The 56078-nt window shown below is 55.6% G+C and carries 55 protein-coding genes and 1 tRNA gene (1 of these 56 only partly in view); 39 read left to right on the top strand and 17 right to left on the bottom strand.

Features of this window, described 5'->3' with window-relative positions:
• From OZ656_RS11875 to OZ656_RS11835, 9 genes are all read right to left on the bottom strand, one after another.
• A protein-coding gene (locus tag OZ656_RS11875) for a glycosyltransferase (RefSeq protein ID WP_303292731.1) crosses the window boundary here: on the bottom strand, positions 1-805 show its 5' portion. 89 nt of this gene lie to the left of the window's left edge; only the first 805 of its 894 coding nucleotides appear in the window; its start codon is at positions 803-805; the stop codon falls past the left edge of the window.
• A gap of 71 nt (positions 806-876) precedes the next feature.
• Complete coding sequence (locus OZ656_RS11870; RefSeq protein WP_379944520.1) at positions 877-1419, bottom strand: DinB family protein; 543 nt, start codon at positions 1417-1419, stop codon at positions 877-879.
• A 93-nt stretch (positions 1420-1512) separates the two neighbouring features.
• Positions 1513-2010, bottom strand: coding sequence for a tautomerase family protein (locus OZ656_RS11865; protein ID WP_303292729.1), 498 nt, complete (start codon positions 2008-2010; stop codon positions 1513-1515).
• Positions 1983-2516, bottom strand: coding sequence for a GNAT family N-acetyltransferase (locus OZ656_RS11860; RefSeq protein WP_303292728.1), 534 nt, complete (start codon positions 2514-2516; stop codon positions 1983-1985). Before OZ656_RS11860 ends, OZ656_RS11865 begins: the two co-directional genes overlap by 28 nt.
• Before the next feature lie 329 nt (positions 2517-2845).
• Positions 2846-3328: an LA2681 family HEPN domain-containing protein gene (locus OZ656_RS11855; RefSeq protein WP_379944519.1), complete on the bottom strand. Its 483-nt coding sequence runs from the start codon at positions 3326-3328 to the stop codon at positions 2846-2848.
• Between the two features lie 88 nt (positions 3329-3416).
• Positions 3417-4361 carry an IS5 family transposase gene (locus OZ656_RS11850; RefSeq protein ID WP_153741791.1) on the bottom strand — a complete coding sequence of 315 codons (945 nt, stop codon included), beginning with the start codon at positions 4359-4361 and terminating at the stop codon, positions 3417-3419.
• A gap of 37 nt (positions 4362-4398) precedes the next feature.
• Positions 4399-5478: an LA2681 family HEPN domain-containing protein gene (locus OZ656_RS11845; RefSeq protein ID WP_379944518.1), complete on the bottom strand. Its 1080-nt coding sequence runs from the start codon at positions 5476-5478 to the stop codon at positions 4399-4401.
• 311 nt (positions 5479-5789) lie between these two features.
• Positions 5790-6488 (bottom strand): NrdJb, encoded by a 699-nt coding sequence (locus tag OZ656_RS11840; RefSeq protein WP_022992522.1) that lies wholly within the window; start codon positions 6486-6488, stop codon positions 5790-5792.
• A gap of 30 nt (positions 6489-6518) precedes the next feature.
• Positions 6519-8657, bottom strand: coding sequence for an adenosylcobalamin-dependent ribonucleoside-diphosphate reductase (locus OZ656_RS11835; RefSeq protein ID WP_303292726.1), 2139 nt, complete (start codon positions 8655-8657; stop codon positions 6519-6521).
• A gap of 287 nt (positions 8658-8944) precedes the next feature.
• Here OZ656_RS11835 and OZ656_RS11830 point away from each other — a divergent pair, with 287 nt between their 5' ends.
• Together OZ656_RS11830 and OZ656_RS11825 are read left to right on the top strand one after the other, a co-directional pair.
• Positions 8945-9151 carry a hypothetical protein gene (locus OZ656_RS11830; RefSeq protein WP_278350885.1) on the top strand — a complete coding sequence of 69 codons (207 nt, stop codon included), beginning with the start codon at positions 8945-8947 and terminating at the stop codon, positions 9149-9151.
• A 64-nt stretch (positions 9152-9215) separates the two neighbouring features.
• Positions 9216-10031 carry a DUF6160 family protein gene (locus OZ656_RS11825; protein WP_278350886.1) on the top strand — a complete coding sequence of 272 codons (816 nt, stop codon included), beginning with the start codon at positions 9216-9218 and terminating at the stop codon, positions 10029-10031.
• A 50-nt stretch (positions 10032-10081) separates the two neighbouring features.
• Here OZ656_RS11825 and OZ656_RS11820 read toward each other — a convergent pair whose 3' ends face one another.
• The 3 genes from OZ656_RS11820 to OZ656_RS11810 form a co-directional block, all read right to left on the bottom strand.
• Entirely contained in the window at positions 10082-10876 is a 795-nt protein-coding gene (locus OZ656_RS11820) for an ABC transporter ATP-binding protein (protein WP_011784596.1), read from the bottom strand.
• A 9-nt stretch (positions 10877-10885) separates the two neighbouring features.
• Complete coding sequence (locus OZ656_RS11815) at positions 10886-11788, bottom strand: ABC transporter permease (protein WP_303292725.1); 903 nt, start codon at positions 11786-11788, stop codon at positions 10886-10888.
• 66 nt (positions 11789-11854) lie between these two features.
• The gene (locus OZ656_RS11810) at positions 11855-12829 is read right to left on the bottom strand and encodes an ABC transporter substrate-binding protein (RefSeq protein ID WP_014421768.1); all 975 of its coding nucleotides are present in this window, start codon (positions 12827-12829) and stop codon (positions 11855-11857) included.
• Between the two features lie 268 nt (positions 12830-13097).
• On the opposite strand from OZ656_RS11810, the gene OZ656_RS11805 reads away from it, so the two are divergent.
• On the top strand, positions 13098-14765 hold the full coding sequence (locus OZ656_RS11805) for an AMP-binding protein (protein ID WP_278350888.1): 1668 nt from the start codon (positions 13098-13100) through the stop codon (positions 14763-14765).
• An 84-nt stretch (positions 14766-14849) separates the two neighbouring features.
• Here the strand turns inward: OZ656_RS11805 and OZ656_RS11800 are convergent, their stop codons facing one another.
• On the bottom strand, positions 14850-16538 hold the full coding sequence (locus tag OZ656_RS11800; protein ID WP_278350889.1) for an iron ABC transporter permease: 1689 nt from the start codon (positions 16536-16538) through the stop codon (positions 14850-14852).
• Between the two features lie 150 nt (positions 16539-16688).
• Positions 16689-17702 (bottom strand): Fe(3+) ABC transporter substrate-binding protein, encoded by a 1014-nt coding sequence (locus tag OZ656_RS11795; protein ID WP_303292722.1) that lies wholly within the window; start codon positions 17700-17702, stop codon positions 16689-16691.
• 194 nt (positions 17703-17896) lie between these two features.
• Between OZ656_RS11795 and OZ656_RS11790 the strand changes: the two genes are divergently transcribed.
• The 3 genes from OZ656_RS11790 to OZ656_RS11780 all read left to right on the top strand — a co-directional run bounded on the left by OZ656_RS11790 (position 17897) and on the right by OZ656_RS11780 (position 20319).
• Positions 17897-18175, top strand: coding sequence for a PilZ domain-containing protein (locus tag OZ656_RS11790; RefSeq protein WP_011784602.1), 279 nt, complete (start codon positions 17897-17899; stop codon positions 18173-18175).
• Positions 18176-18237: 62 nt separating this feature from the next.
• Positions 18238-18834: a hypothetical protein gene (locus OZ656_RS11785; protein WP_303292721.1), complete on the top strand. Its 597-nt coding sequence runs from the start codon at positions 18238-18240 to the stop codon at positions 18832-18834.
• Between the two features lie 177 nt (positions 18835-19011).
• Positions 19012-20319, top strand: coding sequence for an HD-GYP domain-containing protein (locus OZ656_RS11780; RefSeq protein WP_224847975.1), 1308 nt, complete (start codon positions 19012-19014; stop codon positions 20317-20319).
• On the opposite strand, the gene OZ656_RS11775 is transcribed toward OZ656_RS11780, so the two are convergent.
• The gene (locus OZ656_RS11775) at positions 20309-21424 is read right to left on the bottom strand and encodes an organic solvent ABC transporter permease (RefSeq protein ID WP_303292719.1); all 1116 of its coding nucleotides are present in this window, start codon (positions 21422-21424) and stop codon (positions 20309-20311) included. The two genes, OZ656_RS11780 and OZ656_RS11775, sit on opposite strands and share 11 nt — an antisense overlap.
• Before the next feature lie 248 nt (positions 21425-21672).
• Here OZ656_RS11775 and OZ656_RS11770 point away from each other — a divergent pair, with 248 nt between their 5' ends.
• The 3 genes from OZ656_RS11770 to queF are packed head-to-tail and all read left to right on the top strand — an operon-like array spanning position 21673 to position 24230.
• Complete coding sequence (locus OZ656_RS11770; protein WP_011784606.1) at positions 21673-22623, top strand: ABC transporter ATP-binding protein; 951 nt, start codon at positions 21673-21675, stop codon at positions 22621-22623.
• On the top strand, positions 22620-23393 hold the full coding sequence (locus OZ656_RS11765; protein WP_011784607.1) for an ABC transporter permease: 774 nt from the start codon (positions 22620-22622) through the stop codon (positions 23391-23393). The genes OZ656_RS11770 and OZ656_RS11765 overlap by 4 nt, the downstream gene beginning before the upstream one ends.
• An 18-nt stretch (positions 23394-23411) precedes the next feature.
• Positions 23412-24230, top strand: a complete 819-nt coding sequence (gene queF, locus OZ656_RS11760; RefSeq protein WP_379944517.1) for an NADPH-dependent 7-cyano-7-deazaguanine reductase QueF — start codon at positions 23412-23414, stop codon at positions 24228-24230.
• Here queF and OZ656_RS11755 read toward each other — a convergent pair whose 3' ends face one another.
• On the bottom strand, positions 24231-25670 hold the full coding sequence (locus tag OZ656_RS11755; protein ID WP_379944516.1) for an adenylate/guanylate cyclase domain-containing protein: 1440 nt from the start codon (positions 25668-25670) through the stop codon (positions 24231-24233). It abuts the gene before it with no gap.
• Positions 25671-25843: 173 nt separating this feature from the next.
• On the opposite strand from OZ656_RS11755, the gene OZ656_RS11750 reads away from it, so the two are divergent.
• The 18 genes from OZ656_RS11750 to secF all read left to right on the top strand — a co-directional run bounded on the left by OZ656_RS11750 (position 25844) and on the right by secF (position 43757).
• On the top strand, positions 25844-26425 hold the full coding sequence (locus OZ656_RS11750) for a nitroreductase (protein ID WP_113879652.1): 582 nt from the start codon (positions 25844-25846) through the stop codon (positions 26423-26425).
• 216 nt (positions 26426-26641) lie between these two features.
• Positions 26642-27040: a flagellar basal body rod protein FlgB gene (flgB, locus tag OZ656_RS11745; RefSeq protein WP_011784611.1), complete on the top strand. Its 399-nt coding sequence runs from the start codon at positions 26642-26644 to the stop codon at positions 27038-27040.
• Positions 27041-27073: 33 nt separating this feature from the next.
• Positions 27074-27523, top strand: coding sequence for a flagellar basal body rod protein FlgC (gene flgC / locus OZ656_RS11740; RefSeq protein WP_222533644.1), 450 nt, complete (start codon positions 27074-27076; stop codon positions 27521-27523).
• A gap of 17 nt (positions 27524-27540) precedes the next feature.
• Complete coding sequence (locus OZ656_RS11735; protein ID WP_278350893.1) at positions 27541-28218, top strand: flagellar hook assembly protein FlgD; 678 nt, start codon at positions 27541-27543, stop codon at positions 28216-28218.
• Between the two features lie 28 nt (positions 28219-28246).
• On the top strand, positions 28247-30160 hold the full coding sequence (locus OZ656_RS11730) for a flagellar hook protein FlgE (RefSeq protein ID WP_011784614.1): 1914 nt from the start codon (positions 28247-28249) through the stop codon (positions 30158-30160).
• Positions 30161-30236: 76 nt separating this feature from the next.
• Positions 30237-30989: a flagellar basal body rod protein FlgF gene (locus OZ656_RS11725; protein WP_011784615.1), complete on the top strand. Its 753-nt coding sequence runs from the start codon at positions 30237-30239 to the stop codon at positions 30987-30989.
• Between the two features lie 85 nt (positions 30990-31074).
• Complete coding sequence (flgG, locus tag OZ656_RS11720) at positions 31075-31863, top strand: flagellar basal-body rod protein FlgG (RefSeq protein WP_011784616.1); 789 nt, start codon at positions 31075-31077, stop codon at positions 31861-31863.
• A 28-nt stretch (positions 31864-31891) separates the two neighbouring features.
• Positions 31892-32584: a flagellar basal body L-ring protein FlgH gene (flgH, locus tag OZ656_RS11715; RefSeq protein ID WP_011784617.1), complete on the top strand. Its 693-nt coding sequence runs from the start codon at positions 31892-31894 to the stop codon at positions 32582-32584.
• Complete coding sequence (locus OZ656_RS11710) at positions 32581-33678, top strand: flagellar basal body P-ring protein FlgI (protein WP_011784618.1); 1098 nt, start codon at positions 32581-32583, stop codon at positions 33676-33678. Before flgH ends, OZ656_RS11710 begins: the two co-directional genes overlap by 4 nt.
• Before the next feature lie 8 nt (positions 33679-33686).
• A complete protein-coding gene (gene flgJ / locus OZ656_RS11705) occupies positions 33687-34673 on the top strand; it encodes a flagellar assembly peptidoglycan hydrolase FlgJ (protein ID WP_114434909.1) in 987 nt (328 codons plus the stop codon).
• A gap of 6 nt (positions 34674-34679) precedes the next feature.
• Positions 34680-36746 carry a flagellar hook-associated protein FlgK gene (flgK, locus tag OZ656_RS11700; RefSeq protein WP_014421748.1) on the top strand — a complete coding sequence of 689 codons (2067 nt, stop codon included), beginning with the start codon at positions 34680-34682 and terminating at the stop codon, positions 36744-36746.
• 16 nt (positions 36747-36762) lie between these two features.
• A complete protein-coding gene (flgL, locus tag OZ656_RS11695; RefSeq protein ID WP_153741116.1) occupies positions 36763-37995 on the top strand; it encodes a flagellar hook-associated protein FlgL in 1233 nt (410 codons plus the stop codon).
• 83 nt (positions 37996-38078) lie between these two features.
• Positions 38079-38165 (top strand) — tRNA-Leu (locus tag OZ656_RS11690).
• Between the two features lie 41 nt (positions 38166-38206).
• Entirely contained in the window at positions 38207-39307 is a 1101-nt protein-coding gene (queA, locus tag OZ656_RS11685) for a tRNA preQ1(34) S-adenosylmethionine ribosyltransferase-isomerase QueA (protein WP_153740183.1), read from the top strand.
• A gap of 14 nt (positions 39308-39321) precedes the next feature.
• Positions 39322-40443 (top strand): tRNA guanosine(34) transglycosylase Tgt, encoded by a 1122-nt coding sequence (gene tgt, locus OZ656_RS11680; RefSeq protein WP_014421745.1) that lies wholly within the window; start codon positions 39322-39324, stop codon positions 40441-40443.
• Positions 40444-40484: 41 nt separating this feature from the next.
• Positions 40485-40847, top strand: a complete 363-nt coding sequence (gene yajC / locus OZ656_RS11675; protein ID WP_011784624.1) for a preprotein translocase subunit YajC — start codon at positions 40485-40487, stop codon at positions 40845-40847.
• A gap of 92 nt (positions 40848-40939) precedes the next feature.
• On the top strand, positions 40940-42814 hold the full coding sequence (gene secD / locus OZ656_RS11670) for a protein translocase subunit SecD (RefSeq protein WP_014421744.1): 1875 nt from the start codon (positions 40940-40942) through the stop codon (positions 42812-42814).
• The gene (gene secF / locus OZ656_RS11665; RefSeq protein ID WP_041654775.1) at positions 42807-43757 is read left to right on the top strand and encodes a protein translocase subunit SecF; all 951 of its coding nucleotides are present in this window, start codon (positions 42807-42809) and stop codon (positions 43755-43757) included. The genes secD and secF overlap by 8 nt, the downstream gene beginning before the upstream one ends.
• Before the next feature lie 75 nt (positions 43758-43832).
• Here secF and OZ656_RS11660 read toward each other — a convergent pair whose 3' ends face one another.
• Entirely contained in the window at positions 43833-44633 is an 801-nt protein-coding gene (locus OZ656_RS11660) for an inositol monophosphatase family protein (protein ID WP_278350894.1), read from the bottom strand.
• Positions 44634-44824: 191 nt separating this feature from the next.
• Here OZ656_RS11660 and trmJ point away from each other — a divergent pair, with 191 nt between their 5' ends.
• From trmJ to bamB, 12 genes are all read left to right on the top strand, one after another.
• On the top strand, positions 44825-45682 hold the full coding sequence (trmJ, locus tag OZ656_RS11655; RefSeq protein ID WP_278350895.1) for a tRNA (cytosine(32)/uridine(32)-2'-O)-methyltransferase TrmJ: 858 nt from the start codon (positions 44825-44827) through the stop codon (positions 45680-45682).
• A 4-nt stretch (positions 45683-45686) separates the two neighbouring features.
• Positions 45687-46466, top strand: a complete 780-nt coding sequence (cysE, locus tag OZ656_RS11650) for a serine O-acetyltransferase (protein ID WP_014421741.1) — start codon at positions 45687-45689, stop codon at positions 46464-46466.
• Positions 46467-46544: 78 nt separating this feature from the next.
• Positions 46545-47042: a Fe-S cluster assembly transcriptional regulator IscR gene (iscR, locus tag OZ656_RS11645; protein WP_011784630.1), complete on the top strand. Its 498-nt coding sequence runs from the start codon at positions 46545-46547 to the stop codon at positions 47040-47042.
• A gap of 20 nt (positions 47043-47062) precedes the next feature.
• Positions 47063-48211 (top strand): IscS subfamily cysteine desulfurase, encoded by a 1149-nt coding sequence (locus OZ656_RS11640; RefSeq protein WP_278350896.1) that lies wholly within the window; start codon positions 47063-47065, stop codon positions 48209-48211.
• A gap of 69 nt (positions 48212-48280) precedes the next feature.
• A complete protein-coding gene (gene ndk / locus OZ656_RS11635) occupies positions 48281-48709 on the top strand; it encodes a nucleoside-diphosphate kinase (protein ID WP_011784632.1) in 429 nt (142 codons plus the stop codon).
• Positions 48710-48773: 64 nt separating this feature from the next.
• Positions 48774-49883: a 23S rRNA (adenine(2503)-C(2))-methyltransferase RlmN gene (rlmN, locus tag OZ656_RS11630; protein WP_011784633.1), complete on the top strand. Its 1110-nt coding sequence runs from the start codon at positions 48774-48776 to the stop codon at positions 49881-49883.
• A gap of 38 nt (positions 49884-49921) precedes the next feature.
• Positions 49922-50725 carry a type IV pilus biogenesis/stability protein PilW gene (gene pilW, locus OZ656_RS11625; RefSeq protein ID WP_272999211.1) on the top strand — a complete coding sequence of 268 codons (804 nt, stop codon included), beginning with the start codon at positions 49922-49924 and terminating at the stop codon, positions 50723-50725.
• Positions 50715-51737: a RodZ domain-containing protein gene (locus OZ656_RS11620; protein WP_379944514.1), complete on the top strand. Its 1023-nt coding sequence runs from the start codon at positions 50715-50717 to the stop codon at positions 51735-51737. The genes pilW and OZ656_RS11620 overlap by 11 nt, the downstream gene beginning before the upstream one ends.
• A 37-nt stretch (positions 51738-51774) precedes the next feature.
• Complete coding sequence (gene ispG / locus OZ656_RS11615; protein WP_222448180.1) at positions 51775-52893, top strand: flavodoxin-dependent (E)-4-hydroxy-3-methylbut-2-enyl-diphosphate synthase; 1119 nt, start codon at positions 51775-51777, stop codon at positions 52891-52893.
• Between the two features lie 33 nt (positions 52894-52926).
• The gene (gene hisS / locus OZ656_RS11610; RefSeq protein WP_379945213.1) at positions 52927-54204 is read left to right on the top strand and encodes a histidine--tRNA ligase; all 1278 of its coding nucleotides are present in this window, start codon (positions 52927-52929) and stop codon (positions 54202-54204) included.
• Between the two features lie 46 nt (positions 54205-54250).
• Entirely contained in the window at positions 54251-54904 is a 654-nt protein-coding gene (locus tag OZ656_RS11605; RefSeq protein WP_379944513.1) for a YfgM family protein, read from the top strand.
• Complete coding sequence (gene bamB / locus OZ656_RS11600; RefSeq protein WP_379944512.1) at positions 54904-56073, top strand: outer membrane protein assembly factor BamB; 1170 nt, start codon at positions 54904-54906, stop codon at positions 56071-56073. Before OZ656_RS11605 ends, bamB begins: the two co-directional genes overlap by 1 nt.
• The last annotated feature ends 5 nt before the right edge of the window (positions 56074-56078 follow it).

The raw sequence follows: 56078 nt of genomic DNA, 5'->3' as shown, positions 1-56078 counted from the left end.
CGCCCCAGGCCGTCCCAGATTTGCCAATCGTTGCAAAATGACGGGCTTTCCGGCAGTAGAAGCGGGCCAGGCCCCAGCGGATGTCACCGGGTTTGAGTGTACTTCCGTATTCCTCGATAAAATCACGAATGATCGCTTCGTTAGCGGCAAATCGGCGCTTCTTGTCTCTGGAAATCTGGTCTGCCATCACCCGATAATAACCCCAGTACTCGGGCACATACAGGAAGGTGAAACGGGCTGAAAAACGCAGCCAGATGTCGTAGTCGTCGGCGACGCCGTAGCGGCCGGAAAACCCGCCCATGGCATCGAAACATTCCCGCCGCGCCATTACCGTGTTGATGCTCACGCTGTTGTCCACCAGCATCTGGCGGGCAATCCGGCCCGAGTACCGGCGCATATTCTTGCGGGACAACTCCCGGCCCTGTTCATCGATCATGATTTCATCACTGTGAAGGACATCCACCTCCGGGTGAGCCTGCATCAGCGCCACTTGCCGTTCCAGCTTTTCAGGCACCCACAGGTCATCAGAATCCAGAAAACACAGCAATTCGCCCCGGGCATATTGAAGCGCCAGGTTGCGGGCAACACTCTGACCCTGGTTTTCCTGAAAATGGTATTGGATGCGTTCATCACCCAAGTAACTGGCCAGCTTCTCGCGGGTGTTATCCCGGGAGCCATCATCAACGATGATGAGCTCCCAGTGGGGATAGGATTGGGCTAAGACAGACTCGACCGCTTGCGTGATGGTTCGCTCACGGTTGAAGGTAGGGGTGATGATGCTGACTAGAGGCGCTGGCTCAGACACAAGCTGTCCTTATTGGTGTCCATAGCGGGACTGAGGTGCCGCAGGACAGGCTGCAGAATTGAAGCGATGGGTCATGCCTGAGACTCTTCGGGAATTTGAACCAACAGATCAGTCGCCCCAATAACCACCCCTGCCTGGGAGAGCAAAGTTGACACTTGCCCCCGATGATGGGTTTGATGGTTGAAGAAATGAAGCACCAGGCTTGAAAACCGTTTACTGGCCGGAATCCCTTTGGTGTTGTGATAACTGAGAGTGACAGCGAGATCGTCTTCGGTTAACTCGGAAATCCAATGGATAATCTGCCAATCCAACCAGGTCCGGTGTTCCGTTAAGCGCGCAATATCACCAAAGAGAATTTGGTTAAGGCTTGTCGGATTATCAAGGGTAGTGATTTCCCGGAGCGAGTCCTTGCACGAAGGATGGTTAGCAAAACGTTTGAGCCAGATCGTATCTCCGACGAGGATATGGTTCAGTGTTCCCAGAATAGAACCAAAGAAGGCGCCGCGATCTTTCGCCAGTTCATCGGCCGAAAGCTGTGCGGCCGCATCGTAGATCTTTGGGTTCATCCACTGATTATAATTGGCGAGCAGTTCAAAGTGGTTTTTCAGGTTCATTGGAATTCCGTTCCGTACCTAGCTCCCAAGACTTGAATTGTTCTCGAACGGCGGTGAAGTCCCAGAAGCAAATGGGTGGCTTTGCGCACATTGTTACACATTTACCGAATACTTAAGGTCACGTGCCTCATCTCCGGTCATGCCACGAAAGCCCCAGCAGTGGGGCGGTTGTTCCTTGATTGTGATCTCAACGTCCACGGGTGAGATGCCTACCACGGACTCAAGCTTGTGGAAGAGCTCCTTGATCAGAGCTTTTTGGGTCTCGGCCGTTCGCCCCTGCATCATGTTGATTTCAATGACCGTATAGGCGGGCGTTCTGCCACCGGGATAATAAAAATCCTCGGGTTCCATGGGGATAAAACGATGAGCCCGCTTGTCTTCCGGCATACCGAGTACGGACTGCATGCATCCGTGAATGACCTCGGAGAGCTGAGCCTTGATCGGATTGAGATGTTCTCTGATTCCATAGATGACTATCACGATGCCTCCTGCAATGTGTAATGTCCGCAGCATGTGCGGCTTTGAAATCGGGTCGAAGCGGCAGAGGAAAATGCTTCGACGGGCTAAAACAATTTGTTCCGCGATGCCCATTGTTCGCGCGTCATTCGATACACCCGCACCGGCCGGTGATGAAACTCGTGAAGCGAGTAGTCTCCGAACCCGACCTTCTCCGTCACCCTAATGGAGGCTGTGTGCTCCGGTTCGATAATAGCAATGACCGACTCACAGTGTTTTTGCCCGAAAGCATACTGTAGAACACCTTTGACAGCTTCTGTCGCATACCCATGATGCCAGAACCTGCGCGCCAGTCGATAACCCAGATTGATTTCTTCAACCTCGCCAACCAACTCCGGCCCAACGCCACAGAAGCCGATAAATTCGCCTGATTTTTTCTCATACAAACCCCATGGCCCGATTCCATGAGAGGCGTAACACTCAAGGCACCAATCAACGAACTTTCTGGTAGCTTCTTCGTCACAAATTCCGCGAACGGAAAACTTCATGACTTCGGGGTCACTGAGCATTGCGGTGAGCACAGGAATGTCTTGATGGGATAGCTTCCTTGCAAGCAATCTCTCTGTTTCAAACAATGGCACTGATATCCCCCTGTGCATAGCGCTGGCGTGAGGGCCAGAAGCACTATTATTCGGACTTGAGCACCTCTGCTCGATCCCTCTTGTACTCTTCGTATGACTTACTGGAACGTTCTATGCATTCTTCATACTGAGCGGGTGGCACGCTGACGCATTCCTGTCGGTTGTTCCGCTGAATATTGTCATACACGGCTTTGCCACTACACCCAGCCACCAAAATACTCACCAGCAGTAAATACAAAATTTTGCTCACGGCTCATCATCCATGTTGTGCATTACGCTTGGTTTAGGTGCGCCTTAGGCGTCACTTGGAACCACTTGTTAGAGCACCGTTAAACGAGCGGTACATCATCTGATAAGGTGATCCTTTTATCACCATTTCTTGTAAACTTTTCCGTGAAGTTAATAGCTAAGCATAGGTATATTAATGCATTTCTCGTTTGTTTGAGAACATATATACCTTTATCATTTAGCTCGTCAATCGTAATTGTATACGCATAATCGTGGTTGTTTTCCCAGGTTGAGAAACTTTCAAACTCAGGATTAACAACTCTAACCCAACCATGTTCCAGTTCATTTCGTAACTCGCGTACTTCAAAAGCTGAATCGTCAAGCCAGTATGAAGGTCTTCTCTCATCCTCATCATGCTGGCTAAAATCCTTACTTAACCAGAACAGTGCAGTTATAAATGGGTTGTTTTGACCTTTTAGTATTTTTTGCTTATCGAACCATTGCCGATTAAATGCAATCCTAGGGAGGGTCTGATTAACGCCTGATTTATCGCTGAATCGCTTTTCAACTCGAAAAAAAGCCATTCAAGCGCGATTTTGGCGTTATCACCCTCTGTTTTGTTCGATTTTTGCCTATTTCCCGCCGTTTTGGCGGAAAACAGGCGAACTGACCCTACGACAGCAGGTATTTTTCACCCATCAGCAGGTTGCTGAACGCAGCCAGCAAGTGCAATCGGTTACTGTTTTTGGCCAAGCCGCGATAGCGAACTTTGCTATAGCCAAAGACCTGCTTGATGTACCGGAATGGGTGTTCCACTTTGGCCCGGGCGCTGGCTTTGAGCTTCTCGGCCTTTAGCTTTCGGTCGTCCAGTTTTTTACGAGAACCGGGGCGCTTGGCAATGAACCAGGATACATTTTGGCGATCTTTATGCTCATCCCGCTTTTGAATGCCAAGATAACCGGCATCACCGAACACGCGCAGCTCGTCACCGTGAAGAAGGTTGCCGGCGGACACGATGTCGTGGACATTGGCAGCGGTGGTATCGATGCTGTGGATCAAGCCGAGCGTATCGTCCACGCCGATATGCATCTTCATGCCAAAGTACCACTGGTTGCCTTTTCTGGTTTGTCGCATCTCAGGGTCGCGCTGGCCGCTTTCATTCTTCGTGGAGCTTGGTGCAGAAATGATGGAAGCATCCACAATGCTGCCTTCACGCAGCATCAAACCATTTTTCTCCAGGTGCTTGTTCACCTCTTTGAACAACACCTTGCCAAGGCCATGGCGCTCCAGGAAATGACGAAACTTGAGAATGGTGGTTTCGTCCGGCAATCGGTCCAGCTTCAGGCCGGCGAACTGGCGCATGGATTCGATCTCATACAATGCGTCTTCCATGGCAGGATCACTGAGGTTATAGAACAATTGCATGCAGTGGACTCGCAGCATGGTCGGCAGCGGATACGGTGGCCGGCCAGTCTGGCCCTTGGGGTAATATAGGGCTACCTTCTTCTCCAACTGCTTCCACGGAATCAGCTTGTCCATCCGTTCCAGAAAAATCTCGCGGCGGGTTTTACGCTTCTTGGTCTGGTACTCGGCTTCGGAGAAGGTGATCTGATCCATGGTGGCAACGAATCCTGTGCAGTTGACGATGACCGTATTATCGCTGATTTTGAGACTTATTCAGAGCCTCCCTAGAACTGTTTAATTCGTAGTACTTGTCCAAGAGCCTTGATATTTTATCCAAAACACTAAAGCACCCTTTAATAGCACTCTTGATTTTCTCAATGTACCCTTCATAGATTACGCCGTCTAATGTGTCTGCAAGATACTTGTCTTTATCAGTAAACGTTTTGTATTTCTTGTTCAATCCTTCATAGAACAAGTGTCGATAATAGCAATATTCATTTTTCATTGATGAAAACGATGCGGATAGATATGGGCCTTCAAAAATTGGAGTGCTATATGGTGGAAAATTGAGAACATCATGATCCACCACCCATGCATTTTCCAGATCATTCAAGGGATTTATGAATAATGTATTGTCCTTACACCATGCTCGATATTTTTTTTCCTCTTTTGAGTAATTTGCCTTGTAAGGATGAGCCAATAGGTCTGGGTCAGCATCAAATGAATTTTTAACATATCGAAGGAAATGCCCAATAACAGAGTCTGAGTCAAATCTGATACTATTCTTAATACCATTATGACCAATAGTTTCTTTAGCTAGAAGTTTCTTTGCATAGTTGTATGCATATAATTGATAATAATAAATATGTCCTTCATCATACAAATAGCGAGAAATCCAAATCAGGCCAGTCGAAAGCCTATATAATCCTACTTCCTCGGCATCCCCAAAATGAGTAATACCTTTTTTCCAAAGTGGAATGGCTTCAAAAGTTCTGCACAATGTTTCTAGTGTGTTCGCATGGTTCACTTCTACTTGAGGAAGTAACTCATCAGCCCGCTTACCGTACCTGTAAAATTTCCTATGGCAAATAATTGCATTTCCATAGTTTTGATTATTCCATCTGTCAGTTCCTTTTGAACCTAAATGCTGATATATGTTCGCTAAATAGTATGTTAATACGCTTTTTACAATATCAGGCGCTTCACTTTCATCAGATATGAGTTTCTTTAGCTCATCACAAAAACGGACTAAAGAATCAATGTCATCACAATCAATACAAGTATCTATTTTTTCTGCAAAAGAAGCGATCTTTTCGTTCCAGTTGCTCATAATTTCTCTTAATTAAATGTGATGTTGATTTAGGCGCTCTAACAGCGTATTAGATCGCAGCCTTCATTATTGCGATTATTGACCTGCTTCATTATCATGCATCGATATGACAACCTTGCGGGCCATCGATGCCAAAAAACTTAAAAGATCATGTAACTACAAACCCAAAAAAAGAAACAAGCCAGATCCCGCTTAGTAATATCAACGCAGTCGCATTCTCACCAATAACGACGCGCCACAAACATTGCCCCAACAAAAAGGCCCGGCAGCTTCCGCAACCAGGCCTTTTCGTTACTCAGCGGTCAATCACCTCAACCGCATTTGCTGTCGCCGCAGGACAGGCAGGTGGCGCAGCCGTCCATCACGATTACGGCCTTGGTGCTGCACTTGCCGCACATGGTGGCGTTGGCGGGGTACTCGCTGGCGCTGTCGTCGTTGGTGGCCTTGTTCTGGCTGGCCTCAAACTCGGCGCGTTTTTCAGCGAGGATGCGCTTGGTGGTTTCGCTCAGCTCGTCGCTTTCCAGCAGGCCGATGGCCTTCAGGTGCTTCTCGATCACGGCGCCAATTTCGGCTACCAGTGAGGGCATGAACACGCCGCCCTTCTTGAAATAGCCGCCGTTGGGGTCGTACACGCTGCGCAGCTCTTCCACCAGGAAGGTGACGTCACCACCTTTGCGGAACACCGCTGAGATAACGCGGGTGAGGGCGATTACCCACTGGAAGTGTTCCATCGATTTGGAGTTGATGAACACTTCATACGGCTGCCGGCTCTCGTGGTCTGTGTCTTCGTTCAGCAGGATGTCATTGATGGTAATGTACATCGCGTGCTCGGCCACCGGCGGCTTGATCTTGTAGGTGGTGCCCAGGAGGAAATCCGGGCGTTCGATGTTCTCATTCATCTCCACCGGTTTGGTGTCGGCTTTCACCGGCGCCTGGTGTTCACCCGTGGTCTCGGTGTCGGCTTTCTTTACCCGGTAGCCGACGATCTTGTTGCTGATTTTCACTGTCATGTTCGTAATTCCTGTCTGTCGGTTCCCGGATTAATACTTGCCGTAAGTGCCTTCTTTCAGCGCGTCGAAGAGGTTGGCGGCGGTGTGGATTTCGCCATCGTACTCTATCTGTTCGTTGCCGCGCAGGGTCACTTTGCTGCCGTCGTCCAGGGTGAATTCGTACAGGGTGTTTTCAAGGTCTTTCTCTTTAACCAGTACGCCCTGGAACGCTTCCGGGTTGAAGCGGAAGGTGGTGCAGCCTTTCAGGCCCTTGTCGTAGGCGTACAGGTAGATGTCCTTGAAGTCCTGGTATGGGAATTCTGTCGGAACGTTGGCGGTTTTGGAAATGGAGGAATCTACCCATTTCTGTGCTGCAGCCTGGATGTCGACGTGTTGCGTGGGCGTTACGTCGTCGGAGGTGGTGAAGTAGCTTGGCAGCTTCTTGTCTTCATCCTCGGAGAACGGCATTGCGCCCGGGTTGACCAGGTGGCGGTAGGCCAGCAGTTCGAAGCTGAATACGTCTACCTTCTCTTTGGTTTTACGGCCTTCACGGATAATGTTCCGGGCGTAGTGGTGCGAGAAGCTCGGCTCAATGCCGTTACTGGCGTTGTTGGCCAGCGACAGGCTGATGGTGCCGGTCGGAGCGATGGAGGTGTGGTGTGTGAAACGGCCACCTTTCTCGGCCAGCTTGGCCACCAGCTCCGGCTCTACTTCGGCAATGCGGCCCATGTAGGCGCTGTACTTGGCGTGCAGTACCTTGCCTTTGACCTTGTCGCCCACCTTGATGCCGTCTTCGGCCAGTTTCGGGCACTTGGTCATCATTTTCGGCGTTACTTCAAACTCGTCGTCCATGATTGGCGCCGGGCCTTTCTCTTCGGCCAGGGCCAGGGACTGGCGCCAGCCTTCTACTGCCATTTCACGAACCACTTCTTCGGTGAACTTCACGGACTCGTCAGAGCCGTAAGGCATGCGCAGCATGGCGAGGGTGGAGCCCAGGCCCAGGATGCCCATGCCGTGGCGGCGCTTGTAGGTGATTTCGTGGCGCTGTTCGCCCAGGGGCAGGCCGTTGATTTCGACTACGTTGTCCAGCATGCGGGTGAAGGTGCCCACCACTTTGCGGTACTTCTCGTAGTTGAAGCTGGCTTTCTCGGTGAACGGGTACTCAACGAACTTGGTGAGGTTCACGGAACCCAGCAGGCAGCTGCCGTACGGGGGCAGGGGCTGCTCGCCACAGGGGTTGGTGGCGCGGATGTCTTCGCAGAACCAGTTGTTGTTCATCTGGTTGACCTTGTCGATCAGGATGAAACCTGGCTCGGCGTAGTCGTAGGTGCTGGTCATGATGGTGTCCCAGATGAACTGGGCTTTCACCGTTTTGTAGATGCGGCAGGCGACTTTGCCTTCGTTGTTTACCACGTAGCCTTCCTGTACCGGGAAGTCGCGGTAGACAAACTGGCTGGCGTCGGTCAGGTCCAGGCCTTCGTCGTCGGCTTCTTTCTGGGTAACCGGGAAGGACAGGTGCCAGTCGTCACCGTTGCGCACGGCTTCGATGAAGTCTTCGGTGATCAGCAGGGACAGGTTGAACTGGCGCAGGCGGCCGTCTTCACGTTTGGCCTGGATGAATTCGATCACGTCCGGGTGGTGTACGTCGAAGGTGGCCATCTGGGCACCGCGGCGGCCACCGGCAGAGGACACGGTGAAGCACATGCGGTCGAAGATATCCATGAACGACAGCGGGCCGGAGGTGGTGGCACCAGCGCCGGCAACATAGGCACCGCGCGGGCGCAGGGTTGAGAATTCATAACCGATACCACAGCCGGCCTTGAGGGTGAGGCCCGCTTCGTGGTTTTTCTCCAGGATATCGTTCATGGAATCCTGGATGGTGCCGGATACGGTGCAGTTAATGGTGGAGGTGGCCGGCTTGTGGGCTTCGGCTCCGGCGTTGGAAGTAATGCGGCCGGCGGGGATGGCGCCGTTTTGCAGGGCCCACAGGAATTCCTTCATGTACTTGTCGCGTACATTCTTTTTCTCAACCTCGGCCAGGGCCTTGGCCACGCGCTCGTAAGTTGCGTTGATGTCTTTGTCGACAGGCTCGCCGGTCTTGGTCTTGAGCTGGTACTTGCTGCTCCAGATATCCAGCGAAGCTTCCTGCATGGGAATCGTTGTGATCACTGCCTGTGCCTTAGCGTTCATTGCCACCCTCGGTTTTCAGTATGTCTCTTTTTTGAAGACGCCGTCCTCAGCGCCTTACCCCTGTGTGTTTCTGGTACTTCATGGGTTATCTGGCCAGCAGAATCACTATATATGGTGTCCGTGCCTGGCCGGGAAGACTGCCTTCCATAACCGGAATTCTGTGTTGATCACTGCAGCCAGCCTTGTGTCTGCTGGCATTTCTACTGCTTGACAATCAGTAGGTGTTGGCGTAGCTGACCCTATATATGGGCTTATTTTTTGGGAAGTATAACAGGATATAGTGTTCTGTGAATAAGAGAGCAACTATTGATTGGCGCCTGTGGGCAAAGAAAATCAATGGAAAAGTTCTTGAATCTGCGGGAAGCCGCGCCATTAACGGATTCTCTGCATGTCACTACATCTTGTGGTTAAAAAGTGTGCGCCTGAAAAGTTCTGGAATGCAGGTTTTTGTGACTTCTGCAAGTATCCAAAAACGACGTGTCGGTAGAGTATGACAGTGGCGTCGTAATACTGCAGTGGCCCACAGGAAGTGATAACGACTATAAAAGGAAAAGAACAATGAAAGGCCTGAAACCTACCGTTCTTGCGCTGTGTATTGCCGGGGCGCCCCCTGCGGCCCTGGCGTTTCAACCGTTGGATGAAACCACGATGGGAAACATCACCGGCCAGGCGGGTGTGACCATTGAATTGGAAACTAAAGTTGATATCGGGCGCTTTACCTACACTGATGAAGGCTCGCTGGCGATCAGCGATATCAGTATTGGAGGTGCTGAGCGTACCGATTTCTTCGGCTACAACGGCTTAGCTGGTACTACTGCTAGCGACCGCCTGGATAATATAAAGATAGATATTGACGTTTACTCTGATGGTGATGCAGTGATCAATCTGTTGCCTATCCAGTTCGCGGCTGTGGATTTCCGTATTACCTCTGGTAGTTGGGAATTGCTGAGCAGTGATGGGAGTAGCGACAAAACCACCCTGCTGGACAACTTCTTTGCTGAGGGTGTTATTGGGCGATCATCAATTGAAATCGATACAGCCACCGATGTTCTGAACTTCCGTGGCGCCTTCGCCATCGAAGTGATGGACTTTGATGTACCTTTCTTGGCCGTCGGTGTAAGAGGGCTTCAGATTACCGGCGCAGACTATGATCTTCGCCGCCCAAGCCCACTGGATCTTTTTGCAGAAGTAGAGCTCGATGTCTACAAGGCTGCACGACAAGCAAGTGGCGGTGATGCCCTTGCGATTGATATGTCCGAGTTCCGTGCAGATGTTGGTATCGAAGAAGTTATTGTGGGCCAGCATTCGATCGGGAAGGTGTTCATGGATGATCTGGCAGTAAACAATACTGCTATGAGGATCTACGGGCACTGATCCTCTGGTAGTAAAAGAAAAGCGGGGTAGTGTGCCCCGCTTTATTATTCTTAGCCCAACAGCAGACTGTCGTCGTCCACCTCCAGGCCGCGCTGTTTCTCAAACAGGCCCAGCAGGTCTTTCACTTCCAATCCGTCCCGGTCTTTACCGGCAATATCAAACACCACTTGGCCCTGGTGCAGCATCACGGTGCGGCTGCCGACTTCCAGTGCCTGTTTCATGCTGTGGGTGACCATCAGGGCGGTGAGCTTCTGCTCCTCGATGATCTGCTGGGTGAGTTCCAGCACGAAGTTGGCGGTTTTCGGGTCCAGCGCAGCGGTGTGCTCATCCAGCAGCAGTATGCTGGAGGGCGTCAGGCTGGCCATCAGCAGGCTGACGGCCTGGCGCTGGCCGCCCGAAAGCAGGCCCATTTTGTCGCCCAGGCGGTTTTCCAGGCCCAGTTTCAGCGTGGCAAGGCTTTCCCGGAATTGCCCGAGATACTGCTTTTTCACCGCACTGGTCAGACCTCGGCTTTGGCCGCGTTTGATGGCCAGTGCCAGGTTTTCTTCAATGGACAGGTTTTCGCAGGTGCCGGCCAGGGGGTCCTGGAACACCCGGGCAACACGGGCCGCTCGTTTATGGGTGGGCAGGCGGGTAACGTCCAGGTTGTCCACGATAATCTGGCCGCTGTCGACCATGACTTCGCCGGCCAGGGCGTTCAGGAAGGTGGATTTGCCGGCGCCGTTGCTGCCGATGACCGTAACGAACTCGCCCTGGTTTACTGTCAGGCTCATGCCCCGCAGGGCCGGGTTTTCCAGCGGTGTGCCTTTGCCAAAGGTAAGCCGCAGATCGGTTGCGCTGATCATAGTGCCTCCTCAGGCCTTTTTGCTGGTGAAACGGCCGGCGATCTTGGTGCGAACGCCGGGCAGTACGATAGCCAGTGTGACCAGAACCGCGGTAATCAGGTTCAGATCCTGCGCCTGCAGGCCCAGAATATCGGCATTAAGGGCAAAGGCGATGGCCAGTCGGTAGATGATCGCTCCCACCACGCACGCCAGCAGGGCACGAACCACGGTGGAAGGGGGGATCACGGCTTCACCACCAATGAGTGAGGCGAGACCAATCACAATCACGCCCACACCCATGGTGACGTCAGCTGCCCCCTGGCTCTGTGCGAACAGGGCACCCGCCAGGCCTACCAGGCCGTTGGAGAGCGCAACCCCGAGAATGATCATGCCGCCGGTTGCAATGCCCTGGGCGCGAGCCATGCGGGCGTTGGCGCCAGTGGCGCGCATGGCCAGGCCAGTCTCGGATTTCATGAAACGCCACAACAGAATCAGGGACACAATAGCGACCAGGGTAAACAGCAACACCGGCACCTGATGGAAAGCCAGGCCCAGGTCGTACCAGGGAGTCAGTACCGTTTCTTCTGTGAGCAAGGCCACGTTCGGCCGGCCCATGATGCGCAGGTTCACGGAGTAGAGCGCGATCATGGTAAGGATGGAGGCCAGCAGGTTCAGAATGTTGAGTTTGACATTCAGGATGGCGGTTACGGCACCGGCGGCCATGCCGGCCAGTACCGCACAGCCAGTTGCCAGCCAGGGATTCCAGCCTTCAATAATCAACATGGCGGCAACGGCGGCGCCCAGGGGGAAGCTGCCATCCACCGTCAGGTCGGGGAAGTCGAGAACACGGAAAGAGAGATAGATACCAAAGGCAACCAGGCCGTAGATCAGGCCGGTTTCGAGAGCACCGTAGAATGCGATTTCACTGAGCATGGGTAGTTTTTCACCGTGAAAGAAAACGGGCGGGCCCTTTTGGGGTCCGCCCGTGTAGGTCAGGCGTTACTTGTCGTTTTTGACGACTTTGACGGCTTCCTGGATGAGGTCTTCGGGCAGAGTGACGCCCATGCGTTCGGCGGCCTCGGGGTTAACGTACAGATCCAGTTCTTCCATGGTTTCAACCGGCATGTCGGCTGTGCCGGCACCTTCCAGTACGCGTGCGACCATGGCGCCGGTCTGGCGGCCGTGGTTGTAATAGTTGAAGCCCAAAGCGGCTACCGCGCCACGCTCAACGGTGGCAGTGTCGGCAGCAAAAACCGGGATCTTGGCCCGTTCGCCAACGGAAATAACCGCTTCGGCGGCACTGATCACGGTGTTATCGGTGGTCAGGTAGATAGCGTCGGCCTTGCCTACCAGGGAGCGGGCTGCGCCCAGCACTTCAGAAGTCTTGGTGGCCGCACCTTTAACCAGCTCCAGACCGCGGGCCTGCAGGCGTTCTTCCAGCAGTTCAATCAGCGCGGCGGCGTTGGCTTCGCCAGGGTTGTAAACGGTGCCGATGCGCTTGGCGTCGGGCATTGCACGCTGCAGCATGTCCAGGTGCTTCTCGATGGGCAGCATATCGCTTACCCCGGTGATGTTGGCACCAGGGGCTTCCCAGCTTTGTACCAGTTTGGCGGCAACCGGATCAGTCACGGCAGAGAAGACCACGGGCACGTTACGGGCTGCAGCGGCAACGGTTTGTGCGGACGGTGTGGCAATGGCCACGATTACATCCGGGTTTTCACCCACAAACTTGCGGGCAATCTGAGAGGCAATGGCTGAGTTGCCCTGGGCACTTTCGTGCATCAGGCGCAGGTTTTCGCCTTCGCGATAGCCGCGCTCGGCCAGTTCGTCCTTAACGCCCTCATGTACGGCATCCAGTGCCGGGTGTTCAACAATCTGTGTGATGGCAACAACACGGGGGTCGTCCGCTTGAACCAGGCTTGCTGCGGCAAGCAGCGAGGCGCCGATCAGCGTGCGCAGGGATTTCTTGGCCATATGCCCATCTCCGAGTCAGTTACTGTTTTTTCCCGTGAAACCGGGGGCAAAAATTCAAGGTGCGCAAGTTTAACACAGCCATGCGGCAATCGGTGTAGGGGAAGGCGCAGTTTGTTGCGACGAGCGTTTGAGTGGTTGCAGATGCAAATTATTTTGCACGGATCACGTTTTGACGGGCTCTGGTGTGTTGAAATAGGCTACTAAAGTCTAATAATACGAGAACGCGACAAAGCGAATCCGAAACTATAACGACAAATCAGGAAGGTCCATGGACACAACGAAAAAGCTCCCCCTGGATATGGTCTACCACTGGGAGGCCACCAGCCCTAATTCCCTTTATATGACGCAGCCCATTGGCGACGGTAAGGTGGTTGAGTACACCTGGGGCCGTGCCGTGGATGAGGCACGCCGGATGGCGGCGTACCTGAAATCCCTGAACCTGCCGGAGAAAAGCCGGATTGGTCTGATTTCCAAGAACTGCGCCCAGTGGGTGATGACAGACTGGGCCATCTGGATGGCAGGGCACATTTCCGTGCCGCTGTATCCCACCCTGAACGCCGATACCGTGAACTACATCCTCAACCACGCCGAGTGCGACGTGTTGTTCGTGGGTAAACTGGATGACTGGGACAGTATGAAATCCGGTGTGCCGGAATCGGTTCGCTGCATTTCCTATCCGCTGAGCCCGCCCAACGATTTCGAGACCTGGGACGACATTGTTGCCAAGTACCCGCCACTGGAAGGCAAAACCAGGCGTGATCAGGAAGAGTTGGCCACCATCGTGTACACCTCTGGCAGTACCGGTCGCCCGAAAGGCGTTATGCTCAGCTTCAATAACATGGCGTTCGCCGCTGCTGGCGGTATCGAGACTCTGGGCGTAGGGCCCGGTGAGCGCATGTTGTCCTACCTGCCGCTGGCTCATGTATTTGAGCGCACCTTTGTGGAGCTGGGCTCTTTGTATTCCGGCTTCCAGCTTTATTTTGCAGAGTCTCTGGACACCTTCGTTCAGGATCTTCAGCGGGCACGGCCAACGCTCTTCCTCTCGGTTCCGCGCCTGTGGGTGAAGTTCCAGCATGGTGTCTTACAGAAAGTGCCCAGGCAGAAGCTGGATCGCCTGCTGAAGATTCCGGTAGTGAACAAGCTGATCAAGAAGAAGGTGCTGAAAGGCCTGGGCCTGGACAAGGTGAAGCTGGCCGGTTCCGGTTCCGCGCCGTTGTCCAACGATGTTTTGGACTGGTACCGCAATCTCGGTCTGGAACTGCTGGAAGGCTATGGCATGTCCGAAAACTTTGCCTACTCTCACATGAACAAGCCGGGCCGTACCCGTACCGGTTATGTCGGTGAAGCCCTGCCTGGCGTTGAGGTGAAGATCAGCGAGCAGGGCGAGGTGCTGGTCAAGAGCCCGGCCACCATGATGGGGTATTACAAGGATGAGGAGAAAACCGCTGAAGCTTTCACCGAGGATGGCTTCCTGCGTACCGGTGACAAGGGCGAAATTGACGAGATGGGCCGCCTCAAGCTGACCGGCCGCATCAAGGAGATCTTCAAGACCAGCAAGGGCAAGTACATTGCGCCGGCGCCGATCGAGAACCGCCTGATGTCTCACGATGCCATCGAAATGGTGTGTGTGTCGGGTGCCAACCAGACCCAGCCCCACGCGTTGGTGGTTCTGGGTGAGGAGATTCGCCCGAAAGCTGCTGACGAGAGCTTCCGCAAGGAGTTGGAAGAAAGTTTCAGGCAGCTGATTCAGGACGTAAACAAAACTGTAGATCCCCACGAACAGTTGGCTTTCATTACGGTGGTCAGCGATGAGTGGTCCATCGAGAACAGCTTCCTGACGCCGACGCTCAAGCTTAAGCGTAACGTGGTGGAAGACGCCTATCAGGCGAAAGTGGACAGCTGGTACGCCAAGAAGCAGCCGGTTATCTGGCAGTAAAGGTGACGGCCTACACGGTAAGTTCAGGAAGGCCCGGCAAACTGCCGGGCCTTCTTGTTTCTGGTGTTCCGATATCTGTGACCGTCAGGCCATGGTTCTGGAATTGGAGATGGACCGGTTCATCAGAATGATGGGGATGATACCGGCGACCACAATAATCAGGGCGGGAAGGGCGCTGTGATAGAGCTGTTCGTCTGAGGCAAACTGGTACACGTAGGTGGCCAGGGTCTCGTAATTAAAGGGCCGAAGAATCAGGGTGGCCGGCAGTTCCTTCATGCAGTCGACAAACACTACCAGGGCAGCGGTGACCAGGGTTCCACGCAGCATCGGCAGGTGTACGTTGATCAGGGTTTTGCCCGGAGTGTGGCCCAGGGAGCGGGAGGCCATGTCCATGCTGGGGGTGATTTTCTGAAGGGCACTTTCCACGCTGCCGGCAGATACCGCCAGAAAACGCACGGTGTAGGCAAAAATCAGGGCAAAGGCCGTTCCACTCAGCAGCAGGCCGGTGCTCACGCCAAGATAGTCCCGCATCAGAGAATCCAGCCAGTTATCGAAGCCCGCCAGTGGCACGATGACGCCGACCGCCAACACTGCGCCGGGCATGGCGTAACCGAGGCTGGAAAGCCGCATCAGGATCTGCATGCCCCGGGTATTGTGCAGACGGCGGCTATAGGCCAGCGTGACGCCAATGATCAGGGTGGTGAGCGCTGCCGCGCTGGAAAGGAACAGGCTGTTAAAGGTGTTCTGAATAAAATCCGGGTTCCAGCTCACATCGAAGTATTCCCAGGCGTAATAGCCCAGGGTGGCGCCGGGGATAATGAAGCCAAACACCAGCGGCACGGCGCAGACGACCACACAGATCATCTGGCGTGGGAAAGACATGGTGAAACGGTGAATTGGGTCCCGGTTGTCGCGGGCCGCGTACTGTTGTTGTCGGCGCCGTGAATAGCGTTCCAGGGTCACCAGGATGACCACGAAAATGAGCATGGTGGTCGCGATCTGGGCCGCTCCGCCCAGGTTACCCAGGTTCATCCACGTATCGAACAGGCCGCGGGTGAGGGTTTGCACGGCAAAGAAATCGACGGTACCGAAATCGTTCAGGGTTTCCATCAGCACCAGGGACAGGCCCACGGCAATGGCCGGCCGGGCAATGGGCAGTACCACCCGGAAGAAAGTGCTCAGCGCCGAATGACCCAGGCTGCGGCTGACGGCAAACAGCGAGGGTGACTGCTCAAGAAAGGCCGCTCGCCCCAGCAGGTACACATAGGGGTAGAGCACCAGCCCAATCATCAGGATGGCGCCTTCCAGGCTGCGGATTTCCGGGAACCAGTAATCGCTGGCATTCTGCCAGCCGAACCATTCGCGCAGGGCACGCTGCACGGGGCCGGCGTAATCCAGCAGGCTGGTGTAGACATAGGCAATTACGTAGGCCGGCACGGCAAACGGCAGCAGCAGGGCCCATTCGAAGAACTTCCGGCCCGGGAATTCGCACATGGTCACGGCCCAGGCTGTGGCCAGCCCGATCAACAGGGTGAGCGCGCCCACACCGATCATCAGCTTGATGGTGGTGGTCAGGTAGCGGGGCAGAGTGGTTTCAATCAGATGTGGCCAGATATTTTCGTCCGGGAACAAGGCCAGGAAGATCACCGACAGCACCGGAAGCGCAACAATGGCGGTAGTGATGAAGGCGCTGATCAGCCAGCGCTTTGAGGTGCGTTTTGCCAGTAACGGTTGCGACAGCCCCGGGTTTGCACTGGAAACGACCTCGGTCATGGTGATCCTGTTAGCGTAGTGGTGATGAGAAGTGTTGCGATTTTAGATAGTGCGTTGCTTCCCTGCAATGACTGTGGTCATGTTTGTGACCAACAAAAAAGGGTGTCCTGGACAGGACACCCTTCGGTCTAGCGGTTGGTATGAGGCTGATCAGCCATCATAGTCAACGCGGTCAACCAGCTTCACAGCCGCTTCGCGGTTGTTGGCGATTTCCTGCAGTGACAGGCTGTCCGGGTTGATTTCACCCCACTCGGCTACCAGGCCGGAAGGCTTCACTTCCGGGTTGGCCGGATACTCGGTGTTGGCTTCCGCATAGATGCGCTGGGCTTCCGGAGAGGACAGGAATTCCATCAGTTTGATGGCGTTTTCCTTATTCGGCGCACTCTTGGTGAGGGAAATGCCGCTGATGTTCACGTGGGTACCACGACCTTCGGAATTCGGGAACACCAGGTTAACCTGTTCGGCGATCGGGCGCTGGTTTTCGTCCATCAGCATGTTGCCGTAGTAGTAGCTGTTGCCAATGGAAATGTCGCAGACACCTTCAGCGATGGCTTTGATCTGGTCGCGATCGCCACCCTGGGGTTTGCGTGCCAGGTTTTCTTTGACGCCTTGCAGCCACTCTTCGGTCTTCTCTTCACCGTGGTGGGCGATCATGGAGGAGATCAGGGCGATGTTGTACGGGTGCTTGCCGCTGCGGGTACAGATGCGGCCTTCCCACTTGTCATCAGCCAGTTGCTCGTATGTGGTGATCTCACCCTCTTCAACGCGATCTTTGGATGCGAAGATCAGGCGGCCACGGGTCGTCAGGGCGTACCACTTGCCTTCCGGATGGCGCAGGTTCTCCGGAATGTTCTTCTGCAGCGTGTCGGTCTCAATACCAGCAACCAGGTCTTTTTCAACCAGCTCGTTGATGCGGGAAATGTCGACGGTCATAACGACATCCGCCGGGCTGTTGCGGCCTTCACGCTCAAGGCGCTCGGAAAGGCCTTGCTTGGCAAACACAACGTTCGCTTCAATGCCGGTTTCTTCGGTGAAGGCGTTGAGCAGGGGTTCCAGCAGGTAAGCCTGGCGGTAGGAATAGATGTTGACCTCGCCGTCGGCGGAGGCGGACAGCGGCATGGCGGCCAGAGCGATGGCGGCAGTTGCGGCAAGTTTCATACGCATAGTGTTGATCCTTTCTGTCGCGTTGCTAAAAAGTGAGCGCTTTCCTGTAAGTGAATGTTACAGGCAGTTAAAAACGACAACTATTCTCATTGCTAACCGCGAATGAGTCAATAACCCTTCGGGGATATTTTTCAGAAAATAGTGTTATGCTTCATAACACTATAAGAACGCAGCAAATGGCAGGGTTTCCGAGCATGGTCGGTAGTGATCGCAGAGAGCATAGCCGCACGGCAATGAGTGCAAAAGTGAAGTTGGTCCATGAGCAGCTGGGAGAATTCGTTTTCTCTACCCGTGATATCTCAGATGGCGGTGTGTTCATTGTGTTGGGGGAACAGGTGTTTGAGCCCTCCATAGGCGATTGCGTGACTGTTCAGGTGCAGGGGCTTCCTGTGCCGGCCCCCATTCTGGATATGGTGGTGGTGCGCCGCACTATTGATGGCTTTGGGTTGCAGTTTGCCGATACTGCCGAATAGTTGGCGGAAGTGGATTCCATGATGGCGATAATGGACGCAGTTAAAAGAAAAGGTCTTGCCTGATGAGTTCACCCACTTACCTGAGATTGATGGCCTCGGTGCTTGCTGTGCCGGTGGTAATGCTGTCGGGCTGTGCCAGCTACTATACCCACTATGCGATGTTCCCTGCGGAGAACTCTGCGGGTGAAATCCGGCAGGTGCGAGTGAACTGGCAAAGCGCGGAATATCCAGAGTGGTGGCCGGGCAATAATCAGGCTACCACCATGAAACTGGAAACCCAGTGCAGTGAACGGGTCTGGCGTATTGCCGACAGCAGCCATGACAGTGCTGGTGATTGTGGTGATGGCATTCGTGCTTGTGGAGATCCGTCGCTGGACGTTCTGGCGGCAACGGGTGCGCCGGCCACAGAGCAGGCTGCCTGTTTAACGGTGAAAATGCCTCAAGGGAAAGGCCGCGTTGCCGATGTCGGCAGCCGCTTTGAGCTTCTGGTTTCCTGCCAGCCAGCAAAGCCCAACCTGATAAAGGATGGCGAAGAGGTGAATGTAGATTACATCCGCCCGTCTGCTGTCGCTTATACGGTCTACGCGAGAAAGGTGCCCCGGGGCGCTTTGAATGCCCGTCTGCCGGATTTCGACGAGACTCAATGTCTGGAAGATTGAAGTCTGTCTGCTTTTCCCTGTGAGCTTGGTCACGCTGATACATTTCGTTGCCGAATGAAAATCTGAGTTACGACTTGTTGCGGTTTGGTGACGCTTGGCTACCAAATCGTAATGGAGTCTTGCCGGTAACGTGGCAAACTGGGAACAGTCAAAGAATCCCTGTTCCCGAGGTGTTTAGTGGGCGTTCGTCAGAAAAAAATTGCGGCACATGATCTTGAGATCGGCATGTTCGTGTCGGATCTTGATCGCCCCTGGCATCAAACACCGTTTCCCATCCAGGGATTTTACCTCCGTTCTGAAAACGATCTGAAAGCCGTTGTCTCCCACTGTAAGTGGGTGATGATCGACGTTGCCGAAACCCGCGAGGAAATCACCCTCGGGTCAGACAAGGTTCGTCCTTTTGCTCGACGTTCCAGCGCCCGTTCGGGTGGTCGGGAGGAGTTGCAGCTGGCGCCACTGAGTATTCGTGAACCGGTTGTTTACAAGAACGATGTCCCCCTCAGAAAAGAACTCAAAGCATCCCGCAAGCTCCTCAACGATGCGGAATTGGCATTAAGCCGGATGTTCGAGACCGTTCAGGATGACCAGATGCCGGATTTGCGCCCGGCTGCGGACGTCACCCGCCGCATGGTAGAGAGCGTCGTTCGCCAGCCGAACGCGCTTTTGTGGCTGAGCCGTACTCGCCAGTACGATGATTTTGTGTATCGGCATGCCCTGAACACGGCAGTGTGGGCTCTGGTCTGTGGCCGGCAACTTGGTTTGAACGAAGGGCTGTTGCATCATCTGGGGGTAGGGTGCCTTTTGTCCCAGGTGGGTAAGACCGCACTACCTAAAGAAATGCTGGCCCGCGAACACCAGCTGTCCACCGAAGAATACGCAACTTATCGAACCTATGTGGAGCGTGGCTGCCAGATGCTGGAAGGCGCGGGTCTTTCCAGGGCTGTTATGAGCGTGGTTCAGGGGCACCGCGAGCGGCACAATGGTTCCGGCTTTCCACAGGGAATTCGTGGCGACCGTGTCCCGCTGCTGGCAAAAGTTGCAGGTATTGCAGAATTCTTCGAGTCTTTGATTGCGCCCAGGGATGATCAGGATCCCATGACACCAGCAAAAGCGGTATCGCTGTTGTACGATATGCGCAACATCGAATTTCAGGAAGATCTCGTTGAGGCCTTTATCCAGGGTGTGGGCGTGTATCCGACCGGAACTCTGGTGGAGCTTTCTGATGGCCAGCGTGGCATTGTGGTATCCCATTCACCGGGAAGGCGGTTGTGGCCCAGTGTGATGGTCATGCAGGACGCCGAGCATCGGCCGCTGAAATCCGCAAAGATTGTTGATCTGGCCCGGCACAATGAGTCCCGAGGCGCTTCGGAGTTGCTGACCGTGCGCGAGTGTTTGCCCCACGGCACCGAGGGCCTGGACCCGGCTGGCTACGATGTAACAGGTGCCGAGTCCCGTTGGTCCCTGGGTAAACTGATTAATCGATAAGTATGCGTATCTGCTTGCGCACCCAGCGATAGGTGCCTTCCGGACGGAAGTTCACCAGAATTTCTGATTCGCCGCCTTTGGGGCCATCGACCACGTATTCCACTTCCGCTTCTTGCCAGCTTTCGGCATTGATATAAACGTCGGTTGGGCGCGTGCTTTGAGCCTGCAGCTGCGCCAGTTGAGCGTCACCCCTGATCTTTCTGACTTTCACGGACTTGATACCGTTGTCGCCGGCGGGGTGTGTGGCGTCTTCCGGTGACAGGTAGTATTGCCGCGATAACGCCCGGGTGATGGCGGCAAGCTCTCGGCGCAGATAATTGCGGGCCTGCTCGTTGTCGAATTCATCCATATTGCGTACGGACTGAAGAATCCGTTCCCGAAGCGCCTCCAGGTCTTCCTTGTAGTCGATATCCGGGTCCAGCTCTCCGTCGACAGGCCGCTCTGTGGCGTTATCTATTTCTTCCTGGGTTGGCGGCTGTCCGCACAGCGGGTCATCTTCAGGGTAGAAGCAGATCTCCGCCAGGATCTGGTTGGCCGGTGAATTCTCGGCGGTAAATTCGCTGGTACTGACATTGAAGTTGACGGTGTTCGGCAGGTTGGGATTATCGAGCGCCCGATTGAGCTGGTTGATGACCCGCTCGCGGATATCGATGCCCTCATCCTCGTCTACGTTCTCTGTCCAGTTCAGGGCCAGAAGGAAACGGGACAGGTTCATCAGTGTGCTGTTCTCAAACAGCAGCTGTTCACGAACCTGGTGGCTGCTCAGCCCCTCATCGTCTACGCCCGGCGTTTGCAGCGCGGTGCGTGTGTCTTCCTGAAATTCCAGGAAGGTAACGTATTCCCTGGCTGGAATACCCTCCGCGATGGGGAGGTTGCCGACTTTGACCGAGAGTGTTTCGCCGGGGTAGTAACGGAACTCGCCACGGGTGTTGGTTTTGCCGGACTGGCTGGAAGTCTGGTAGGTCAGCCCACCAACGCCCTGGAAATGGATCTGCCCGGTGCGGGTATCGTCAGATCCGGAGCTGCCGCCGCTGTCGAAACAGCCGGTCAGGGCGATGGCTGCAGAGAGTGGCAGAAGAAAACGGGTGAGGTGAGCGAGTTTCATGGCGTGTCGTACAATCCCTTCGCGTTGACCTGGAGCATCCGGTGGCCGGTGTCCGATTTGTAAGTTGTTGTAACCGCATTATAGGGGCGGCACTTCTGCTATATCGGGAATCCTGTCGCAGTTTGAGGGTTTTGGCCGCATGGCTTTGATTGGTTTTGTCCCTTGAATTTTCGGGCGTTGCCTCAATCAAATAGCTCTCTATCTTTTTGACTCCTTTGGAGCCATGTTTCTGAACAACGGTGGGGTGTATGACCTACGCACTGGACATTGAAGGGCTGACCAAGAATTACAGCGATGGTTTTCAGGCACTGAAAGGCATTGACCTGCACGTTCGGGAGGGTGATTTCTTTGCTTTGCTGGGCCCCAACGGCGCAGGCAAGTCCACCACTCTGGGGATTGTTTCTTCCCTGGTCAACAAGTCGGGCGGCAAGGTCAGGGTGTTTGGCCATGATATCGATACAGACCTCTCAAGCGCCAAACTCTCCCTGGGTGTGGTGCCCCAGGAGTTCAATTTCAATCAGTTCGAGAAGGTGGAAGATATCGTCACCACGCAGGCTGGTTATTACGGCATACCCCTGAAAACCGCGCGGGTGTCTGCGGAAAAGTATCTGAAGAAGCTCGGGCTCTGGGACAAGCGCAACACACCGGCCAGGATGTTGTCCGGTGGTATGAAACGCCGCCTGATGATCGCCCGGGCACTGGTACATGAGCCCAGATTGCTGATTCTTGATGAGCCGACGGCCGGTGTGGATATCGAATTGCGTCGCTCCATGTGGCAATTCCTGGAGGAGATGAATCGTCAGGGGACTACCATCATTCTGACCACCCACTATCTGGAGGAGGCGGAAGCTCTGTGCCGCAACATTGCCATTATTGATCAAGGGGAAATCATCCGGCACACCAGCAAGCGGGAACTGCTGCAACAGCTCAGTGTAGAAACCTTTGTACTGGATACCGAGCAGCCGTTAGAAAAAGCCCCTGAGCTGACTGCATTCAAAGCCAGCCTGGATGACGATGGTGCGCTTGAAGTGGAAGTTGCCAAGGGACAGGGTTTGAACGCTCTGTTTATCGAACTGGAGAATCTGGGTATTCGTGTGCTCAGCATGCGAACCAAGGCCAACCGGCTGGAAGAGCTGTTCGTTCGCATGGTTGAGGAGAATGCCCGGGAGGCAGAGAAAGCCAGCGAGGTGACAGCATGACACCACAAGCACTGTGGACAGCCTTTACAACCATCGTTACCCGCGAGGTTCGGCGCTTTACCCGGATCTGGCCGCAGACGCTGTTGCCGCCGGCCGTCACGATGACGCTGTATTTTATTATTTTTGGCAATCTGATTGGTTCCCGCATCGGTGAAATGGGCGGCTACGACTATATGCAGTTCATTGTGCCGGGCCTGATCATGATGGCGGTGATCACCAATTCCTACTCCAATGTGGTGTCGTCGTTTTTCTCTATGAAGTTCCAGCGCAGTATTGAGGAATTGCTGGTGTCGCCGGTGCCGAACTGGACCATACTGGCGGGCTATGTGGCTGGTGGTATGGCCCGAGGCCTGAGTATCGGCCTGATCGTCACATTGCTGTCGCTGGCATTCACCCAGTTAAGTATCCATAACCTGCTGATGGTGGTTATCACGGTGATTCTCACATCTGCGTTGTTCTCTCTGGGTGGCTTCATCAACGCCATGCTGGCGACCAAGTTTGATGACATTTCCATTGTCCCGACCTTTGTGCTTACACCGCTAACATACCTGGGGGGCGTGTTCTACAGCATCGACATGCTGCCGTCGTTCTGGCAGGGCGTGTCCATGGCGAATCCGATCCTGTATATGGTGAACGGTTTTCGCTTCGGCATACTGGGTGTTTCGGACGTTAATCCGTTCGTGTCTCTTGGTATGATTCTGGTTTTCATCGTCTTGCTGGCGGCGGTAGCCTTGCGCATGCTTGCCCGTGGCAAGGGCATTCGACACTGATTCAATTCCGGAACTGATATGGCTCTTGATAACGCGCCACTGGGCAAGTCCAGTGAATACCCTGATCAGTACGATCCGTCTCTGCTGTTCCCGGTGGCCCGGGAGGAAAACCGCCGGCGAATCGGCCTGGACGATGGCCGCTGGCCCTGGTTTGGCGAGGACATGTGGCAGGCCTGGGAAATCTCCTGGCTGAAGCCTGGCGGTGTACCGGCCGTGGCCTGGGGAGAAATCCGGTTTCCTGCGGCGTCGCCTGCGATTATTGAGAGCAAATCCCTGAAGTTGTATCTGAACTCTTTGAATCAGGCGGTGTTCTCGTCTCCGGATCAAGTGGCCGAGACCATTACCCAGGATCTTTCGAGTGCCTGTGGTGCGGCGGTGGATGTGACGCTTCTGAGTGTGGATGACTCAGCGCCTGCAATCGGCCGGCCCGAAGGGTACGAGTTGATCGATGATGAAACGGTAGAGCAGGTGGCCTACGACTATGCGCCTGAGTCGCTGACAACCAGCGAGCCAGTGGTCAGTGAAGGCTTGAGCTCACATCTTCTGAAAAGCAACTGTCCGGTGACCGGCCAACCCGACTGGGCCACGGTACTGATTCGTTATTCCGGGAGGAAGATTGATCGGGCAGGGTTGCTGCGTTACATCGTGAGCTTCCGTCAGAAACAGGATTTTCACGAGCACTGTGTTGAAACCATCTTCACCGATCTGATGGCCAGGTGCCAGCCGGAATCCTTGATGGTGTGTGCCCGCTACACCCGGCGTGGTGGCCTGGATATCAATCCCTGGCGCAGCACCAGTGCCGAAGACGGCCCGGGCCCGAGGCTGGTACGGCAGTAGCTATTCGGTATCGTCTTCCTGACGCAGCCGGTCGGCTGCGTCTTCGAGGGCGCTGAGTATGGCTTTGCGCTCCCGTTCGGTGACCTTGTCGGAATCCAGATACATGGCAAAGCCACTATGTTCGTGTTCCAGGAAGCTGCGGTGGGGACCCATGTCACGCCGGAAATCCACGACTTCGTAGATGGGCACCGGCTTTCCGAAGCCCTTCACGGTAATCTCGCCCTTGTCCCGGCACATAATGCGGTCCTTGATGAGGGAGAAGGTCTCATACGACACCAGAATCTCGCCCGGTTCCGCCAGGGATTCGAGCCGGCTGGCCAGGTTCACTTCCTTGCCGATAATGGTGTAATCCATCCGGTTTTCAGCGCCAAAGTTACCGACCGTTGTGTAGCCGGTGCTGATGCCCATGCGGATTTCCAGAGGTGTCTTGATGCCCTGGCTGCGCCATTTCTGGCGCATGATCTTCATGTGTTTGCGCATCTCGATGGCCATGGATACACACGAGAACGCATCTTCTTTCTGGCCGCGACTGGTCGGATCGCCAAAGAACACCATGATGGAATCGCCGACAAACTTGTCGATGGTGCCGCCGTATTTCAGGGCGACCTCTGACATTTCGTTGAAGTAGTGATTCAGAAGCTCGGTAAGGGCTTCCGGCTCCATCTCCTCCGACAGTTCAGTAAAGCCTTTTATGTCTGAGAAAAACACTGCGAGTTTCTTGCGCTGGGTTTCAAGCCGAACATCCCGTTCCCCGGTAAAGATGGACTGCCAGACCTGAGGCGACAGGTATTTCGAGAGCTTGTGGGACAGGGCGATGGACTGTTCCCGCTGGTTCTGAATCTGGGTCTTTGCCAGCAGCAGGGCCCGGGCCTGCTGGTGTGAGTAATAGGCGGTAACGCAGATGTACGTGCCTGTGGCCAAAATGGCGACGATGCTGGTGAGCAGGGGGGCTTCCAGATCGGCGGCGGTGCCGGTTGCCGCCACTGTGGCGGCCATGGCGGCAGACAGGAGCGCTGTGCCGAACAACCATTGCCTGACGCCGCCCACGATCAGACAGCTGAACATCAGCATCAGGACAACCGATACCGACGGAATGGCGATTAATCCGATCAAACCAATAAAGCTGCCCCCGATGATGCAGTCGAGGAACAGCATTTTTTGCCGAATCCGGGCTGAACGTCGCAGGAAGGTTCGCCGTGTAAGCACGTGCGCGAGATGAGGCCAGATCAGAGCGCCAGCCACCATCCAGAGAAGCAATTGGGGAAACACATCCTGAAGGACACCCGTGACAATAATGGCGGCGGTGGCGGTGTAGGCCAGTATCCGACCGTTGTAATCGGGCATCGGTGGAATCGCCACCGTGTGGTCGTAGATGTCGCCTTGCCCCAGCTTGCCGGTATTGCCGGTTACGCTGCGTAATTCAGCGGGTGCGCTCATCATTTTCAGAACCGGATCCTTCCGATAAGTATGTCGCTCATTGTATGCTGCCGATTCTTTATAATTGTTGGTTTGAACTACGACTAAAGATTAACAGCATTACGTAGAACTCACAATTCATCGGGGCCGCTTCCGGCCCAACCGAAAATCATGCAACCAATCAACAGCGAGACTGTATGAGTTCGATAACCCGTTTTATTCTGGATCGTGCTTCGGAGCCCCGTTTGCAGGCACCGGCACCACCGGTGTCTGTGGTTGATCAGGCCTTCCGGTGCGCGGCCCGGGCCCCGGATCATGCGTTGTTGAGGCCCTGGCGTTATCTCGTGGTAGAGGGGGAAGGCCTGGCAGCTCTGGGCGACCTGTTTGCTGAATGCTGCCCGCCGGACGCTTCTGATAAGGAGCGTGAGAAGGCCCGGAATGCTCCGGCTCGTGCACCCATGATTATTGTCGGTATTGCGTCGCCCCGTCATCATCCGAAGGTGCCGGAGGTGGAGCAGGTAATGTCGGCAGCGGCCGGTATGAGTTTTATCTCCCTGGCGCTGAATGATGCCGGCTACGGCGCCATGTGGCGAACCGGGCCTGTGGCTTATCATCCGTCGCTGCATGACGGTCTTGGGCTGCTGCCGGGCGAGTCCATTATCGGTTTCCTCTATACCGGTACCGTTGCCAGTGAGAAACCATCGGTGCCCCGGCCCGATACCAAAGAGTATGTCTCAAGGTGGGCCGCGCCAGGGCGCACTTCCCCCTGGCAAGTCTGAGCCTCGATCAGCGGTAAGTCCGCCTGGGGAAACTCGTTGCCGCCCTCGTTGCGTTTAACCGGAATTTGCCGCTCATTTATTAGACAGCCCTCTTCGAAGCCCGCATTACAGCGGGCTTTTTCAATTCTGGCACTCTGCTTGCTTTAATCACTTCAGAACGCAAAACCGGCAAGTTCACAGGTTCAGCCTGGTCGGTGCAAAGATCTGGAGGCAGTAATGGCTATTACATTCGACAAAGCGCTTGGTATTCATGAGCACGCGCTGCAGGCGCGGGTCAAGCGGGCCGAAGTGCTGGCGAACAACCTGGCAAATGCCGACACCCCGGGCTACAAAGCCCGCGACGTGGATTTCCAGGCGATGATGCAGAAGGCGCAGGATTCCATGACGGGCTTTGGTATGACCACGACCCACAGTGGTCATATGGACACCTCCAGCCCTGGCGCTGACGGCGAGCTGCTGTACCGTACCCCGCACCAGCCATCAATTGATGGCAATACCGTGGATGCGCAGGCCGAGCAGACCCGTTTCATGCGCAACGCCATGGATTACCAGGCCAGCTTCCAGTTCCTGAGTAGTCGGTTTTCCGGCCTGACCAAGGCGCTGAAGGGCGAATAAGCCGCAGTCCGTACGAGATTGAAGGAGATTGTCATGTCACTGGGTAACATTTTCGACATCGCCGGTTCCGGCATGACCGCACAGTCACTGCGGCTCAACACCACCGCGTCTAACATTGCCAACGCAGAAACCGCCAGTTCGAGCACGGATACAACGTACCGTGCCCGCAAACCGGTGTTTGCCGCTATTCAGCAGGCCATGCTGAACCCTGATCAGCAGGGATTTGGTATGGGTTCCGAAGAGGGGGCCGGGGCAGGTGTTCGCGTTGAGGGGATTGTCGAGAGCGATGCAGAACTGCAGATGCGCTATGAGCCGAATCACCCTGCCGCGAACGAGGAAGGGTACGTTTATTACCCCAACGTGAACGTGGTTGAGGAAATGGCGGACATGATGTCGTCGTCCCGCAGTTTTCAGATGAATGTGGATGTCATGAACACCGCCAAATCCATGATGCAGCGAATTCTGACACTGGGTCAGCAGTAACAAGTGAGGATTAAGCCATGAGTGCAGTGAATTCCGCAGCCGCCTCAGACGTGCTGAGCCAGTACCAACTGAACCAGGAGGGCAAGACCCCTGGTGGCAACGAGCTGGGTAAAGACGCGTTTATGGAGCTGATGCTGGCGCAGCTCAAGAATCAGAACCCACTGGAGCCGCAGGACAACGGCGATTTTATCGCCCAGTTGGCCCAGTTCAGTTCACTGGAAGAAATGCAGAATCTGTCGGGCAGTGTCGACGATGTGGTTGGTCAGTTCCGGTCCAGCCAGGCCTTGCAGGCCTCGGCGATGGTGGGCAAAACCGTGCTGGCACCCTCCAGTGTGGGCATTCTGGGTAGCGAAGGCGAGATAACTGGCACCATTCAGGTGCCGGCTTCCACGGGTGGGCTGCGACTGTCGGTCATGAATCAAAACGGTGAGTTAGTTCGCCAGATTGATATGGGCAGCAGCCAGGCTGGTGTGGTTTCGTTCCAGTGGGATGGGCAAGACGGCAACGGCAATCCTTTGCCGCCCGGCCCCTACTCGATTGTGGCGCAGGGCTCCTATCCCTCCGGATCGGAGCAGTTGGCGACCATGGTGAGCGCCAATGTCGACAGTGTGTCGTTGGGGCAGGGTGGTTCCATTACTCTGAATCTTGCCGGAATGGGCTCCATTCCGCTGTCTGAAGTCAAACAAATCAACTGATCCGGTGTCAGACCAGGAGGTATAAGTCATGGCATTTAACACAGGTTTGAGTGGTCTGCGCGCCGCTTCGGTGGATCTGGATGTCACCGGTAACAACATCGCCAACGCCAGTACCGTCGGCTTCAAAAGTAGCAAGGTACAGTTCGGTGATTTGTACGCCAGTGGTTTCCTGAGTGCCGGTACCAATCCGATTGGCGACGGCGTGCGGGTGCAGGACGTAAAGCAGTCATTCGGTCAGGGCAATATCAGCTTCACCGATAACGGCCTGGATATGGCTATCAGTGGTGATGGCTTCTTTATTCTGAATAATGGCGGTGAAATCCGTTACTCCCGGGCTGGCCAGTTCGGGATTGATAAAGAAGGCTATGTTGTTAATAACCAGAATATGAGGGTGCAGGGTTATACCGCTGATGATGATGGCAACCTGTCTGGCATCCGTGGTGACCTTCAGATTGAAACCGACAATCTGGCGCCCCGTCGCACAACGAATCTCCAGACCGATCTGAATCTGGATTCCCGAGAGACTGTGCTTGAGCGTCGCATCCGGGATTTTGATCCGATCGCGCTTGCAGATCTTCAAGGTTCCGGCTTTACCTTCGGCTACTCCGACGGCACCAGTGATTACACGGTACCGCAGATTGATGCCACGGCTTCTGCCAGTGATGCCGCCATTGCCATTAATGCTGCGCCGGGAGTAACGGCCACGGCCAGAACAGCAGCTTCCCTGACCGGTTTGACCGATAGCGATGTGAGCGGCGCCACCAATTTCCGGCTTGAAATCCGGATAGACGGATCTGCACCGATCCCGCTGAATCTGGAAAATGTATCGTCTCTGGAAGATGTGGCGGAAGCCATTAACGACACCAGCGACAATGCGATCTCGGCCTCGGTTGTCGATGATGACGAAGACCCCTCAACCCCCGATGTTTTGCGAATCATCCACAGTGGTGGGCAGCCGCTGGAGGTAGCCTACGGCGATGCTCCCACAGGTACTCCGCTCACCAACAACCAGCAATATGACGGTGAGGTGTTCGTTACCACCGATCGCAATGTTGAGCAGGTGACCACTGATTCAGGTAGCAACGCGTTTGAAGTCGCCTTCAATGCGACACCGTTTACCGTAACCAACGAATTCAATCCCATCGACCAGCGTACTTACAACCACGCAACGTCGACCACCATTTTTGACAGCCTGGGCAATTCCCACGAATTGACCCAGTTCTATGTAAAAGAGCCATCTCCGGGTAACGGGGTGGGTCAGAGCCAGTGGTCTATCTACCTCCAGATTGACGGTGAACTGGTGGGTGGTACCGACCAGACGCCATACACTGCCTTGTTTGATCAGGATGGCCAGCTGGAATCCATCAACGGTGATCCGAACGGTGAGTTGATTATTACTGACTGGGTGCCAAAGGATCCAAGCGGTGACCCGAACGGTGCTGACGGTCCACCGGCAAATCCCGGTGATGTGGTCAGCCCGATTCCTGAGCCGGCCACCAGTTCTGCGTTCGTTGTCAATCTGGCCAATACCACCCAATATGGTGCGGCATTTGGTGTTAACGATCAGCAGCAGAACGGCTACACCACCGGCCGTCTGTCAGGCCTCGATGTGTCCGATCAGGGCGTGATCTTCGCCCGCTATACCAATGGTCAGTCCAAGTCTCTGGGTCAGGTGGCGCTGGCTGCCTTCAATAACACCGACGGCCTTTCTCCGGTGGGTGACACCACATGGGTGGAAACCTTTGAATCCGGCCAGCCGGTGATTGGTGCTCCGGATACCGGCACGCTTGGTTCCATCAAGGCCAGCTCCGTAGAGGACTCCAATGTGGATCTTTCGGCAGAGCTGGTGAACCTGATCATTGCCCAGCGCAACTACCAGGCCAACGCCAAAACCATTGAAACCTCCGATGCGGTCACCCAGACCATCATCAACCTCCGATAATTTCGCGCCCTAGCGAACATGGCATGACTCCTGCAGGAAGACTGGAAACAGTCAAAATTCCGGCAGGAGTTTGCCCATGGACAAAGCCCTCTATATTGGAATGTCTGGCGCCAAGCAGAACATGCTGGCCCAGCGTGCCCATGCCAACAACCTGGCTAACGTCAATACCACCGGGTTCAAGAAGGATTTTGCCCAGGCGCGCAGTATGCCTGTGTTCGGTGAGCACCATCCCACCCGCGCCTACGCCATGACCGAGCGGCCCGGCACTGATCTCTCGCCCGGCGCTTTAATGGAGACCGGCCGCAAGCTGGATGTGGCGGTAGACGGCGGTGGCTGGCTCGCCGTTCAAAACAATCTGGGCGAAGAGGTATTCACCCGTACCGGTAGCTTACAGGTCGACGTGAACGGGCTTGTGCGGCTGGCGAGTGGTGAGCTGGTTCTGGGTAACGGTGGGCCGGTGGCTCTTCCTCCTTTTGACAATCTTCAGGTTGGCTCGGACGGCACCATCTCCATTGTGCCGGTAGGTGGGCCGCCGGATCAGTTGGTGGAAGTTGACCGACTGAAGCTTGTTAACCCACCGGCAGATGCACTTGAGAAAGGTCTGGATGGGTTCATTCGACGCAAGCCGGATCAGGCTCTGGATGGTCCAGAGCCACCGGATGCAGCCATGCGTGTCGCCACTGGTTTTCTCGAAAGTTCAAACGTGAATGCGGTGGAGGAAATGATCTCCAACCTGCAGTTGTCTCGCCAATACGAAATGCAGGTGAAGGTAATGACCACCGCTAACGAGAATTCCGAAGCAACGGCACGGCTGTTGCAGAACCTTTAAGTAACGACCGAACACAGTGGCCTGGCGGGCCTGAAGCGGCAAAAACTGGCCGCCTGATTGCCCCCCCCGGTATGGAGTAAGCAGCATGAATCCAGCACTTTGGGTCAGCAAGACCGGTTTGAGCGCACAGGACATCAACATGTCCACCATTTCCAACAACCTGGCCAACGTCAACACCACCGGCTTCAAACGGGACAAGGCGGTCTTCCAGGACCTCCTGTACCAGATCAACCGGCAACCCGGTGGCCTGAGCACCCAGAACTCCGAACTGCCCTCCGGACTGCAACTGGGTACGGGTGTCCGGGTTGTGGGCACGGTCAAGCAGTTCTCCCAGGGCAACCTTCAGATTACCGAGCAGCCGCTGGACATGGCCATTAACGGCCGGGGGTTTCTGCAGATTCTGCTGCCGGATGGCCAGATTGCCTACACCCGGGACGGTCAGTTCCAGCTGAACGTCAACGGCGATGTGGTCAATCCGGACGGGTACCTTCTGGAGCCGGCCATCAATGTTCCCAATAACGCCACCAATATCACCATTGGCACCGACGGCACGGTCACGGCGATAACGGACGACCAGGCAGCGCCGGTGAACGTTGGCCAGATCACCCTGGTGGATTTCATCAATCCCCAGGGGTTGCAGGCCATCGGAAACAACCTGTTCAAGGAAACCATTTCCAGCGGGAACCCCATAGAGGGGCAGGCGGGTCTGCTCGGGCTTGGCACCATTGAACAGGGTTCCCTGGAGGCCTCCAACGTGGAGGTCGTGGAAGAACTGGTGAACATGATTACCACCCAGCGCGCCTACGAGATGAACTCGAAAGTGGTTTCCACAGCGGATCAGATGCTGCAGTTCATTACCAACAACATTGGCTAATGCCGCCAGAGGTGAGGTCGTGAATCCGATGACATCCAGCCGGACAAACCGGGGCGCCAGTACCCTGGCGACCTTAGTGGTACTGATCCTACTACAGGGTTGCACGGCCATGAGCCGGCCCCGGGCGATTCCGGATGACCCCGAGTTTGCACCGGTGCGCCCTCAGGCCATGATGCAGAGGGACAGGGCGTCTGGTTCGATTTACCAGGTCTCCCGAAACTATAACTTTTACGGGGATACCGTCGCGCTCAACGTGGGTGATGTACTGACAGTGACCCTCCAGGAGTCCACCCGTGCCAGCAAGAATGCTGACACCCGTATCATCAAGGATAACGAAATCAAGTTGCCGGAGCCAAACATTCTGGGCAAGAGCAACTTCGGGATCGGCACGTCACTGAACAATGAGCGCGATTTTAAAACCAGGGCCGACGCGGATCAGAGCAACAGCCTTGCTGGCAGCATCACCGTCTCGGTCACTGAAGTGCTGCCCAATGGCGTGTTGCGGATCCGGGGCGAAAAGTGGCTGTCGCTGACCAATGGTGAAGAGTACATCCGTCTGACCGGACTGGTTCGCCCCCGGGATATCCAGCCGGACAATTCCGTTGCCTCAAACCGTATTGCCGATGCCCGTATCGCCTATGGCGGTACCGGTGACTTCGACCAGGCCAACCAGATGGGCTGGCTTGCCCGTTTCTTTAACAGTGAGTGGTGGCTGCTATGAGCGTGCGGCGTTTTCTTGTCTGGATACTTGCCCTGACGGTGGGTGCGGCACCGGTGATGGCGGACCGGCTGAAGGACCTGTCCCGGATCAAAGGGGTAAGGAACAACCAGTTGGTGGGCTACGGACTCGTGGTTGGTCTTGACGGAACCGGCGACAAGGCACCGTTCACCAATCAGACCTTCCGCAACATGATGAACCAGTTCGGAATAACCTTGCCGGATGGTGTGAACCCGAAACTGGCCAATGTGGCGGCCGTAACCGTAAGCGCGACTTTGCCGGCCTTTGCCAAGGCCGGGCAGGAGCTGGACATCACGGTTTCATCCATCGGAAATGCCGATAGCCTGCGTGGTGGAACCTTGTTGATGACACCGTTGAAAGGCGCAGACGGTCAGGTTTATGCCATGGCGCAGGGCAGCCTGGTGGTGGGCGGTTTTGGCGCCCAGGGCCAGGATGGTTCCCGGATTACCGTGAACGTACCCAGCGTCGGCAGAATTCCCAACGGCGCTACCATTGAGCGAGAGGTGGAATCGCCGTTCAACCGGGGCGATACCATCACCTTCAATCTGCTGCGTTCCGACTTTACCACGGCCCGCCGTGTGGTTGAGGCGATTAATGGTCGTCTGGGCCCGGACATGGCTTATGCACACGATGCCACTTCTATATCGGTGCGGGCACCCAGGGACCCATCACAGAGAGTCAGTTTTCTGTCCATTCTGGAGAACATTGAGGTCGATCCGGCTCAGGAAGCCGCAAGAGTGGTGATCAATAGCCGCACCGGTACCATCGTGGTCGGCCAGAATGTAAAAGTAAGCCCGGCTGCCATTACCCATGGCAACCTGACCGTGACTATTCAGGAAAACCCCGAGGTGGTGCAGCCCAATCCTCTGGCTCAGGGTGATACAGCCGTTCAGCAGAATACCCAGATCGCTGTGACGGAAGACCCGGCACGGATGTTCCAGTTCGGCCCGGCAACCACGCTTAACGAAATTGTTCAGGCTGTAAACCAGGTAGGGGCGGCGCCAGGCGATGTGATGGCGGTGCTTGAAGCACTCAAACAGGCTGGCGCGCTTCGTGCCGAATTGATTGTGATCTAGGTATCGCCATGCAGGATCCAAGATTACAGCAAGCCCAGGTCTACACCGATTTCAGTGGTCTGAATGCGCTGAAGACCCAGGCTCGAACTGACAAGCAGGCTGCACTGGAGCAGGTTGCGAAGCAGTTCGAGAGCCTGTTCCTGTCAGAGATGCTCAAATCCATGCGCAAGGCAGGTGAGGTATTTGCCGAGGGAAACTACCTGAACAGCAATGAAAGCCAGATGTACCGGGATATGTTCGACAGCCAGATCAGCTTGAGTATGGCCGGTGGTACCGGTACCGGGCTGGCGGAAGCGCTGGTCCGGCAACTGAGTCAACAGATTCCGGGGCTCGATGAGGATGGAGAGAAACTGGCGGGTCACAAGGGTGCCATTACCGACTACGACCGCAGTATGCCGGCGATTTCCAGAGAGTTGCCGGAGCGAATGGCAGAGGTGGCGGATGTAGCTGCGAAGGTAAAAGCAGAGCCAGCGCAGAAACCCGGCAAGCTGCCGGAGGTATTTGAGTCGCCAGAGCATTTTGTTGAGCAGCTGATGCCGTTCGCAGAGCAGATCGGAAAGGAGACCGGCATTGATCCGCGCCTGATGATTGCCCAGGCGGCGCTCGAAACCGGTTGGGGCAAACACATGATCAAAGGCGATGGTTCGCAGCCGAGTTTCAACCTGTTTGGCATCAAGGCAGACAGTCGTTGGAGCGGTGACGCTGTGAGCATTACCACTACCGAATTCCGGGGTGGCGTGGCGATGAAGGAACGGGCAGATTTCCGGGCCTATCCGGACTATGAAGCCAGCTTCCGGGACTACGTTGACTTCCTGCAAAACAATCCCCGTTACCGCGATGTTCTGTCATCGGCAGATCAGCCAGAAGTATTTGCCGAGAAACTGCAGGAAGCGGGTTATGCAACCGATCCGGAATACGGAGCCAAGATCCGTCGGATCATGAATCGTGATTCTCTGATGACACTGTCTATGGGCAGTGGCAGAGTAAAGGAGTAACAGATCATGGCGGGCTTGATCGGTATTGGTCTGAGTGGGGTATTGGGGCACCAGGCGGCGCTCAATACCACTGCAAATAATATAACCAACGCAAACACGCCGGGTTACAGCCGCCAGGAGGTCCAGTTCGAGACCCAGGAAGGGCGGCGTACAGGTGCAGGGACCATCGGCAGTGGCGTATCCGTCGCCAATATCCGCCGGCTGGCAGATGCCTATCTGAGTCAGCAGTTACGTGAGGACACCACACTGTTTGGCGAGCAGAATGCTTTCAACGCTGAACTCACACGGCTGGATAACCTGTTAGGCGGCGAAGACACCGGTCTGAACAAAGCTCTGAACAACTTTTTCTCGGCTATGCAGAATGCCGCGGAGGACCCCACGTCGTTGCCACAACGCCAGTTGGTGCTGAGCGAAGCCCAGCAATTGGTGAATCGCTTTCAGGGCTTGAACCAGGAGTTCATCCAGCAGCGCGAATCGGTAAAAACCCAGATGCAGCAGGGCGTGAAAGATGCCAATACTCTGCTGAAGAGTATCGCTGAACTGAACCTGGCTATTTCTGAATCTCCGGGCCTGGCCCAGGGCAAGGAGCCCTTGGAGCTGATGGATAAGCGGGACGAGAAGTTGCGCCAGTTGTCTGAGCTGGTGAGCATTCGGGTAACGGAAGTTGAAGGCAGCCAGGTGAATGTGTCCCTGTCTAACGGTCTGGCTTTGGTTACCGGCGCCAATGCCGCAGAATTTGCGACCCGAAGCAGTGCGGAAGATCCCACGCGGCTGGAATTTACGCTCTCCAGTGGTGGGCGGACCCTGCTGGTGGATGAACAGATTCAGGGCGGAAAACTGGGTGGCTTGCGTGCCTTTGATGAAATGGCACTGAAGCCCGCCTTCGATGAGCTCGGCCGGCTGGCGATTGCCATCTCCTCGGCTATAAACCATCAGCATGAGATCGGGATGGACCTCGAAGGCGATCTCGGCGGTAACTTCTTCAGTGATGTGAACAGCCTCGCCGTACAACGCAGCCGGGTGGTGCCGAACGGCAATAACGACCGCACCACCACCGGCCAACTGGCCGTTGAGATTACCGACAGTTCCCAGTTGCCGGCTGGTACCTGGGAGCTGCAGTTCAGTGGTGATGGGCGCAGCTACGAGTTGATCGATACCATCTCGGGCGACACGGTGAAACAGGGCCGGCTTCCAGACCCGGTGCAGTCTGAAATCAACATGCCGGGCTTTAACATTCGTGTTGAAGGTGGCGAATTCAACGCAGGTGACAAGTACCTGATTCAGCCTAGTCGCAATGCTGCCGAAAACATGCAATTGAACATTCGGCGGGAGGAGGATCTTGCTTTTGCCAGCCCCGTTCGTGCGAGTTCCGATGATGGCAATCTGGGCACCGGCACGATCAACCAGGGCAACATGCTTAATGTCCGTAATCCCAATACCGGTGCTTTGCTGGATGACTTCCAGAATTCCGGTCAGTTTGCAGATGGTCCGATTACCGTAACCTTCAGTAATGATGGTGCGGGCAATATTACCTATGAAGTTGCCAACGATAGCGGCGTACTGTTTACCAGTGCCGCGGTGGACAACGATGGGGATGGAACACCGGATGTCTATGATCCCCAGAAGATCAATCAGATTTTCAGTACTCGTCCGGAAGACGAATCCAATGGTCAGTATCGGGGTTTCGTTTTCGAGATAACCGGTGAGCCCGCAGACGGTGATGTATTCACCATCGACTTCAACCGCAACGGCGTTTCTGATAACCGGAACGCCGAGCTGATGGCGGCCCTTGGTACCAAGAATACCCTTAATGGCGGTTCCCAGAACTTTACTGAGGGCTATGCCGGCCTGGTCGAGGATATCGGGGTGAAAACCCGCCAGAGCCAGTTGGACAAAGATGCCGGCGCAACGCTGCTGGAGCAGTCCACCAATCAGCGAGAATCGGTCTCGGGCGTCAATCTGGACGAAGAGGCTGGCAAGCTGATTCAGTACCAGGCTGCGTACAACGCATCGGCCCAGGTGATGTCTGTGGCGCAGGATCTTTTTAACACATTGCTGCAGAGCTTCCGTTAAGGCGAGGTGATGTCACATGATCAGAATATCATCACAACAGATTTTCTCCGGCGGCATTAATCGTCTGCAGGACATCAACAGCAACCTGATTGATACGCAGCAGCAGCTATCGACCGGTAAGAAAGTGAACAAACCGTCGGATGATCCGGTGGCGGCCGCTCGCATTCTGAAGCTTGACCAGGAGCTTCAGCGTTCGGAAACCTATGGTCGGAATGCCAATCTTGCCGATAACCGGCTGAAGCAGGAAGAAAGCACCCTGGCCAGCGCCGTGGACATTATCCAGAGGGTGAGGGAGCTGACAGTTCAGGCCGGTAATGGTTCTCTGTCTGCCAATGATCGGCAGTCCATCTCTGCCGAACTCAAGGAGCGTCTGGGTCAGCTCGCCAATATTGCCAATACCCGGGATGCGTCAGGAGAGTATATCTTCAGTGGCTTCCAGGGCAGCACTCCCGCCTTTGCCCAGAATGACGATGGCAAATGGGTTTACCAGGGGGACGAAGGGCAGCGGGTTCTGGAAATTGATGACGGTGTGACCGTTCCCATCAGCGATCACGGAAAAGGCATCTTCGTAGACGTAGCCAAAGGGGTTTTCGCTAAAGGATCAACCTCCGTGGATGGATATATATCCAATCTCGAGTTTGTTGCACCCAAGGATATGACAGACGCTTTCAGCCCCAGGGTGCCTGACGATTTTGATATCGCCGTCACCGCCAATGGAGCGGGCGACCTGGAGATATCAGCCTCCTATACACGAGGTGGAATCATCTATCCTTTGGCCGTTGAGCCAGCGGGCGCCCTGGTTGGCGACGAGTTTCAGGTTGCAGGGGTGAAATTAACGATTAACGATGCGCAGGATGGCGATACGTTTACGCTGGGCGTGAATGATAAACAATCTGTCTTTGGTACCATCGAGAACCTGATTGCCGGCCTGGACGGAATTTCCAAAACAACGCCCAAGAGCAGTGCCGAGTACGATGCGCTGATCGCCGAAACCCTGGTCAATCTCGATAACGCCCAGGAGTCGATCATTCTCAAGCAAACCGAGCTTGGTGGCCGGCTCAACGCTGTGGAATCCACCACCGCGTTTCTTGAGGATTCGGAACTCTACACCAAAGAGATTCGTTCCCAGCTACAGGATGTCGATTACGCCGAGGCCATCAGCAACCTCAGTTTCCAGAGCTTCGTATTGCAGGCCGCTCAGCAGTCGTTTGCACAGGTTTCCCAGCTGTCCCTGTTCGATCGACTCTAATTCACTGTGCCGGCGGGTGATTTTTGCCTGCCGGCTGGTTGCTTTCGGGCTCTGGCTCAGTATAATCCCTCCCACTCTCCGATGGCGGCGTGGTGAAATTGGTAGACACGACGGATTCAAAATCCGTTGGGGTAAAACCCGTGGCGGTTCGAGTCCGCCCGCCGCTACCACTTATAGGCCGCAACCTGCGGCATCGTGAATAGCCCGGCCCATGAACGTCTCCGATTTTCATTTTGATCTGCCGGACGAGCTTATCGCCCGTTATCCGCTTAAAGAACGCAGTGCCTCACGCCTGCTCAGTCTTGACGGCCTTTCCGGCCAGACCAGTCATCTGAAATTTACTGACCTTCCGGATCTGCTCCAGCCCGGGGACCTCCTGGTATTCAACAATACCCGTGTTATTCCGGCCCGGTTGTTTGGCCAGAAGGAAACCGGTGGCAAAGTTGAAATACTGGTTGAGCGTTTACTGGGTGAAAAGGAATTGCTCGCCCATACCCGTTCTTCCAAATCTCCCAAGGAAGGCCAGCGACTATTGCTGGAAGATGGAACCGCACTGCGAATGCTGGCGCGGGAAGATGCGCTCTTTCATTTCGTCTATGAAGGGGATGAGGCGTTTCTGGATGTGCTCGAGCGTATCGGTCACATGCCTTTACCGCCTTACATGGAACGGGAAGATGAGCAGTCGGATCGTGAGCGCTATCAGACCGTCTATGCCAAGGAGGCGGGCGCCGTGGCTGCACCCACTGCCGGGCTGCACTTTGATGATGTCGTGCTGTCTGCCCTGAAAGCGAAGGGCATTGAGTTTGCATACGTTACGTTGCACGTTGGCGCTGGCACCTTTCAGCCGGTAAGGGTCGACAAGATCGAAGATCATGTCATGCACAGCGAAATTGCCCATGTGCCGGAAGAGACGGTAAAGGCCGTTAATGAAGCCCGCGCTCGGGGAGGCCGGGTCGTTGCCGTGGGTACCACTTCCGTCCGCTCCCTGGAGTCGGCCAGCCGGGCAGGGCGTTTGCAGGAGTTCCGGGGCGACACGGATATCTTCATCTACCCTGGCTACCGTTTCCAGACCGTGGACGCCATGATCACTAATTTCCATTTGCCGGAGTCCACACTGATCATGCTGGTCAGCGCGTTTGCAGGCTATAACAACATCATGTCAGCCTATCGCGAGGCGGTGGAGCAAAAGTACCGGTTTTTCAGCTACGGCGACGCCATGTTTCTTACCGCGCAGGAGCCCAGCCGGGGCATGATGCTGGGAACGGATTCCGCCGAGCCACATCAAACCGAATCCCGTGGAGAATCACAGTGAGTGAATCCTGTTTTATGTCCTTCGAGAAACTCGGAGAAGATGGCAAGGCCCGTCGTGGCCGACTGACCTTTCCCCGAGGTGTGGTGGAGACTCCGGCATTCATGCCGGTTGGCACCTATGGCACTGTTAAGGGAATGCTGCCCCGGGACATCGAGGAAATCGGTGCACATATTATTCTGGGCAATACATTTCACCTGATGTTGCGCCCCGGCACAGAGGTGGTGAAAGCCCACGGCGATCTGCACGACTTCACCCAGTGGCAGGGGCCAATTCTGACGGATTCCGGCGGTTTCCAGGTTTTCAGCCTGGGCGAGATGCGCAAGATTACCGAGCAGGGTGTGACTTTCCGGTCTCCGGTTGATGGCTCCAAAGTCGAGCTGTCACCGGAAATCGCGATTCAGGTTCAGCGTGATCTGGGCTCTGACATCGTGATGATTTTCGACGAATGCACGCCGTACCCGGCAACGGAAAAGCAGGCGAAAGAGTCCATGGAGCTCTCGCTGCGCTGGGCCGAGCGCAGTAAGAGGGCCCATGAGGGCAATCCGGCGGCGCTGTTTGGCATCGTGCAGGGCGGCATGTATGAGTCGCTCCGGGATCAGTCCCTGGAGGGTCTGGAAAAGATTGGTTTCGATGGCTATGCCATTGGCGGCCTGTCGGTGGGCGAGCCGAAAGAAGACATGATCCGGATCCTGGATCACCTGCCGCCGAAGATGCCGGAAGATAAGCCACGCTACCTGATGGGCGTTGGTCGCCCTGAGGATATCGTTGAGGCGGTGCGCCGCGGTGTCGACATGTTCGACTGTGTGATGCCAACCCGTAATGCACGCAATGGCTATCTGTTTACCTCCACCGGTATTGTCAAAATCCGCAATGCCAAAAACCGTCACGACACCGGACCGCTGGACGAGCGTTGTGACTGCTATACCTGTAAGCATTTTTCCAAGAGCTACCTGCATCATCTTGATAAGTGCGGAGAAATGCTCGGGTCGCAGCTCAATACAATTCATAACCTGAGGTTCTATCAGAACCTGATGAGTGGATTGCGTGGGGCCATTGAAGCAGGTACATTGTCGGACTTTGTAAGCGAATTCTATGCCTTACGGGGCGAAACCGTTCCGCCTCTGGGCGATTCCTGAACAAATTTTGCTTTAAATCTGTCAATAAACGGAGAACCTGAATGAAATCAGTCAAATTGCTCATCGCTGGCCTGCTGTCTCTGATGCCTGCTCTGGCCTCGGCTCAGGAAGCGGGTGCCCAGGGAATGAGCGTGATGGGTCAGATCATCTTTTTCGCCGGCTTCATCCTGATTTTCTATTTCCTGATCTGGCGTCCGCAGTCCAAGCGTGCAAAAGAGCACAAGGCGCTGATGTCCGGCCTTAACAAGGGTGATGAAGTGGTTACCTCTGGTGGCGTCGCTGGCAAGATTACCAAAGTAACCGACGACTTCATTGTTCTGGAAGTGGCAGATAACGTTGAAATGAAGGTTCAGAAAGTTGCCGTTGCTGCGGCTCTGCCGAAAGGCACTCTCAAGGACATCTGAGCTGGTTTCCAGGCGCATCCAAGATGCGCCTGTTCATTTTCTGACTGGCTGAAACACCAAGACCGGCACGTCTGCCGGCTCGAAGGATTCTCATGCTGAACAAGTATCCTCTCTGGAAAAACCTGGTCATCGTGTTTGCACTGGTGATTGGTTTTATCTACGCCTTACCGAACTTTTTCCCTGACGATTACGCTATCCAGATCACCGGCGCCCGTGGCAGCACTGAAGTTGAGCAGCGAGTGCTTGATCGCGCCCTTGCCAAGCTTGAGCAGGAAGGTATCGAAGTAAAATCAAGCCTGCTGGAAGAGCGTGACGCGCTGATCCGCCTCACCAGCTCCGATGACCAGCTGCGGGCACGCCCCGCTGTTCAGGCGGCTCTTGGCAACGAATACCTGGTGGCCCTGAATATGGCGCCGTCAACGCCGGGCTGGCTGCGTAGCCTTGGAGCAGGCCCAATGAAACTGGGGCTGGATTTACGTGGTGGTGTTCACTTCCTGTTGGAGGTGGATATGGAAACGGCTTTGAATCAGCGTCTGGAAGCGTTGTCTGGTCAGATCAAGCGAGAGCTGAGGGAAGAGCGCATCCGCTACCGCGGTGGCGACATTGAGGATCAGGCCCGCATTGTACTGAGCTTCCGTGACGAAGCTGCACGTAGCGAGGCGTTTGAGCTGGTTCGCGATCAGTACAACGAGTTCCTGTTGGATGAGACAACAGAAGGTGAAGAGTTTCTGCTGACGCTGACACTGTCCGAAGCAGAAGTTCGGAACATCCAGGAATACGCTCTTGAACAGAACCTGACCACCATCCGCAACCGGGTGAATGAACTGGGCGTGGCCGAGCCGCTGGTTCAGCGTCAGGGGGCAGATCGCATTATTGTAGAGCTGCCAGGTGTGCAGGATACCGCTCAGGCCAAGCGTGTACTTGGCGCGACGGCTAACCTGGAATTCCGGATGGAAGCTCGGCAGGATGCGCCTTCCGCCGAGACCGAACAGTTTCCTTTCCGGGATAATCCACAGCGTACCGCTCGTCTTGAGCGGGATGTGATTGCCACTGGTAACAACGTTGCCAATGCCCAGCAGGCGTTCGATGAGAATGGCCAGCCGCAGGTCAATATCACCATGGACTCCGTTGGTGGTGACCTGATGAATCGGGCGACACGCAATAGCATCGGCCGCCGTATGGCAGTGTTGTTCATTGAATACCGCACCGAAACCGAGACCCGGGAAGTTAACGGAGAAATCGTTGAAACTGAAAACCGGGTCGTGGAAAAAGGCATTATCAGCCTGGCGACAGTGCAGTCAGCGCTGGGGAGCAGTTTCCGGATTACTGGTCTGGATTCCATCCCCGAAGCGGCTGAGCTCGCACTGCTGCTGAGGGCCGGTGCTCTGGCTGCGCCCATGTACTTTGTGCAGGAGCGCACCATCGGGCCAAGCCTGGGGCAGAAGAATATCGATGCCGGGATGATGTCGGTGATGCTCGGCTTCGGGCTGGTGTTGCTTTACATGCTGGTGTTCTACCGCGGCTTCGGATTGGTGGCCAATGTTGCGCTGACGCTTAACCTGATGTTGCTGGTTGCATGCATGTCAATCCTATCTGCCACGCTGACGTTGCCGGGTATCGCGGGTATCGTTCTTACGGTGGGTATGGCCGTTGATGCGAACGTTCTGATCTTTGAACGTATCAAGGAAGAGCTGAAGGCGGGGGTGCCGCCACAAAGCGCCATTAATGCCGGTTATGGTCGCGCCTTTGTGTCGATTTTCGATGCCAATATCACAACCCTTCTGGTTGCCGTCATTCTGTTTGCCATGGGCTCCGGACCGGTGAAGGGCTTCGCAGTTACCCTGTGTATCGGTATTCTCACTTCCATGTTCTCGGGCCTGATGGTGAGCCGCGGCATAGTGAATCTGGTTTATGGCGGTCGCAGGGTCGAGAAATTGTCCATCGGGGGGAAGCTTGAAAATGCCTGATATGGAAAAGCAGCCGTTTGATTTCATGGGCTTGCGGAAGATAGCTTCCGTACTTTCTATTGTTTTGGTGGTGGCCTCCATTGCGCTGTTGGGGGTGCGTGGCCTGAATCTGGGTATGGACTTTACCGGGGGAACCTCGGTGGAGCTCGAATACGCTGAAGCTCCTAGCCTGGACGGAATCAGAAACACCCTTACCGAGGCGGGGTACGAGCAGTTTGCGGTTCAGAATTTCGGAGCCGATACCACGGTACTGATCCGGATGGCAGAGGCCGGGAATGACGAACTGGCGCTGGAAGTGGCCGGCGTGCTGGCGGCGGACGGAGCTGACCTTGAGTTGGTCAGCTCTGAATTTGTCGGTTCTCAGGTGGGCGAAGAGCTCAAAGAAGACAGTGGACTGGGGCTGCTGATCGCCCTCGCGGTGGTACTGATCTATGTGGGTATGCGCTTCCAGTTCAAGTTTGGTATCGCCTCGGTGATTCCTCTGGCGCACGACGTCATCATTGTTCTGGGGGTGTTCGCGCTGTTTCAGTGGACCTTCGACCTGACGGTGCTGGCGGCGTTGCTGGCGGTTATCGGGTATTCCCTGAACGATACCATCGTTGTTGCTGACCGGATTCGGGAGAACTTCCGGAAAATGCGCGTAGGTGAGGCCTGGGACATTATCAACCAGTCGATCCACGAGACCATTACCCGAACCATTAATACTTCTGGTACCACGCTGGTTGTATTGCTGGCGCTGTATTTCCTGGGTGGCGAAGCGATCAATAACTTTGCGCTTGCCCTGATTATCGGTGTTGTTGTCGGTACCTATTCGTCCATCTACGTGTCCGCGAATATGTTGATGGTGATGGGCGTGACCCGCGAAGATCTGATGGTTCCCGCGAAAGAGGGTACCGGTGAGGAAGAAGAGGAGCAGCCGCCGGAGTGGTTGAACCGGATGTAAGCTCCGGGTCTTTTCCAGGCCACAAAAAAACCGCCATCCGTGAGGAGTGGCGGTTTTTTTGCGGTTCGGCTTTTCTTAACGCGGCAGTCGACCCCGGAAGGGGTGCAGCGTTTTGAGCAGTTCCCGGAACAGCTTTGGATTGGCGACGACCAGTTGTCTGGCGGCTCCAACCGCGGGGTTGCCGGAGAAGTCGCCGGTCAGGGCGCCAGACTCCATGGCCAGTGTTACGCCCAGATCAAAATCTGCTGCCTGTGGTCGGAAGATCACGGCCGCATCCAGCAGGCCAGCAGACACTCGCGCGATATCCAGTGTGACGCAGCCCGAGGTGCGGAACATGGCGGTGTCGCGAGCCAGGCCGGCTGCCATCTCGCCCCAGATCATCGGGTCATCGCCCTGGCGGGCCTGGTCGAGGAGGTTGGTGGCCAGTGCTGCCTTGGCGGGCACTTTTACTTCGGATGTGCGCACGCGGCGGCTGTTCAGGACAGCGCCGTGGCCTCGGCTGGCGGAGTACTCTTCGCCGGTAATCGGGTTAACCAGCAGCAGGTTTTCGGTGCGATTGTTCTTTTTCTGGGCCAGGGCAAGAACAAATTCGGGAATGCCTCGCACAAAATTGTCGCGGCCGAGAACCGGGAATATGTGCCAGCTTTTTTCGTGGTTGCCGGCGTCGGACTCGCCCAGAGGCGCGATCACATGATCCTTGTAGGCCTTTTCCAGTTGTTCGGTGAAGTTGTCGTAAATGGACTGCTCCACTCGCTCCAGTTGCCGGTGGCGTTCGGACTCATCCTTACCGTTAGGCTCCTGGCGCTCGAAATGGGCTTTCAGGTAGTCAGATCCCTGGCGGGCAACGCGCAGGGCCATTTTAATTGCTGGTTGCATCTGAGTGTTCATTATCCGGGTGTGTGAAGGCCGGCCATGATAGCAAAAACTGCCCCGCCTTGTACGTTTTTTGGCTTAGCAAAAGCACGGATACCACGGGGTTGCGGCATTTCCGGAGAGCGGGTTGGCCGGTAATTCTGGTATCATGCCGCTCTTTTATCACTTTTCTTGAAGTAACAGGCCCGATGACCATGAACAAGCCCTCGCTGCCGGTGGAAAGCACTGATACCTACCATGATCAGGTTCGCATCGTCCTGGTGGAAACTACCCACTCGGGCAATATCGGCGCCGTCGCCCGCGCCATGAAAAACATGGGGCTTGGAAATCTCTGGCTGGTGAATCCAAAGTCGTTTCCGGACGAAGCCTCCTATGCCCGGGCTTCATCGGCGTCGGATGTGCTGGATCGGGCTCAGGTAGTTTCCAGTCTTGATGAGGCGTTGTCAGACTGTGTCCTGGTGATGGGTACCAGCGCACGCGGGCGGAAGGTCCCCTGGCCCGTTATTTCCCCGCCCCAGGCTGCCGTCACCGCGGCGGAAAACAGTGCTCGTGGTCCTGTCGCCCTGGTGTTCGGGCGTGAGAGCAATGGGTTGTCCAATGAAGAGCTTCAGCGCTGCCATTATCACATCCATATTCCCTCGAACCCGGACTACAGCTCACTGAATCTGGCAATGGCGGTGCAGGTGGTTTGTTATGAATTGAGGATGCATTATCTTCGTGGGCTTGAAGAGGTGGAAAGCAGTCCCTACCTTGAGTCCATGGTTCAACCCGGGGATCGCGGCTGGGATGTACCGCCCGCAACGGTGAATGATGTAGAGGGGTTTTTCGGGCACCTTGAACAGGTATTGCAGGATGTGGATTTTCATCGCCGGGAGAACCCCAGGCAGTTGATGACACGGTTGCGCCGGTTGTTTCAGCGGGCAAAGCTGGACCAGATGGAAATCAATATTCTCCGGGGTATTCTGACATCGGTTCAGAAGGCCGCCGGTGCCCGCGAAGGGGTGGGCAGGAAAACGACAGCGGCTGGCGCCGTGGATGAGGGGCAGGAATAACGTCATGTTTGAGCGTTTACGGGAAGATGTAAAAAGCGTATTTCACCGGGATCCGGCGGCGAGGAACACCTTTGAGGTGTTGACCAACTACCCGGGATTGCACGCGCTGTTGTTTCATCGCTTCTCCCACTGGCTGTGGAGCATGGGGCTGAAGTGGCTTGCGCGGACGATTTCTACGCTGGCGAGATGGTTTACCGGTATCGAGATTCATCCTGGCGCAACCATTGGTCGCCGCTTCTTTATTGATCATGGCATGGGTGTGGTGATTGGTGAAACCACGGTGATTGGAGACGATGTCACGCTATACCAGGGTGTGACGCTTGGCGGCACCAGCTGGAACAAGGGCAAGCGGCATCCAACGATCGGTAATGGTGTGGTAGTGGGTGCCGGCGCAAAGATTCTCGGGCCATTTGAGGTGGGTGAGGGTGCGAAGATCGGCTCCAACTCTGTGGTGACCAAGGCGGTTCCGCCTGGGGCAACCGTGGTAGGCATACCGGGCAGGGTCATCGTCAAACGCAAAGGTGAAGACGACGTGCGCCGCAAGGAGATGGAGGAGCGTATGGGCTTCGACGCCTACGGCGTAACCGAGGAAATGCCGGACCCGGTCGCTAGATCGGTCAGGGCATTGCTGGACCACATGCATGCGGTGGATGATCGGATTGAGAATATGTGCAAGGCGCTTCGCAAGGTGAACGCCGAGTATCAGAATGGCGAGCTGCCTCCCTTGCATGATGAGGATTTCGACTGCGTTCGCGATGAGTCTGATGAGCGGGAGCGTGGCTGAATACTTGACTGTTTTAGTTGGTCAATTCATACTCGCTCCAGTGAATCGAGATTCAATCCCATCATTGGGGCTGAGGTTATGAAACTGACCACGAAAGGCCGCTATGCCGTTACGGCAATGCTGGATCTTGCGCTGCATGCAGGGCAGGGGCCGGTGAGTCTGGCGGATATTTCAGCCCGACAGGAAATTTCCCTTTCTTACCTGGAGCAGCTGTTCTCTCGACTGCGCAGGCAGAAATTGGTGGTAAGTGTGCGTGGCCCCGGTGGCGGTTATCGCCTGAGCCGCTCCGCAGATGAGGTTTTCGTGGCCGAAGTGGTCGACGCTGTGAGTGAGTCCCTTGATACTACGCGTTGCGGTAACAAAGGTGACTGCCAGAACGGCGAGAAATGCCTTACCCACCATCTCTGGTCTGATCTCAGTGACCAGATTCATCAATTCCTGAGTGAAATCAGTCTCGGGGATCTGATGCGCAAACACGAAATCCGGCAAGTGGCTGATCGTCAGAACCGCAAGCAGTCTGATGAAAGTGCCGACGCTATCAATACCCAAAGACTGACTGACCAGGCCACGGCCTGATAACCCGACCTCTTTTGCCTATGAAAAAGCCCGTCTATCTGGACTATGCGGCGACGACGCCCGTTGATCCCGCCGTTGCTGAAGACATGATGAAGTACCTGACCCTGGATGGGGTGTTTGGCAATCCGGCTTCCCGTTCTCATGGTTATGGCTGGCAGGCCGAAGCCGCCGTTGAAAATGCTCGTCGACAGGTGGCGGATCTGATCCACGCAGACCCCCGGGAGATTGTCTGGACTTCCGGAGCCACGGAATCTGACAATCTTGCCATCAAGGGTGTGGCGGAGCTACGCGATAATCCCCATATCGTGACATCCCGCATTGAGCACAAGGCTGTCATTGATACCTGCAAGTGGCTGGAGCAGCAGGGCATTGAGGTTACCTGGCTGGAGCCGGAAGTCGATGGCAGGGCCTCCGTTGAGGCCGTCGAATCCGCGCTTCGGGATAACACCGCCCTGGTCAGCCTGATGATGGTCAACAATGAGCTTGGGTCGCTGACCGACATCCGCGCAATCGGCCGGTGCTTGAGAAAGCGTGGCGTGCTGTTTCATGTTGATGCCGCCCAGGCCGCCGGCAAGCTGCCAGTGGATGTTGCGGATCTTGAGGTGGATTTGCTCTCTCTTTCGGCTCACAAGGTTTATGGCCCGAAAGGCGTAGGGGCGCTGTATGTCCGGCGAGCGTCGGAGGTTCGCATTGCAGCACAGATGCATGGCGGCGGACATGAGCGCGGCATGCGATCGGGCACACTGGCCACGCATCAGATCGTGGGCATGGGGCGGGCCTTCGAGCTGGCACGTACCGGGCTTGATGCCGAAATAAGTAAACTGGAACAGATGCGCGCGGCGTTCCTGGACGGGCTTGAGGGGCTTGACGGAGTTCACTTTAATGGCAGTCGGGAACATCGTGTGCCAGGTATTGTCAATCTGTCGTTTGAGGGTGTTGAAGCCGAGTCGTTGATGCTCGGCCTTCGCAACCTTGCGGTGTCCTCGGGCTCCGCCTGCGCTTCAGCAACGGTCGAGCCTTCTTATGTATTGCGAGGAATAGGCGTCAGCGATGAGCTGGCTCACCGGGCGCTCAGGTTCTCCTTTGGCAGGTTCACCACCGAAGAGGAGGTTGCATTTGCCTGTTCCCAGATTGTTGAAGTTGTGGAGCGACTTCGCTCGGTGCGGTAGGCAGTTGCACCCTGACTGCGTATAATCCCACCTCTGAATTTTCAACCCTGAACTAACTGGAGAAATACCATGGCAAACGAGCGCACGCTCTCCATTATCAAGCCCGACGCAGTCGCCAAGAACGTGATCGGCGAAATCTACAGCCGTTTCGAGAAGGCGGACTTGAAAATCGTTGCTGCCAAGATGATGCACCTTACTCAGGAGCAGGCTGAGGGCTTTTACGCCGAGCACAAAGAGCGCCCGTTCTTTAATGATCTGGTTGCATTCATGACCTCTGGCCCGGTTGTGGTTCAGGTGCTGGAAGGCGAGGGCGCCATCCTGAAGAATCGTGAGCTGATGGGTGCTACCAACCCTAAAGAAGCGGAAGCTGGCACCATTCGTGCGGATTTTGCTTCCTCCATCGACGCCAACGCTGTCCATGGTTCTGACTCTGCTGCCTCCGCTGAGCGTGAAGTGGCTTATTTCTTCAACGACAACGAAATCTGCCCGCGCGGCTGAGGTTGTTGTTTCAGGGGTGCCCGGCAGGGTGCCCCTGAATTGGTTATCTGATCGAGGTTATGTGATGACGGGCGCCGCCGAAAAAGTCAATCTTCTGGGAATGCCCAAGGCAAAACTGGAGGCGTTTTTTGAAACCCTGGGGGAAAAGCGTTTCCGTGCCCAGCAGGTTCTCCAGTGGATGCATCAGCGCGGAGTTGATGACTTCGATCAAATGACCAATATGAGCAAGTCGCTGCGCGAACAGCTCAAGGAGGTTGCCGAGATTCGTGGCCCTGAGGTCGTCTATGATGAGACATCAAAAGACGGCACCCGGAAATGGGTCATGCGTATGGACAACGGCAACAGCGTTGAAACCGTCCTGATTCCGGATGGTGAGCGTGGAACTCTCTGCGTGTCTTCGCAAATCGGTTGCAGCCTGGACTGTACCTTCTGCTCCACCGGCAAGCGTGGTTTTAACCGCAACCTGACTGCCGCCGAGATCATTGGCCAGGTATGGGTTGCACGACGGGCTTTCATGCCGTTCGATCCCAACGACCGTCCTATTACCAACGTGGTGATGATGGGTATGGGCGAGCCACTGCTGAATTTTGAGAACGTGGTCGATGCCATGAATCTCATGATGGAGGATCTGGCTTACGGCATTTCAAAGCGTCGGGTAACGCTCAGTACGTCGGGTGTGGTGCCTGCATTGGATCGTCTCGGTGAAGTTACCGATGTTTCACTGGCCATCTCACTCCACGCACCTAATGATGAATTGAGGAACCAACTGGTTCCTCTGAACAAGAAATACCCGATTGCCGAACTGCTGGCCGCGACCCGGCGCTACCTTTCGCGGCTGCCGGACAAGCGCAAAGCCACGATTGAGTACACGGTGATTGAAGGCGTGAATGATCAACCCGAACACGCCCGGGAGTTGGTTGTTTTGCTGAAAGGGCTACCGTGCAAGATCAACCTGATTCCGTTCAACCCGTTCCCGGAAAGTGATTTCCGCCGGCCAAGCATGAACGCAACCCGGAGATTCCAGACCGTACTCAACGAGGCTGGTTATGTCACGACGATCCGTACCACCCGCGGCGACGACATCGATGCCGCTTGCGGCCAGTTGGTAGGGCGGGTCGAAGACCGCACGCGCAGAAGCCAGCGTTATATCGCAGTACAACAGGTCAACCCCTGATAACCGGCGGGTAAGACAACAGGAGAAGGTGTTTGTTGATGGCAAAGGACGTTACCGTGAAACTCGTTTCCGCTGTGGTTCTGGTTATCGGGGTCATGTTATCGGGCTGTGTCACCACCACCGACAGCCGGTTCAGCCGTGAAGCCGACCGACAGAAAGCCCTCAACAATTACGTTCAACTGGCGACTGCCTACATTGGTCAGGGGAATCTGGATCGTGCCCGTGACCACCTGGAGCGGGCGTTAGAAATCGACAACCGAAGCGCACCGGCACTTGCTGCCCGGGGCCTGGTGTTGAGCGCGGAGGGTGAGGAAAGCCTGGCGGAAAAAAGCTTCCGGGATGCCATTGCCTCAGATGGAGACTATACCCGCGGAAGAGTGTATTACGGTGCTTTCCTGTATAGCCTCAAACGGTTTGAGGAGGCCCGGGACCAGTTCCGGATAGCCTCACGTGATACGGAGTACAAAGACCGGGGAGCCGTTTTTTATAACCTCGGGCTGACAGAAGAACGGCTTGGTTCGCTGGAATCGGCCGAATCTGCCTATCGGCGTGCCGTGGAGCTTACGCGGGGCGAAGCCCGCACCCTGTTGTCCCTCTCTCGGGTGCTGGTTGAGCAGGATAACTTTTCTCAGGCCTCTCGATACTACAGCCGTCTTCAGACCATGATACAGCGCAATACCCGGTTGACGCATTCACCGGAGAGTCTGTATACCGGTATCCGGATTGCCCGGCATTTCCAGGACAGGGATCAGGAAGCCAGCCTGGCACTATTGCTCAGAAACGAGTATCCGGAATCTGTCGAATATCAACAATATAAGGTACTGATTGCCAATGACCGGTGAGGAGCAGTCACAGCCAGCTTCCGAGGCCTCGGTTGGCCAGCAGCTAAGGCGCGCCCGGGAGAAGCTCGGGCTCAGCGTTTCAGACATTGCAGATCAGCAACACCTGCGCCCTTCGGTAATCCAGTCCATTGAGGAAGGTGATTACAGCAAGGTTGATACCGAGTTGTTTCTCAAAGGGTATGTTCGAACCTATGCCCGCCAGGTGCAACTGAATGCAGACGCCCTGATTGCAGCGCTCGACTCGGAACTTGAGCCCCTGCGTCAGCAGCGGGAGCAGGAGCACCAGTCCAATCCTCTGGTTGATATCGAGCGCAAGAAAAAACGAAAGCGGCAGATTGCCAAACTGGTTGTGTTGCTGGCATTCCTCGGGGTAGTTGGCTTTCTGGCGTATAGCTATCTCGTAAAACCGGTGTCGGAGCCGGTTCAAAGTAATGCCGACGGTATCTCGGAGTCTCTGGAAGCACGGAGTGGCGAGGCCGTTAGCGATGCCAGTGCTAGACCGGAAGATGCGCCCTCCGTTATCGAAGAGGCTGAACAGCCGGCCGAACCGGAACAGATGGATTCCGGCACCGGTTCAGTCGGAAACGTTGAAACAGAGAACGGCGCCGTGACGGATACTGAAGCTCTGAGCGAACCGACCGCCAGTGGAGGCCTCGGCCAGGAAGAGTTGCTGTCAGAGCAGCCTTCGGTGGAACAGCCGCCCGTTGTTGCGCAATCCCCGGATCCCGCTCTGACTGAGTCTGAAGTGATGGAGGCCCCGGTTGAAACCGTGAGGTTGGCCATGACGTTCAGTGACGACTGCTGGATTCAGGTCACAGATGGTGCGGGCAATCGGTTGGCCAGCGCGTTACGCCGAGAGGGCGATGCCCTGGACGTGAGCGGGCAGCCACCGCTCAGAGTTGTGGTGGGCGCCATGAGCGCGGTGGAGTCCCTGGAATTTCAGGGCGAACCGATGGATCTTGGTAATTTTCGCGTCGTAAACAATCGGTCAGAGTTTACGCTCGAGCCCTGAGCAGAATTTTCTTCCCAAAGATTTCTGGTTGAATCCCATGAAACAAGAGTCTCCGATCAAAAGACGTAAATCCCGTCAGATCATGGTAGGTAATGTTCCCGTTGGCGGCGATGCGCCCATTGCGGTGCAGAGCATGACCAATACCAATACCTGCGACGTAGACGCAACAGTCACACAGATAAAGGCTATCCAGGAGGCCGGAGCGGATATCGTGCGGGTGTCGGTTCCGTCCATGGAGGCGGCTGAGGCCTTTGGCAAGATTCGCCAGCAGGTCTCGTTACCGTTGGTGGCCGATATCCATTTTGACTACAAGATAGCGCTCCGAGTTGCAGAGCTTGGTGTGGACTGCCTGCGCATCAATCCCGGTAACATTGGCCGGGACGACCGGGTCAGCGCGGTGATCAGTGCCGCCCGGGACCGCAACATTCCGATCAGGATCGGGGTAAACGCGGGTTCGCTGGAGAAAGCGCTGCAACGCAAATACGGGGAGCCCACGCCGGAAGCGCTGGTAGAATCGGCGATGCGCCACATCGATATCCTGGACAAGCACGATTTCCAGGACTTCAAGGTCAGCCTGAAAGCTTCGGAAGTGTTCATGACCGTCGCGGCCTACCGCCTTATCGCCTCCCAGATTGAGCAACCGCTGCACCTGGGTATCACTGAGGCCGGTGGATTCCGCTCTGGTACGGTCAAGTCTTCCATTGGCCTGGGTATGCTGTTGATGGACGGCATTGGTGACACCATTCGGGTTTCCCTTGCCGCCGACCCTGTTCAGGAAATCAAAGTCGGCTTCGACATTCTCAAAAGTCTCCGGTTACGCAGCCGCGGCATTAACTTTATAGCCTGTCCAAGTTGCTCCCGTCAGAACTTTGATGTTATCCAGACCATGAATGATCTGGAGGCCCGGCTTGAGGATGTGAACACCTCAATGGATGTAGCCATTATTGGCTGTATTGTTAACGGTCCGGGTGAGGCAAAGGTAGCGGATATCGGTCTGACCGGTGGCACACCGAAAAACCTGTTCTATATGGCCGGAAAGCCAAACCAGAAGCTGGACAACGCAACGCTGGTGGACGACCTTGAACGCCTGATTCGCGAGGAAGTCTCACGGCGTCAGGACCAGGACAGCGCGGTCATCGCCAAGTCCTCAGACTGATCAGAACCGATTTCAGAAACCTATCAGGATATTATTTTGGCAAAGATTCAGGCAATTCGGGGGATGAACGATATTCTCCCGGACCAGACACCGGTCTGGCAGTACGTTGAATCCACCGTTCGACAGGTTCTCGGACAATACGGCTATCAGGAAATCCGTATGCCCGTGGTCGAACATACCGAGTTGTTCAAACGATCGATCGGTGAAGTCACTGACATCGTTGAAAAAGAGATGTATACCTTTGAAGACCGCAACGGCGATAGCCTTACTCTGCGGCCCGAAGGTACGGCCGGGTGCGTGCGTGCAGCGGAAGAGCATGGGCTGCTCTTTAATCAGACCCGGCGGCTTTGGTACACCGGTCCGATGTTCCGGCATGAGCGGCCACAGAAAGGCCGTTACCGCCAGTTTCATCAGATTGGTGTTGAATGCTTCGGTATGGCCGGCCCTGACATTGATGCCGAGCTGTTGATCCTGACGGCGCGCCTGTGGAGCGCCCTGGGGTTGTCCGACCATGCCAGACTCGAGATCAACTCCATCGGTACCAGCGACTCCCGGAAAGTCTACCGTCAGGCCCTGGTTGCTTATCTGGAGCAATATCAGGGTAAGCTCGACGATGACAGCAAGCGCCGGTTAACCACCAACCCTTTGCGGATACTGGACAGCAAGGATCCAGCCACGCGGGAAATTCTACAGGGCGCACCGAGCCTGGATGATTATCTGGACGATGAGTCTCGCCAGCATTTCGAGCAACTGAAAGCGATGCTGGATGCGGCGGGCGTTGCCTACACGTTAAACCCGGCCCTGGTGCGCGGGTTGGACTATTACGGCAAAACCGTGTTCGAGTGGATTACCGACAGTCTGGGTGCCCAGGGTACGATCTGTGCCGGTGGCCGTTACGATGGTCTGGTGGAGCAACTTGGAGGTAAACCCACCGTAGCGGTGGGCTTCGCCATGGGGCTGGAGCGACTGATTCTGTTACTGGAAACCCTGGAACTGGTCCCCGAACATGTGAACAATCAAGCCGATGTTTACGTTACAGCCATGGGGGACCAGGCGGTAGCCCCGGCGATGGCGTTGGCAGAAACGCTACGAAATGAATTGCCGGGCCGGATTGTCGTCTCACACTGCGGTGGCGGCAGCTTCAAGAGTCAGATGAAAAAGGCAGACCGCAGTGGCGCACGCTTTGCGGTGATTCTGGGTGAAAACGAAATCGCTCAGGCCACGGCGGGGCTCAAGCCGTTACGTGACGATCAGCCCCAGCAGGAAGTTGCTCAGGCAGACCTGGCAGCTGTGCTTGCCGGTTTGTTGTAAGCAGAGTCTATATAAACAGGCAGTTTAACGAATAACAGGAGTTTTCATGGCGGAGTTGCGCACCGAAGAAGAACAGGTCCAGGCAATCAAGGACTGGTGGAAAAATAACGGAAGCTCGCTGCTCATCGGTATTGGTGCGGCTCTGGCCATCGTCTTTGGATGGCAGGCCTGGCAGAACCATCAGGCGCAACAACGCGCCGAAGCCGCTAATCAGTTTGCCAACCTGCTGAACGCGTTCTCCTCCGCAGATGATGAGTCGGCCGACACTGTGGGTTTTGTGGCGGAGACACTGAGAGACGAACACGGCGACAGCGCCTACGCCATCTATGGCAACCTGGTTCTGGCACGGCAGCAAATGGTTGAGGGTGAGGATCCCGTGGCCGCTGTTGAAACACTGAACTGGGCGCTGGAAAAAGCGGCCGGTCACCCGGCTCTGGAGCTGGTGATTCGTAATCGTCTGGCGCGGGCCCAGTTTGCCGCTGGCGAACACGATGCCGCGCTTGCCACCCTGGACAATGCGACGAACGCCGATGCCTTCGCGGCCATCTTCTCCGAGTTGAAAGGCGATGTTCTGTTGGCCAAGGGCGACCGGGACGGTGCACGTGAGGCGTATCTGGCGGCACGAGAGCAGAGCCAGCAGGGCCGCAGCGGCATTCTTGAACTGAAACTGTCAGACCTCGGTGTCGGGGAGGGCGCTTGATGTTTGTCGAGCGCACGCTCAAATTCGGGCTTGGCTCGGTTTTCTGTGGTCTGTTGGTCGGAATCGCCGGGTGCAGCAGTACAGACACCTTTGAGCAACCCGCTCCTGTGCCTGAAATCAGCGAAACCATTGATCTGGACACAGTATGGAGCATGTCCGTTGGTGATGGCCACGACGATCAGCTGCTTCAGATTGCGCCTCTCTACGCTGGCGACCTGATTTACGCGGCTTCCGCTGACGGGGTTGTTGCGACGGTCAGGCCGGCGGACGGCGAGGTTATCTGGCAGAAAGACTACGATGAGCAGTTCTTTGCCGGCCCGGGCGCTGATGCCCGGCACCTCTATATGGTCACCCGGGATGCCGAGCTGGTGGCTCTGTCATCGGAGGACGGTACCGAGGCCTGGCGGGTACCTCTGCCCACCGAGGTTCTGGCTTCGCCTCAATCCAACGGTAACCTCGTGGTTGTGCAAACCACCGATGGCCGTGTGATTGCCCACGACGCAGCAACGGGAGAGCGCCGCTGGCAATACGAGGCTCAAGTACCGGTGCTGACCGTGCGAACCGCAGCTGCACCGTTGGTGGGCGGCGACATTGTGATCTCCTCGTTTGCCAACGGTCGTGTCATTGCACTCACCGCCTCGGACGGGCAGCCAGTGTGGCAGTATGAGGTCGGTCAGCCCCAGGGTCGTACCGAACTGGAACGCCTGGTGGATATCGGCGGCCAGCCGCTGGTTCTGGATTCGGCCATTATGGTCGTCGGTTATCAGGGTAAGCTGGCGCTGGTGGATATTCGTTCCGGGCAGGAAATCTGGAGCCGTCGGGCATCAAGCTTCTACTCGCCCGCGATTGGTAACGGCAATATCTTTCTGTCCTCCGCCAATGGCGATATCGTAGCGCTCCGTGGCAGCGACCGACGAGAGCTTTGGGTTCAGGTCAGCCTGTCCTGGCGCCAACTGACCCGACCGGCTGTTTCCGGTGATTACCTCGTGGTAGGCGACTTTGAAGGCTACCTGCATGTGCTGTCGACCTCCGATGGCAGTCTGCAGGGCCAGCGTGAGTTTGATAGTGACGGTATCCGCGTACCAGTTCAGGTGATCGAAGATGGTAACCTGCTGGTTTATGGAAATGGTGGAAAGATGGCCCTCCTGAGAATTGAACAGGACGACTGAGTACG

The sequence above is a fragment of the Marinobacter sp. LM1 genome (assembly GCF_042763285.1).
GTDB lineage: Bacteria > Pseudomonadota > Gammaproteobacteria > Pseudomonadales > Oleiphilaceae > Marinobacter > Marinobacter nauticus.
Note: the sequence above shows the minus strand (reverse complement) of the source record. Positions and strands in the feature narration are given on the sequence as shown.

What these genes read in the sequence shown, in the direction of transcription:
- rlmN (WP_011784633.1), top strand. Translation starts at nt 48,774, where the DNA reads ATGACGGGCGCCGCCGAAAAAGTCAATCTTCTGGGAATGCCCAAGGCA.
- OZ656_RS11735 (WP_278350893.1), top strand. Translation starts at nt 27,541, where the DNA reads ATGAGTGCAGTGAATTCCGCAGCCGCCTCAGACGTGCTGAGCCAGTAC.
- OZ656_RS11810 (WP_014421768.1), bottom strand. Translation starts at nt 12,829, where the DNA reads ATGGCCAAGAAATCCCTGCGCACGCTGATCGGCGCCTCGCTGCTTGCC.
- flgB (WP_011784611.1), top strand. Translation starts at nt 26,642, where the DNA reads ATGGCTATTACATTCGACAAAGCGCTTGGTATTCATGAGCACGCGCTG.
- OZ656_RS11800 (WP_278350889.1), bottom strand. Translation starts at nt 16,538, where the DNA reads ATGACCGAGGTCGTTTCCAGTGCAAACCCGGGGCTGTCGCAACCGTTA.
- OZ656_RS11820 (WP_011784596.1), bottom strand. Translation starts at nt 10,876, where the DNA reads ATGATCAGCGCAACCGATCTGCGGCTTACCTTTGGCAAAGGCACACCG.
- bamB (WP_379944512.1), top strand. Translation starts at nt 54,904, where the DNA reads ATGTTTGTCGAGCGCACGCTCAAATTCGGGCTTGGCTCGGTTTTCTGT.
- OZ656_RS11770 (WP_011784606.1), top strand. Translation starts at nt 21,673, where the DNA reads ATGACCTACGCACTGGACATTGAAGGGCTGACCAAGAATTACAGCGAT.
- OZ656_RS11725 (WP_011784615.1), top strand. Translation starts at nt 30,237, where the DNA reads ATGGACAAAGCCCTCTATATTGGAATGTCTGGCGCCAAGCAGAACATG.
- iscR (WP_011784630.1), top strand. Translation starts at nt 46,545, where the DNA reads ATGAAACTGACCACGAAAGGCCGCTATGCCGTTACGGCAATGCTGGAT.
- flgC (WP_222533644.1), top strand. Translation starts at nt 27,074, where the DNA reads ATGTCACTGGGTAACATTTTCGACATCGCCGGTTCCGGCATGACCGCA.
- OZ656_RS11795 (WP_303292722.1), bottom strand. Translation starts at nt 17,702, where the DNA reads ATGCGTATGAAACTTGCCGCAACTGCCGCCATCGCTCTGGCCGCCATG.
- OZ656_RS11785 (WP_303292721.1), top strand. Translation starts at nt 18,238, where the DNA reads ATGAGTTCACCCACTTACCTGAGATTGATGGCCTCGGTGCTTGCTGTG.
- secF (WP_041654775.1), top strand. Translation starts at nt 42,807, where the DNA reads ATGCCTGATATGGAAAAGCAGCCGTTTGATTTCATGGGCTTGCGGAAG.
- OZ656_RS11865 (WP_303292729.1), bottom strand. Translation starts at nt 2,010, where the DNA reads ATGGGCATCGCGGAACAAATTGTTTTAGCCCGTCGAAGCATTTTCCTC.
- ispG (WP_222448180.1), top strand. Translation starts at nt 51,775, where the DNA reads ATGAAACAAGAGTCTCCGATCAAAAGACGTAAATCCCGTCAGATCATG.
- cysE (WP_014421741.1), top strand. Translation starts at nt 45,687, where the DNA reads ATGTTTGAGCGTTTACGGGAAGATGTAAAAAGCGTATTTCACCGGGAT.
- flgG (WP_011784616.1), top strand. Translation starts at nt 31,075, where the DNA reads ATGAATCCAGCACTTTGGGTCAGCAAGACCGGTTTGAGCGCACAGGAC.
- flgJ (WP_114434909.1), top strand. Translation starts at nt 33,687, where the DNA reads ATGCAGGATCCAAGATTACAGCAAGCCCAGGTCTACACCGATTTCAGT.
- OZ656_RS11640 (WP_278350896.1), top strand. Translation starts at nt 47,063, where the DNA reads ATGAAAAAGCCCGTCTATCTGGACTATGCGGCGACGACGCCCGTTGAT.
- OZ656_RS11850 (WP_153741791.1), bottom strand. Translation starts at nt 4,361, where the DNA reads ATGGATCAGATCACCTTCTCCGAAGCCGAGTACCAGACCAAGAAGCGT.
- flgH (WP_011784617.1), top strand. Translation starts at nt 31,892, where the DNA reads ATGACATCCAGCCGGACAAACCGGGGCGCCAGTACCCTGGCGACCTTA.
- OZ656_RS11855 (WP_379944519.1), bottom strand. Translation starts at nt 3,328, where the DNA reads ATGGCTTTTTTTCGAGTTGAAAAGCGATTCAGCGATAAATCAGGCGTT.
- flgL (WP_153741116.1), top strand. Translation starts at nt 36,763, where the DNA reads ATGATCAGAATATCATCACAACAGATTTTCTCCGGCGGCATTAATCGT.
- secD (WP_014421744.1), top strand. Translation starts at nt 40,940, where the DNA reads ATGCTGAACAAGTATCCTCTCTGGAAAAACCTGGTCATCGTGTTTGCA.
- OZ656_RS11775 (WP_303292719.1), bottom strand. Translation starts at nt 21,424, where the DNA reads ATGAAACTCGCTCACCTCACCCGTTTTCTTCTGCCACTCTCTGCAGCC.
- OZ656_RS11815 (WP_303292725.1), bottom strand. Translation starts at nt 11,788, where the DNA reads ATGCTCAGTGAAATCGCATTCTACGGTGCTCTCGAAACCGGCCTGATC.
- trmJ (WP_278350895.1), top strand. Translation starts at nt 44,825, where the DNA reads ATGAACAAGCCCTCGCTGCCGGTGGAAAGCACTGATACCTACCATGAT.
- OZ656_RS11755 (WP_379944516.1), bottom strand. Translation starts at nt 25,670, where the DNA reads ATGATGAGCGCACCCGCTGAATTACGCAGCGTAACCGGCAATACCGGC.
- OZ656_RS11620 (WP_379944514.1), top strand. Translation starts at nt 50,715, where the DNA reads ATGACCGGTGAGGAGCAGTCACAGCCAGCTTCCGAGGCCTCGGTTGGC.
- OZ656_RS11805 (WP_278350888.1), top strand. Translation starts at nt 13,098, where the DNA reads ATGGACACAACGAAAAAGCTCCCCCTGGATATGGTCTACCACTGGGAG.
- queF (WP_379944517.1), top strand. Translation starts at nt 23,412, where the DNA reads ATGGCTCTTGATAACGCGCCACTGGGCAAGTCCAGTGAATACCCTGAT.
- OZ656_RS11605 (WP_379944513.1), top strand. Translation starts at nt 54,251, where the DNA reads ATGGCGGAGTTGCGCACCGAAGAAGAACAGGTCCAGGCAATCAAGGAC.
- flgK (WP_014421748.1), top strand. Translation starts at nt 34,680, where the DNA reads ATGGCGGGCTTGATCGGTATTGGTCTGAGTGGGGTATTGGGGCACCAG.
- OZ656_RS11750 (WP_113879652.1), top strand. Translation starts at nt 25,844, where the DNA reads ATGAGTTCGATAACCCGTTTTATTCTGGATCGTGCTTCGGAGCCCCGT.
- OZ656_RS11765 (WP_011784607.1), top strand. Translation starts at nt 22,620, where the DNA reads ATGACACCACAAGCACTGTGGACAGCCTTTACAACCATCGTTACCCGC.
- OZ656_RS11710 (WP_011784618.1), top strand. Translation starts at nt 32,581, where the DNA reads ATGAGCGTGCGGCGTTTTCTTGTCTGGATACTTGCCCTGACGGTGGGT.
- OZ656_RS11845 (WP_379944518.1), bottom strand. Translation starts at nt 5,478, where the DNA reads ATGAGCAACTGGAACGAAAAGATCGCTTCTTTTGCAGAAAAAATAGAT.
- OZ656_RS11730 (WP_011784614.1), top strand. Translation starts at nt 28,247, where the DNA reads ATGGCATTTAACACAGGTTTGAGTGGTCTGCGCGCCGCTTCGGTGGAT.
- OZ656_RS11825 (WP_278350886.1), top strand. Translation starts at nt 9,216, where the DNA reads ATGAAAGGCCTGAAACCTACCGTTCTTGCGCTGTGTATTGCCGGGGCG.
- ndk (WP_011784632.1), top strand. Translation starts at nt 48,281, where the DNA reads ATGGCAAACGAGCGCACGCTCTCCATTATCAAGCCCGACGCAGTCGCC.
- yajC (WP_011784624.1), top strand. Translation starts at nt 40,485, where the DNA reads ATGAAATCAGTCAAATTGCTCATCGCTGGCCTGCTGTCTCTGATGCCT.
- OZ656_RS11660 (WP_278350894.1), bottom strand. Translation starts at nt 44,633, where the DNA reads ATGCAACCAGCAATTAAAATGGCCCTGCGCGTTGCCCGCCAGGGATCT.
- OZ656_RS11840 (WP_022992522.1), bottom strand. Translation starts at nt 6,488, where the DNA reads ATGACAGTGAAAATCAGCAACAAGATCGTCGGCTACCGGGTAAAGAAA.
- OZ656_RS11870 (WP_379944520.1), bottom strand. Translation starts at nt 1,419, where the DNA reads ATGAACCTGAAAAACCACTTTGAACTGCTCGCCAATTATAATCAGTGG.
- queA (WP_153740183.1), top strand. Translation starts at nt 38,207, where the DNA reads ATGAACGTCTCCGATTTTCATTTTGATCTGCCGGACGAGCTTATCGCC.
- OZ656_RS11835 (WP_303292726.1), bottom strand. Translation starts at nt 8,657, where the DNA reads ATGAACGCTAAGGCACAGGCAGTGATCACAACGATTCCCATGCAGGAA.
- tgt (WP_014421745.1), top strand. Translation starts at nt 39,322, where the DNA reads ATGTCCTTCGAGAAACTCGGAGAAGATGGCAAGGCCCGTCGTGGCCGA.
- OZ656_RS11790 (WP_011784602.1), top strand. Translation starts at nt 17,897, where the DNA reads ATGGTCGGTAGTGATCGCAGAGAGCATAGCCGCACGGCAATGAGTGCA.
- pilW (WP_272999211.1), top strand. Translation starts at nt 49,922, where the DNA reads ATGGCAAAGGACGTTACCGTGAAACTCGTTTCCGCTGTGGTTCTGGTT.